Source organism: Nocardiopsis yanglingensis (assembly GCF_045809185.1).
Lineage (GTDB): Bacteria > Pseudomonadota > Gammaproteobacteria > Xanthomonadales > Xanthomonadaceae > Stenotrophomonas > Stenotrophomonas yanglingensis.
This window is the reverse complement of the sequence record NZ_JBJNRH010000013.1, coordinates 64,261-121,931: the sequence shown is the minus strand read 5'-3', so window position 1 is coordinate 121,931 and position 57,671 is coordinate 64,261. Positions and strand designations below refer to the sequence as shown.

Below are 57,671 nucleotides of genomic sequence, written 5' to 3'. Positions count from 1 at the left end.
TGACCGTTGGCCGGCACACTGATCAGGCGCTCCACGTATCGGGCCACCAGGTCGATTTCAAGGTTGACCGCACTGCCCACGCCCGCGGCGGAGAAGGCGGTGTTGGCCACCGTGTGCGGGATCAGGGCGACTTCGAAGCCCTCATCATCCACTTCGTTGACGGTGAGGCTGACGCCGTCCACGCAGATCGAGCCCTTCTTGGCGATGTAGCGGCGCAGCGCGGCCGGCGCGGCGAAACGCCAACGCTGGGCACGCGCGTCTTCGTGGATGGACAGCACCTGGCCGAGGCCGTCGACGTGGCCGCTGACCAGATGGCCGCCGAGGCGGTCGGTCGGGCGCATCGCGCGTTCCAGGTTGATGACCGCGCCCTCGTCCAGCTGGCCCAGCGTGGTCAGGCCCAGGGTCTCGGTAGAGGCATCGGCCTGGAAGCTGCTGGCGTCGAATGCGATGACGGTGAGGCAGACGCCGTTGATGGCAATGCTCTCGCCCATCTGCACGTTGTCGAACGGCAGGTTTCCGACATTGAAGGTGAAGCGGACATCGCCGCCGATGGATTCGCGTGCGGCCAGACGGCCGACGCCTTCGATGATTCCAGTAAACAAGAAACGTTCTCCGCGAAAAGTGAGCGAAAAACGCCGCAAGGCAAACAGGCGGGCGCAGGGCCACAAAGGCCCTGTAGCACCGTCTTCTTTCATCCGGACTATACCGTCGGCTCCGGCATTGGACCGGATCTGCTGACCCCCGGCGGTAATGCCGGGGCGCTCGCGGGCTCGTGCTTGCGCACCTACCGCCGGTGGGGAATTGCACCCCGCCCTGAAGACGTTTGTGTACCGGCGAACCGGCCGGCGTAGTGTACCAGCCCCCGCTGAACGGGGTCGGACCCCATTCCGCAGGAAAGGGCTCCGACCCCATGGCCCAGTGGCCCCGTAGCAGCACTGCGGGTCAGAGCCGTTTCCCAGCGGGAAACGGATCCGCCCCCGGCCAAGCCTGCCGCAGCTTGTGACGGCCGTCGCTCGCATTTTGTAAAACTTTCATTAAAATCCTTCACCGGACGACATGAGGTCGCCACGGGCCGCCCGGAGGGCGGGTCCGCCAATGGACTGAAATTCACAGGAATTCCCATGCGCAAGATCCTGATCGTGGCCGCTCTGCTGGCCGCCGCTCCGTTCACGGCTTCGGCTGACGCCCTGAGCTACACCTACGTCGAAGGCGGCTGGACGCAGGTCAAGGTTGACGACAACGCACTGGACGACCCGAAGGTTGACGGTGGCTACCTGCGTGGCTCTGTGGCCGTGGCCGAGCAGGTCTACGTGTTCGGTGGCTGGTCGCGCACCAGCAAGACCTACCACTACAGCGACGGTTCGCTGAAGGTTGAACTGAATCAGCCGGAGCTGGGCATCGGCTACCACATGCCGTGGACCGACCGCGTCGACTTCACCGCCGACATCGCCTGGGTGCGCCAGAACGCTGAGCTGACCGATCGTTATGACGGCTACAGCGACCGCTACAAGGACCACACCAACCTGGCCCGCGCCACCATGGGCATCCGCGGCAAGCCGTCGCGCATGACCGAAGCCTGGGCCAAGGCCGGTTACATGGACGGCGGCAACAACTACAAGGGCACCTGGGTCGGCACCATCGGTGGCCAGATCAACTTCACCAAGACCTGGGGTCTGGTGGGCGAGATCTCCGGCTACCGCGATGTCACCCAGTACTCGGCCGGCGTCCGCGCCAGCTTCTGATCCAACGATCGCTCCTCGTCGTGCGATCGAACGGGCCCCGCAAGGGGCCCGTTTTTTTGGCCGCTGTACGCCGCCACGTGACCCCATCACGCCATCGAAAGTGTGGGCAGATGCGCTAGGCTTGCGCGCCTCTGGAACAGGAAAACACCGTCATGAAGACCCCCACCCGTACCCTTCTGGCCAGCGTGCTGCTGTGCGCCCCGCTGATTGCCAGCGCTGCACCGGCCCAACTGACGCCCGAGCAGGCCTTCGACCTGTACGCACGCGTGCTGCTGGAAGACGACGCGGCCGCCACACGCACGCTCAACGATGCACTGAAGCCGGCATTCGAGGGCCAGGATGCCGTGACCCCCAACCCGGGTGCGCTGGCCAAGGCATTGGCCGAGCCCTGGCAGACCGTACTGGCCAGCACCGGCGCCAAGGTCGACGCTGCGACCACCGAAGCGCTGTATGCCAAGGCGCTGCGTGATTCGAAGTGCCGCGCCACCAAGAGCGTGATCGAAGACAACGAATACGTTGACGACCAGAAGCTGGCGCGGATCACCTACAGCTGCCAGCTGCCCGACCTGGGCAAGGTCCGCCCGCTGTTCGCCGCCAGCCTGGCCGACGATGCCAGCCCGGCCTCGCGCAAGCAGTTCACCGACGCCTACACCCAGGCGCTGCAGAGCGGTACGCGCGTGCCGGTCAACGGCACCTTCACCCTGTACCCGGCCAAGGACAACGGCTACTGGTACAGCGGCAATTTCGATGATCTGGTGGGCACCGTGGCCGGTGCGCTGGCACCGTTCGAGGACTGGATGCAGGACGCGCAGGCGGCCAACGCGCCGAAGGTGACCGGCGTCCCGGGCTGCGACCTGCTGCTGCAGCAGCACCGTGCCTGCGTGGCCAAAACTGCACCCGACCAGATCAGCGGCGTGGACGCGATGGCCGAGGAACTGAAGGCCAAGGCCCAGGTGCAGTCGGCCGATGAGATGACGCAGGAGTGCAAGGCACTGCGCCCGATCGCCGAGATGATGTGGACCGACGCGTGCGCGTGAGGCACGTGTAGAGCCGAGCCCACGCTCGGCTCCCGGTCGTGGATGACGGCTGCATCCGCACTTTCAGAACCGTTGCATGGCCCTGTACGGCCTGCATGGTCAATGCTGTTGCCCTCTTCCATCGGGGCAACCGCATGAAACACCGCACGACGTCGACCATGGTCATGTTGCTGGCGCTGGTGGCATGCGGGCAAGCCAAAGTACCCAAGTCCAGGATTACGACCTTCTCGGTCATCCCAGCGGTTGCCTTCGAGTCAACCCTGCTGAGCGACAGGCAGCTGGATGCGTGGATGAGCGAAGACGACGACTGCCACGCGTTCCTGATGTATCACGATCAGTGTGCCGTGCTGGTATTGCCCCATGAGTACGACGACGGTTTTACCCGTCACCAGTTGCGATTGAAGGCGAAGAACCTGCCGGGCGACGCACTGGGCGCGTACTGCCGCAACCTGCATGCGCTGTGGAAGCAGCAGTGGAAGGGCCAGTGCCCGGTCGGCGAAGAAGACGACGAAGACGCCTGACGACAAGGACGTAGCCCATGCTCTGCGTCATTCCCTCACGGGCGCAGAAGCAGCCTGATGTCCTCGCCGACCTGGCGCTGGTCAACCACACGCAGGCGACGCTGCTGGTCCATGGCATTGATGCCGAGACCGGCCAGCAGCGGACGACCATTATCGCCCAGCAGCGTGGGCGCCTGATACAGCAGCAGTTCGTCCACCCAGCCGCCGCGCAGCAAGGCACCGGCCAGCGTCGCGCCGGCTTCGGTATGCACTTCGTTGATGCCGCGTTCGGCCAGCAGTGCCAGCACCGCGCCAAGATCGAGACGGCCGTCAACGCTGGGTACGCTGGCAAATTCTGCGTCGGCCGCGTCCGGTGCACTCAATGCAGCAGCGTGCAGGTACAGCGTCGGTGCCCCGCCCTCGCGCACGCGGCTGCACTCCAGCGAACGCAGGCGCGAATCCAGCACCACGCGCAATGGCGGCATCACCTCGGTACCGGCCAGGCGCACGGTCAGCATCGGGTCGTCGGCCAGCACCGTGTCGGCGCCGGTCAGGATCGCGCCGGCGCGTGCCCGCCAGTGCTGAACGTCTTCGCGCGCAGCCGGGCCAGTGATCCACTTCGAGCTGCCATCGGCCATTGCGGTACGGCCGTCGAGGCTGGCGGCCAGCTTCACCCGCAACCACGGCCGGTTGCGCTCCACGCGTGACAGGAAACCCTTGTTGAGCTCACGCGCCTGCGCCGCCATCAGCCCTTCGGCGACCTCGATGCCGGCATTCCGCAGCAGATCGAAACCACCCCCATCGACCTTCGGGAACGGATCGCGCATCGCCGCGACTACACGCGATACGCCCGCTTCGATCAGTGCCAGCGCACACGGCGGCGTACGACCGTAGTGTGCGCAGGGTTCCAGGGTGACGTAGGCGGTGGCACCGCGGGCCTCGCTGCCGGCCTCGCGCAGCGCGAACACCTCAGCGTGCGGTCCACCGGCGCGCTGGTGCCAGCCCAGCCCGACCACACGTTCGCCGTGGGCGATCACGCAGCCGACCATCGGGTTGGGGCGGGTGGTGTAGGCGGCACGCTCGGCCAGACGCAGTGCGTTGGCCATGTGCAGGTGATCGAGGACGGAAAACGGGGTGGTCATGCGGCCATGGTAGCGCCGTTGGTGTGGATGCACGCCACTACCTGCCCGGCTCAGTAGATCCACGCCATGCGTGGATGAAGCGTAGGGCGCCAACCAAGGTTGGCATCTACCGGGGCGGTCAGCCCTTCTTCTTCTTGGTCAGGGCGATCACGTCGCCCAGCAGCTGCAGCTGTTCGGTACTGGACGGCAGGTCGCGCTCGAGCTTCTCGATCTCTTCGCGGAAATCGGCCACGTCCTCGAAGCTGCGGTAGACCGAAGCAAAACGCACATAGCCGACATGGTCCAGCTTGCGCAGTTCGTTCATCACGAACTCGCCGACCTTGATCGAGGGCACTTCGCGCTCGCCGCTGATGCGCAGCTGATGGACCACCGCACGCACCGCCGCTTCGATCTTGTCTTCGGCCACCGCACGCTTCTGCAGCGCGCGGTCGAAGCCTGCACGCACCTTGCGCTGGTCGAACGCCTCGCGGGTGCCATCGCTCTTGACGATGGCGGGCAGCTTCAGTTCGACCGTTTCCATGGTGCTGAAGCGCTCGCCGCAGGCTTCGCATTCACGCCGACGACGGATCGTCGCGCCGTCTTCGGAGACGCGCGAGTCGATGACCCGGGTATCGGCATGTTGGCAGAAGGGGCAGTGCATGGAACGCCTGGCTCAGGAAAGTACCTATTGCCACGGTCATGGCAGCGTCGCAAAGGTACCTGAGAAAGGGCCCCGCAGCAAATGCTGTCTGCGCGCAAGCGCCTGCATTTCGGCCAATCAGAGCATCCAGCGAGGTCTGGGCTACCCGCTCAACCAGGCCTTCCGACCGGACATCGACGGCGTACAAGCCGAATCGGTCATTCCTCCAGCCTTGAAAGCCACCGCAAATGCCAGCTCAAACTGGCCCATGGGGCGCCGATGATGATCAAAACTGGCGCAGCCAGCAGAAGCCCGGGGTCCCAACCAGTTGCCGTGAAGAGCATCGCGACGGCCGCGGCCGCTTGGAGGGCAGAAACGATGGAGAGAGCCTCCAACCAACTTTTCCTGGCATGCAGCCCTTGCGCTCCAGCGGTTCGCCAAGTGTTGGCCAGCATCAGTGCTGCGTAGGCGCTCCACACCGACATGACCGACCAGTTTGCGATAGCCATCAGAAACGCCTCCGACGACTGGCGGCTGATCCAGATCATCAAAAGCACCAGCGCGACCAGCACGCCCGCCAGAGCACATGGAATGGAAAACAACAGCAGATGCAAACGCAACCTGATGCGTTTTTGGTGAACCAGGGTATTCATGGGTTTCCCCCCAGAATGAAGACCATGGGGAGGTTAGGCAGACGGTCTTCTCACCACCATGCAAATTGTCTGAAAGTGAGCTGTGCGGGAGAGTCGACGTTCGCGATCCCCAGCGCAGCCACGCTGGATGCCCCGCCATCACAAGCAGCCGCAGCCCATGCCCGAGTAACGCCGGCATCGATGTATCTCATTGCTTGACGGTGATCTACAGGGTGGCGGCGACCACGCCGAAGGCGAATCGGAACGCCTGGCTCAGGGGAATACCTGCCGGAAGGGTTTTGACAGTGTCGCAAAAGCACTTGAGAAGGGCCCGACCAACAAACTCCGCTTCACTTGACTGGCCCGCTGGCTTTCGACAGCCATCGGAAGTGGCAGGCGAGGCTGATCCAGGGAGCCCCCCAACCGATTGCCAGTATCAGCAGTATCGGATCCACTCCAAAACTTGAAACTGTTATCACCAACGCGGAAACAGCCTGAGCAGCTGACACTAGAAACAGCGTCCCCAGCACTGGCGCGGCGGGCTTCAATCCATCCGGTCCGCGCATATGCCACGTGTTTATGAGCTGGTAAACAGGCGGGATCGCCGTCACAGACAGCAGACCCCACATCGCAAGCAATCCAAGAACTGCGCTGTTGTCACCGCCATGCGCCCATACCCCTAGCATCAGCAGCAGCGAACCCAACAGGCCAGCCAGCGCGCAGGGAATGGAAAAGAGCAGGAGATGCAGAAGCAGTCCGACGCCCTTTCGGCGACCCGTCGAATTCATGGTTTCCCCACGGTAATGAAGACCATGGGGAGGTTAGGCAGGCGATCTTCTCACCACCATGCAAATTGTCTGAAAGTGAGCTGTGCGGGGCAGTGGACGCTTACGACCGCCAACGCAACCACGCCAGATGCCCTGCCATCACCAGCAGCGGCGGGCCGAACCCGAGGAAGGCCAGGGTCGAGATCTCCCCGCGCTTGAAGGTAAAGTACAGCGTGGCGGCGACCACGCCCAGCGCGGCCAGGCTTCCCAGCGCCAGGCCTATCCAGGCGACAATCGGCGATTGGCGCAGGCCGGTAACACCGCGCCACAGGAACAGGCCGCTCAGCCACAACCACGACAGCAGGCCGATGATCCCGGCCGACGACCACAACAGCAGGATCCTGTGCTCGTCGCCCGTCAGGTACTTGCCATCCCATACGACCATCAGACCCAGCACGGCACCCGTGCCTCCGGCGGCCACCGTGGGCAGGCCCACCAACAGGCCGGCAATGGCCATCCAGCGTTTGTGCAGACGCTCATCCATGCGTTCGGTTTCCTTCCATGGGCCGCGTCATGCGCGGCGTTTGATCCACACCAGCATCGCAGCCGGCACCAGCATCGACGGGCCCAACAGCAACAAGCCGATGCCTTCGCCGTTCACGGCGATGCCCCACCACAGCGCCAGCCCCAGCGGGGGCAAGGCGGCGAGACCGCCCGCCAGCAGCATCCACCACCAGAGGCGGTGCACGTGCAGCCCGGCACGCCCCTGCAGCAGAAAACCCGCGCTGAGCCACAACCAGGCCAGGCAGCCGGCAATGCCGGCCAGGCCCCACAGCGGCATCACCGTCACCGAGGCCAGCGTGCCATGGCCGAACTGGCCCAGCCCCATCAGCAGCAGCATCGTCGCCGCCGCGCCGCCCATCGCCAAGCTGGGCAGGCCAAACAGCACCGCCAGCGCGGTGTAGAGGTATTTGAGGTGGCGCTCATCCATGCGCGGGATTCCTGATGACGGGGTCAGAGCCCTTCCCTGCGGGAAGGGATCCGACCCCTGCTTCGATCAGCCGTAGACCGGGTACTTGCGGCACTGCGCGCTGACGGCATCGCGCACGCGGGCGATGACGGCGTCATCGGCCGGCGCATCGAGCACGTCGGCGATCCAGTTGGCCAGGTCCACGCAGTCCTGTTCGACGTAACCACGGGTGGTCACCGCCGGGGTGCCCAGGCGCAGGCCCGAAGTGACGAACGGCGAACGCGGGTCGTTCGGCACCGAGTTCTTGTTGACGGTGATGTGGGCCTTGCCCAGCGCGGCTTCCGCGTCCTTGCCGGACACGTCCTTGCCGATCATGTCGACCAGCATGAGGTGGTTCTGGGTGCCGCCGGAGACGATCTTGTAGCCACGCGCGATCAGCGTGTTGGCCATCGCCTGCGCGTTCTTCACTACCTGCTGCTGGTAGGCCTTGAAGCCCGGTTCCAGCGCTTCCTTGAAGGCCACGGCCTTGCCGGCGATGACGTGCATCAGCGGACCACCCTGGATGCCCGGGAACACGATCGACTGCAGCTTCTTGACCAGGTCTTCGTCGGCGCCCTTGGCGACGATGATGCCGCCGCGCGGGCCGCGCAGGGTCTTGTGGGTGGTCGAGGTGACCACGTGGGCGTGTTCCAGCGGGCTCGGGTAGACGCCTGCGGCGACCAGGCCGGCGACGTGGGCCATGTCGACGAACAGGTAGGCACCGACCTTGTCGGCGATGGCGCGGAAGCGCGCCCAGTCGATCACCTGCGAGTAGGCCGAGAAGCCAGCCACGACCATCTTCGGCTTGTGCTCAAGGGCCAGGCGCTCGACTTCGTCGTAATCGATCAGGCCCTGGTCGTTCACGCCGTACTGCACAGCGTTGAACAGCTTGCCCGAGGCGTTCACCTTGGCACCGTGGGTGAGGTGGCCGCCGTGGGCCAGGCTCATGCCGAGGATGGTGTCACCCGGCTGCAGCAGGGCGAAGTACACGGCCTGGTTGGCCTGCGAGCCGCTGTGCGGCTGCACGTTGGCGTAGTCGGCGCCGAACAGCTGCTTCAGGCGGTCGATCGCCAGCTGCTCGGCGATGTCCACGTATTCGCAGCCACCGTAGTAGCGCTTGCCCGGGTAGCCTTCGGCGTACTTGTTGGTCAGCTGGCTGCCCTGGGCTTCCATCACCGCCGGGCTGGTGTAGTTCTCGCTGGCGATCAGCTCGACGTGGTCTTCCTGGCGCTGGGTCTCAGCGGCGATGGCCTTGGCCAGTTCGGGATCGTAGGATTCGATGCGGACGTCACGCGGGAACATCGGGTACTCCAGCAGGCAGGGAAAAGGGGTACGACTCAGCCCCCGATTGTAGCCCCGCACCGGCCTGCTGGGGCCGAAACGGACGGGGCCGGCATCCCCGAAGGAATCCGGCCCCGTATGGTTTCGATTGATGCTGTGGGGTCAGAGCCCTTTCCGTTTGGAAAGGGATCCGACCCCGGCCGCGATCCTCAGCGGTTGCTGAGCACGTACTGGGCGATCACACCGGTGGCGATGGCCACCAGCAGCATGTTGCCGCGGTCATCGCGGATCCAGTGGTGGCCATACGGCGGGCGACGCAGGTGGTAGCGCGGGTAGTCGTTCACCACGTAGACCGGGCCGGAGTAGTAATTGCGATAGGGGGAGCCGACCCGCCAGCCGTAGCTGCCGTAACGCGGCGGCGGCGCAGGGCGATAGACCACGCGCGGCGGGGCCGGGCGGTAGTAGCGGTCATGGTCGCGGTGCCACTCGCGGCGATCCTGGCGGTAGTCGCGCCGGGCCTCGCGGCGGTCGCGCTCCCAGTCACGGCGATCCTGGCGCCACTCGCGGCGGTCCTCGCGCCATTCGCGGCGATCGTGGTCGCGGCGGTGGTCGTTGTCGGCGAAGGCCGGGGCCACGGCGCCCAGCGCCAGCACAGAGGCCACGGCGCTGGCCATTACTCGATTGATGCGCATGTCAGACCTCTGCTTGGGTGGGTGGTGAGCCCATATTGCGCACCCGATCTGAACCGTTTCCGGCTGGAAACGCTTCCCGCTGCAGGACTGTGACGAAGTATTCAGGCCGCGGCCAGCCCCGGCGCTCCTGCCCGGCGCGGCCGGTAACCGGTTCCGGCTATAATTGGCGGTATTCCATTTCAGTCTGTGCCCGCTGCCGCAACGGGATGTTCCCGTGACGGACCGGGTGCAGGGCCGCGCCTACGGAGACCGCATGTCCTCGCAATACATCTACACCATGAACCGCGTGTCCAAGGTGGTCCCGCCCAAGCGGCAGATCATCAAGGACATCTCGCTGTCCTTCTTCCCGGGCGCGAAGATCGGCCTGCTGGGCCTGAACGGCGCCGGCAAGTCCACCGTGCTGAAGATCATGGCCGGCGTGGACACCGATTTCGAGGGCGAAGCCCGCCCGCAGCCGGGCATCAAGGTCGGCTACCTGGCGCAGGAACCGGAACTGGACCCGACCAAGACCGTGCGTGAAGCGGTCGAGGAAGGCGTGGGCGAAGTGCTGCAGGCCCAGGCCGCGCTGGACGCGGTGTACCTGGCCTACGCCGAGGAAGGCGCCGACTTCGACGCGCTGGCCAAGGAACAGGAGCGCCTGGAGGCGATCCTGGCCGCTGGCGACGCGCACACCCTGGAAAACCAGCTGGACGTGGCCGCCGATGCGCTGCGCCTGCCGCCGTGGGATGCCGTGGTCGGCAAGCTGTCCGGTGGTGAAAAGCGCCGCGTGGCGCTGTGCCGCCTGCTGCTGCAGAAGCCGGACATGCTGCTGCTCGACGAACCGACCAACCACCTCGACGCCGAGTCGGTGGAATGGCTGGAACAGTTCCTGGCGCGCTACACCGGCACCGTGGTGGCCGTTACCCACGATCGCTACTTCCTGGACAACGCCGCCGAGTGGATCCTGGAACTGGACCGCGGCCGCGGCATTCCGTGGAAGGGCAACTACACCGACTGGCTGACCCAGAAGGATGAGCGCCTGAAGCAGGAAGACAACCAGGAAAAGGCCCGCCAGAAGGCGATCCAGAAGGAACTGGAATGGTCGCGCCAGAACGCCAAGGGCGGCCGCACCAAGGGCAAGGCCCGTCTGGCCCGCCTGGAAGAGCTGCAGTCGGTCGATTACCAGAAGCGCAACGAGACCAATGAAATCTTCATCCCGCCGGGCGAGCGCCTGGGCAATGCGGTGATGGAGTTCAAGAACGTCTCCAAGAAGTTCGGCGACCGCCTGCTGTTCGACAACCTGAGCTTCCTGGTGCCGGCCGGCGCCATCGTCGGCATCATCGGCCCGAACGGTGCCGGTAAGTCGACCCTGTTCAAGATGATCACTGGCCAGGAAAAGCCGGATACCGGCGAGATCGTGGTCGGCCCGACCGTGAAGCTGTCCTACGTGGACCAGAGCCGCGACGCGCTGGAAGGCAACCACAACGTCTTCCAGGAAATCGCGGGCGGCCTGGACATCCTCAACATCAACGGCATCGAGATCCAGTCGCGCGCCTACATCGGCCGCTTCAACTTCAAGGGCCAGGACCAGCAGAAGATGGTTGGTTCGCTGTCCGGTGGTGAGCGTGGCCGCCTGCACATGGCCAAGACCCTGCTGCAGGGTGGCAACGTGCTGCTGCTCGACGAACCGTCCAACGATCTGGACATCGAAACCCTGCGTGCGCTGGAAGATGCGCTGCTGGAGTTCCCGGGCAACACCTTCGTCATTTCGCATGACCGCTGGTTCCTGGATCGCATCGCGACCCACATCCTGGCGTTCGAAGGCGACTCGCACGTGGAGTTCTTCCAGGGCAACTACCGTGAGTACGAAGAAGACAAGCGCCGCCGCATGGGCGACGACGCCGCGCCGAAGCGCCTGCGCTTCAAGGCACTGAAGTAAGCCATACCGCAGAACACGAAAGGCCGCGCTCGCGCGGCCTTTCGTCTTTCAGGCATTCCTGTCGCCATGGATTCCCACTTTCCGGGTGTTTTCGCCGGCCGGGATTCAACCGTTGATGAACGCAGGCGCCTCAAGCAGGCTTGAGTCCTTGTCGTAATCGGACTTTGCAATTCGTTGTATGTTTTCACTCGCCCACATCGGTTTTCCTACGCCCCCGCTTCATCCCCCAACGTAGGAAATCCCAATGAAAGCACTGATCATCACCACTGCAGCCCTGATGCTGTCGGGCACCGCTACGGCCGCGACCACCGACTGGGACGGCTTCTACCTGGGTGCCCAGGCCTCGCATGGCGAGGGGCACAGCAAGGACCGCAGCAATGCCAACGCCTCGGAAAAGAGCGTGCGCGGCTTCACCGGCGGCGTGCAGGGTGGCCGTCGCTGGCAGTTCGACAACAACATCGTGGTCGGCGTTGAAGGCGCGCTGTCGTTCGGCAACGTCAGCCGTGACTGGAAGGATCGTGAGCAGCACCGGTACAGCCCGTACTACGGCAAGGACGCGGTGACCCGTTCGGGCACCTTCGATGTGACGCTGGGCCGTGCGATGGGCCGTTGGCTGCCCTACGTCGGCGCGGGCGTGACGGTGGCCCAGCAGGAATTCACCCTGGGCTGCGACAAGTCGCTGGTGGAGGCCACCAACGGCTGCCGCGTGGCCGAGTTCGAGACCCGCGCCTCGCACCTGTCTACCGGCGCCCACGCCACCGCAGGCGTGCTGTACCGCTTCAATGACCGCCTCTCGGCCGGTGCTGAATACCGCTACACCCACCTGGGTTCCAGCCCGGTGACCCTGGAAGACCCCAACTACCCGGCTGCGGCCCGTCGCAGCTTCCATACCGACTACAGCAGCGTTACGCTGAAGTTGAACTACCACTTCTAACCGCCTGGCGACGCACCCGCAGGTCCCCCGGGGCGGCAGGGCGCGCAGGCATGAGAGATCTGCGATGTCCCTGTTCGAGCGCCTGTTCCAGCTGCAGCAGCACGGCACCACCGTGCGCACCGAGCTGCTGGCCGGTGTCACCACCTTCCTGACGATGTCCTACATCGTCTTCGTGAACCCCGAGATCCTCGGCACCACCGGCATGGACGCCGGTGCAGTGTTCGTGGCCACCTGCCTGGCCGCTGCACTGGGTTCGGCGGTGATGGCACTGGCCGCCAATTTCCCGGTGGGCATGGCACCGGGCATGGGCCTGAACGCGTTCTTCGCCTTCACCGTGGTCGGTGCCGCTGGCCTGCCCTGGCAGCAGGCACTGGGTGCGGTGTTCATCTCCGGCCTGGTGTTCCTGGTGCTGTCGCTGACCGGCGTGCGTGCGTGGCTGGTGTCGGGCATTCCATCATCGCTGCGCTCGGCGATCGTGGCTGGCATCGGCCTGTTCCTGGCGATCATCGCGCTGCAGAAGTCCGGCGTGATCGTCGGCAATGAAGACACGCTGGTGGCGCTGGGCCCGTTGAACACGGCGCCGCCGCTGCTGGCGCTGGCCGGCTTCCTGCTGATCGCGGTGCTGGAAGCGCGCCGCATCCGCGGTGCGATCCTGATCGGCATTCTGGCGGTGACCGGCGCTGGCTGGGCATTGGGCGATGTGCAGTACCAGGGCCTGGTCTCGCTGCCGCCGAGCCTGGCACCCACCTTCCTGCAGTTGGACCTGCCGGGCCTGCTGCACCATGACGGCGGCGCGCCGATCGCGGTGCTGCTGCAGGTGGTGCTGGTATTCGTGCTGGTGGAAGTGTTCGATGCCACCGGCACGCTGTACGGCGTGGTCGGCCGCGCCGGCCTGCTGAAGCTGCCGGGCGCGCAGAAGCGTTTCGGCCGCGCTCTGCTGGCCGACAGCACCGCGATCGTGGCCGGTTCGATGCTGGGCACCAGCAGCACCACAGCCTTCGCTGAAAGCGCCTCGGGCGTGCAGGTGGGCGGCCGTACCGGCCTGACCGCACTGGTGGTGTCGGCACTGTTCCTGGCCGCGCTGCTGTTCTCGCCGCTGGCGGCGATGGTGCCCAGCTACGCCACCGCGCCAGCACTGCTGTTCGTGGCCGGCCTGATGCTGCGCGAACTGGTGGAAGTGGACTGGAGCGACCTGACCGAATCGGTGCCAGCCGCACTGTGTGCGCTGGCGATGCCGTTCACCTACTCGATTGCCAATGGCCTGGCGTTCGGCTTCATCGCCTATGCCGCACTGAAGGCCGGTACCGGGCGCTGGCGCGAAGTGCATCCGGCGGTGTGGCTGGTGGCGGTGCTGTTCACCCTGCGCTACGCACTGGAGTAAGCGTTGGGCGGAGCCGGCCAGCGGCCGGCACTACCGGCGGTGGTTCACCTGCCGCGCACGGTGCTTTGGGATGATGCGGGCATGCCGCCGCCAGTCCTTCCTGCTGATCCGTCCTCGCCGTTGCGCCGTCGATTGCTGCGCGCGGCGGTTCTGGCGTCGTTGGCCGGTACGCTCTCTACCCTGCCCGGCTGCTCGCTGCCGGTGCAGGTGGATGGCACCTTCCTGCAGCCGTGGCGCAGCCACCTGCAGTGGGGCCTGGCCGACTGGCAGCGATCCTTGAAGCTTGCACGTACGCTGGGCTGCCGGCAGCTGGTGCTGCAATGGACCGGCATCGTCGGTGGCAGTGACGGCGACTGGTCATTGCCCGACGGCAGCCTGCAGCAGCTGTTCACCGCCGCCAGCGAGAACGACATCCGCATCCGCGTCGGCCTGCCCTTCCAGCAACGCTGGTGGCAGGCTATCGGCGCAGACGACGCCACGCTGCAGGCGTTCCTGGCCGAGAGCCTGGCGCACGCACGCAGCTGGTTGGCACAGGCGCCCTGGGCGCAGCAGCCGGCCTTCGGGGGCTGGTACCTGCCCTACGAACTGGAGCAGTACCACTGGGCCGATCCGGCCCGCCAGCAATGGCTGGCGCAGTGGCTGCACGGGCTGGTGCAGGCCGCCAGCGCACGCGGCGGCGACTGCGCGATGTCCTGCTACTTCAGCCGCCTGCAGACCGATGGCAACCTGGTCACGCTGTGGCAGACGGTACTTGCGCACACGGCCGTGCGGCCCATGGTGCAGGACGGCGTGGGGGTGGCCGGTGCCGGCAACGTGCAGCAGCTGCAACCGCTGCTCGATCATTTCCACGCACACGGCATCGGGTTCGATGCGATCGTTGAGTTGTTCCGCGAACTGCCCGGTGGCCCTGCCGACGGCAGCGGATTCAAGGGCGAAACCGCCGATGCCGCACGCATCCAGCGGCAGTTGGAATGGGCGCGCGACAGCGGCGCACAGCACGTGCTGGTCTATGCATTGGAGCCATGGCTGACCCAGGACACACCGCAGGCCGCAGCGCTGCGGCGACGCTGGGGCCTGCCTCAGTAGTAGAGGATGGCGGTGGCGAACAGGCCCTTGGCACGCTGCGTATCACCACCGCCAATCGCGAAGCGGTACTGCACGGTCAGGTCCAGGTAGGAGCGCGGCGTGTTGTAGTGGTCCTCGCGGAACCAGTAACGCACGCCCACGCCTGGCCCTGTGCCAAGTGACCAGCTGCGCTGCGTATCGTTGAGCGCGAACGACTGCGCCGGGAACGGCGGGTAACTGATGTCGCGCACGCGCGAGCGCTGGTCCAGCCAATCGGCACCCACCACCACATAGGGCGTGACCACCCAGTGGGTCTGCCCTGCACCGAAACGGAAGCTGCGCCCGGCGCGTAGTTCACCGGCAGCGAACCATTGTTCGCGATGCAGGCGGCCATTGGCCTCGCCCAGGCGCCGCGCCGGCGTGCCGTTGGCATCAAGCGCGTCGAGGGTGAAGGTGGCACCGTTGTCGTCCCAGAGATATCCGCCCTGCGCGTAGCCACTGACCATCCACCACTGGTTCACATCGGTGCGCAGATCGGTGCCGTGGTAGTAGCCGTAGGTGAGGTAGGACATCCATCCACCGGAACCACTGGCCAACCGGTAACGTGCCAGCGTACTGGCTTCCAGTGGTGGGTTCAGCGCCAGCTGCAGGCGGCATTGCACGGCCGCCGATGCGGGGTAGACCTCGCCCTGGCGGGTGGCGTTGCCGAGGAACTGCCTGCGCTCGATACCGGCACTGAGCCCGGTCTGGCCGAACGCATAGCGCATGCCGAAGGAAGCGATGGTGGATGGCCAACCTGTGGTCGAACGCGAGTGGCTCAGGCGCTCGGCGCGTGCGCGCGCATCCGGTGTCGATTCACCCGTGCAGGGATCCACCGCACGGATCGATTCGTAGGTGCCGCCCTCGTCGTACAGCGTGTTGAGCAGGCGTGCGTAGAGTTCCAGCGTGCCATGCTGGTCGTTGAAGGCCGGGGGCCTCCAGAACGCCTCCAGCGTACTGAACACCGAATCGCCGGGCGTACTGATCGCCGCACCGCCGACATTGGTTGCGGCCTGGCGTGCGCCTCGGAAACCGGCCGAGGCAATCACGCCCCACTCGCGCGAGTAATTGGCGATGGCATTGCGCACGTTGTAGCGCTGGCGCTCATCCAATGGCAGATCGCCGGCATCGGCGCGATCAATGGCACTGCGCAGCAGCGTCACCGCCTGTGGATGGTCGCCGTTGGCGGCACTGGCGTAGGCCTGGTCGAGCACCACGCTTTTCGGTGCCTTGCCGGTGGCCTCGGCGGCACGGAAGTCGGCCAGTGCGCGCGCCGGTTCGCGGGCCTTCTGGTTGAGGTAGCCGCGTTGCATCAGCGCCCCCGCATCATCAGGATGCTGCACCAGTGCCGCATCCAGGCGCTGCCGCGCTTCGTCCTGTTGGGTACGGTTGCCCGACGCCAGCGTGGTGGTCAGCAGGCCCTGCAGGTTCGCGTCGTCCGGTGCGAGTTGCACGGCCTGCCGTGCCTCACCGATGGCATCGGCGTAATCCTGGCGCGCGTAGGCAGCATAGGCACGCTGTGCGGCACCGCCGTCGCCCTGCAGGTCGGCCGGCATCAACTCGCAGACATTGCCTGTGTCGCCCGACTGGCAGTGCTGGAACGGCGCCGGATAGGTCTGCGCGCTCATACGCGGAAGCTCGCGACTGGAGCGGATCGCCCGGCCGCGCTGCTCGATGCCCTGCTGCAGCAGCTGCCGTGTCCGTGCATCGCCTTCAGCTGCCGGTACCGCCGCCTGCAACGGTGCCAGCAGTGCAGCAGCGCGTACCCGATCACCTGCGGCCAGCGCCGCATCCACCGCCAGCAGGCGCACGTTGCGTTGCTGCGTTGTTGCCCCCGGCGCAGCGAGTGCGGTGTCGAAGTCCTGATTGGCGAGCACGGTATTGCCCTGGCGCTGGCGCAGGTAGCCGCGCATCACCCGTGCATTGAGATCCTGGCCGTCGGCCTGCAACGCCTGGTCGGCACTACGCTCGGCGTCGGTCAGCTGCCCCTGCTGCAGCTGCGTGGTGATCAGCAGCAACCGATATGAAGCAACGTCGGGTGCCAGTTCCACGGCGGCGTGCGCGTGCTCAGTTGCGGCAGCATCCTCGCCTGCGGACAGCGATTGGTAGGCCTGCTGCGCCTGCAGCAGCGCGCGTTGGCGGTCCAGTGTCACGCGTCGCGCGCGCAGCTCTTCGACATTCGGTGCGCCCAGCTGCAGCGCGGTGCTGATGGCGGCGTCGGCCTGTTCGGGCTGCTGCTGACCCTCCAGCGCCGCCACCCACAGCAGGGCCCATGCGCCCTGTTTCGGCTGCTGCCGGAACGCCTGCTCGGCCTTGCTGGCGGCGATGCCCATCTGCCCGGCATCGTAGGCCGCATAGGCTTCGGTTGCCAGCATGTAGGCCTGCCGATTGTTGCGGTCGGCTGCCGTTGCGGGTGCACGCGGTACCGCTGTTCTACGCGCGGCACCTGGGGTCGTCGTGGGCGCAGCGGCCGCCAGCGCCGGCAAGGCCGGATCCTTCAACCCCGCGTCCAGCGCACGGCGCGCCTGCTGCTGCGCTTCTGCGCCACGGCCGAGCTTCTGCAGCGCATAGATCTGCAGCAGGCGCAGCCGCACCACGTCCGGGCGCAGCCGGATCGCTTCCGTGGACTGCTGGTAAGCCGACGGGTAGTCGCCCCGCTCATAGGCAGCAAACGCCTGCTCGGCGATGCGGTAGGCCGCACCGGACAGCGGCAGTGCTGCATCGGCCTGTGCAAGCACCGGCGCGGCGGCGCTGACCAGTGCCAAGGCAATGACGGTGGACAGCAGCGTGGTCTTCATGCCGGCAACGCTCCGGGCGGCGGCGACTGCAGCGTGGCCGCACGCCGGCGCTGTTCCTGCATGGCCTGGGCCACGGCCTCTTCGGTGGTGATGCCCTGCTTGACCAGGTAGTCGCCGATGCGGCCGTCGCGCTGCGGCATGTAGTCGTCCAGTGCGATCTCGAAGCGTGCGTGATCGATCAGGCGCATTTCCACCAGCAGGTCGCCCAGCAGTGGCACGTTGTCCAAGTGCCACTGCCGGTCGCCACCGATCATGCGCAGGCCCGCGTTGATCTCGCTTTCGCGGGCGATGCTCTGTTCGATGTGCTCGCTGCGGGTTTCCTGCTTCAGCAGTGCCAGCGCCTCTTCGGGCAATGGGCTGGCCACGGCCAGCCGCAGGGTGCCCTGCTGGCGCGGTGGCAGCGGCAACATGCGCCATTGCACGCAGGCATCGGCACTGACCGGGAACTGGCAGGCGCGCAGGTAGTCCACATCGATCACCGCGCGTTGCAGGTCGCCCTGGAAGGCGATCGCCTCGGCCAGCGTTTCATCATCCAGCCAGCCCTGGGTGAGCAGGATGCGGCCCAGTGGCTGCTGGCGGCCGGCATGCTGCTGGTCCAGCGCCTGCTGCAGCCGTTCCGGTTCCACCGCCTGCCAGGTGGTCAACAGCTCGCCCAGCTGCTTGCGGGTCTGCACCAGCTGCGCGGCATCCGGGAAGTCGTGCATGGTCTTGTCCCAGACCATGCGCTTGCCGAACAGCAGGTAGGCCAGGAACACCTTCCACGCGCGTGCGGTGGCCATGAAATTGATCATGTTGCCGACCACCATGCGCGGGATCGACATCAACGCATGCTCCCAGCCATACAGCCGGTTGACGAAATAGAAGCGCTGCACGACCCGGGTCGCCAGTGCCGCGGTGGTCAGCAGCGCCACGTTCATCTGCCAGGTACCGGCCTGGAACACGCTGGGGAACTGCATTGTCCATACCCCGGTCATCTTCAGCACCCAGAACAGCAGCAGCTGCAGGAAGATGAGGTAGGCGATGATGCTGACGAACGAGGTGATGATGCCCTTGCGGTCGCGCGCCAGCAGGTACTTGGTGGCCAGCGAGCCGCGCCAGCCCAGCGACTCCCAGCTCTGCAGGCCGATGCCGAGCACCCAGCGTGCCTTCTGCCGGTACGAGGCCCGGAAGTTGTCGGGGAAGTATTCGCGCACGCACAGCGCCATCTGCTGGGTGCGCTCGCGTACCGGCCCCCAACCGAACCATGACGGGCGACGCACGCGGAACTGCACCGGGAAGCGCGCGAAGATCGACTGCATGCCCATCGCCGCCAGCCGCGCACCGACGTCGTAATCCTCGGTGAGGCTGTCGGTGTTGAAGGGCTGGTTGTCGGTCTGCGCGCTCAGCGCCAGCAGCGCGCGCCGCGAGAAGCAGGTACCGACACCCGCCGACGGCACCATGCCGGAAACACTTTCGCGCACGACCAGATCCTTTGCGTGCCATTCGGCGAACTCGTCCATGTAGACGCCGGCCACCAGCTCGTACCACTCACGGTCCAGCGAGGTGACCGGCAGCTGGATCATGTCCTTGCGCGGCAGCAGGTAGTTGTAGAAGCGCAGTTCCATCGGATGCAGGACGTCCTCGCTGTCGTGCAGGATCACACCGGCGAACTCGATGTCGTGGCGCTTCTCGTAATCGAAGATGGCCAGGATCAGCCAGTTCAGGCAGTCGGCCTTGCTGGTAGGCCCATCATGCGGCACCTCCACCCGGCGCAGGCGCTTGTAGCGGCGGCGCATGCGCTCCACTTCGTCGATGGTCTGCTGGTCGTTGGGATAGGTGCCGACGAACACCACGTACTCGCGGTAGTCGAGCACGTTGATCATGTTCTCCACCATCTGCGCGATGACGTCGTACTCCATCCACGCCGGCACCATGATTGCCAGCGGCTGTTGCGGCCGCTGCATCAGGTCGTCCTGGGTCAACGGCTTGTAGGCATCGCGACGCTTGATGGTAAGTGCGCGCCAGCTTTCGCGTACCCAGTACCAGACATCGATGAACAGGTCATCGAGGCTGGAGATCAGGATCAGCACGGCCACCGCCGCCGCCGTGGTTTCCAGGGCAGCGTAGTAGTTGGCCAGCTGGATGTTCCAGAACAGACCGTCCACGGTGGATCAGTGCCCTGTGTTGGCGGACTTGCGGCGGCGCACCTGGGTGACGCGGGCGGCCAGCAGCGCGAACACGATCACGCCGACCAGCAGCAGCAACCACACCATGTGCCGTTCCCACTTCGATTGCGGATTGCCGTCCTGCGCGATACGCGTGCCATAGGGATCCTGGCGGTCGAATTCGCGCACGGCATCACTGCCGTCGAGCACAGCGAGATCACCGCGCAGCAGCCGGAACGGTGCGCCGAATGACGGTGTCTGTGCGCCAAGGTCGCTGTACAGCACGCCGAGCTGGCCGCCGGAGGTACCGACCTGCGCCACCGCGGCGCGGTCCAGGCCGCTGACATCCAGCAGCGGCTGCGGCTTCCCGCCGATCAGCAGATGACCGTCCTTCAGGCCTGCCACATCGACACCCGATGGCGCCACACCGAAGGCCAGCCATGGCGCACCCGGGCTGACCGCCGCACCGGCATCGACCACCTTCAGCTCCGATGCCTCCGGCGAGGCACCCACTGCACTGGCCACCGCGATCACCTTGCGCAGCGATGCCGGCGCATCCTGCAGCCACGTGGCGGGCACGAACACCTGGTTGCCGCGCGACAGCTGGCTGCTGGCACCGACGAAGTCACTGCCCAGCGAACGCTTGGCCAGGGTCAGGTGGCTGCTGGGCAGGATCGAGACTGGATACGCGGTGGCCGGATCGTGGCAATAGGGGCGTGCCGGCTGGCGCAGGAAACTGACGCGGATCTCGTTGCGCGCCGACAGCGCATAGGCCGGCACCTTGGCCACCAGCCGCTGCGGCTGGCCATTGGCCGACAGCACCTTGCCGCCCAGCAGGTAATCGTTGAAATGGATCGTGGCCACCGCGCCCTGCCCGGCCGCATTGGGGGCCGCCGAAACGTCGATCACCACCTCCTCGGGCAGGCGCCCATCGGCCGACAACGCGCCGAGGTCGAAGGTGGCGCTGCGGTCCGCGCGGGTGACGACATCCATCGTGCCGGCGATGCTGCCGAGCCGGCTCAGCAGCACCTGGTCACCGTCCAGCTTCGGCGTGCCCGCTGCGCTGACCTGCAGGCTGCGGCCCAGCGCATAGCTGCGCCACTGTTCGGCGAACAACCCGGCGACCTTGCCCGCCGCCGCCGGGTCGACCACCAGCGTCGGACGGCCGGCAACGGGCACCACGCTGACCGAGGCGGTGGCCGCGGGCTTTTCCAGGCCGCCCATGTCGGTACCACGCCACGCGGCGAACGCGGTGCCCGCGTCGGCGCCAGCGGTGGCAACCTGTGCGGCCAGCGCATCCAGTGCCGCGCGCACGCCGGCCCGCAGCGCATCGCTGCCGATCATCACATCGGCGGCCAACGGCCCACTGTCACGCAGCGACAGCAGTGCCCCCACTTCGGCCAGGTCCTTGATTGCATGCGTACGCTCGCCCGCAGCCAGCACGGCATAGGCCGGCACGCCCTGCAGGCTGGCCGGGATGCTGATGCCGGTCAGGTCGACGCTGTCACCGACCTTGGGCAGCGCCACCACCTGCACCTGCTTGCCACCGGCCTGCAACGCTGTACCGATGCGCCAGGCCGCGTCGTAGGCGGGCGCCTGCAGTGCCTTGCCGTCCACCAGCAGGCGCACCTGCGGTGGCAGCGCGCCCCAGGCCTTGGCCACGGTATCCACGGCACGCCCATCGAAGCGGTAGCTGAAGCGCGAATCCGGCGACAACCGCAGCACGTTGGCCGGTGCGCTCTGGTCGGCACATTGGTAGTCGGACACGATCGACCACCAGCCGACGCCGACCCGCACGAAGCCGTTCTGGCGGGGTTCGCCATCGATGGCCAGCAGCTGGCTGGCGTCACCCTGTGCATCGGTGATCGAACGTGCGGCGATCGGGTCGCCATCGACCGACCACAAGCCCGAGGTGCGCCCGGCGTGGCCGCGCACATAGCGCCCGTCCAGCTGCAGCTGCGCATCGCGGGTAGCAACGCCGGCCGGCACCGGCAGGTAGACCTCGCGCTGGCTCTCCTGCCCGCTGAGCACCAGCGGTTGGCGGAAACCGAGTTCGCGCAGGGTCATCTGCCGGCTGACCGTGCTGTCGCCGCTCCATTCGGCGAACTGGCCGGCGACGCTGTCGGCGGCATGGGCACTGCCAACCACGCCCGACAGGACGAACGCGGCGGCGGATGCAAACAGAGGAGAGCGGCCAGTCTGGGTCATGGCGTCACTTCGCGTGGATGGGGGGGGCGGCACCGCCGCTGCGGAGGCCAGGCGAGAATTCGGGAAGGGGCCTGCCACGCAGGGCGGCGACGATGCGCGCGCTGGCACGGCCATCGCCGTAGGGGCTGGCGTCGGGATCGAAGTGGGTCGGGCGCGGTGGCTGTGCCAGTGCTGCGTTGACCGCTTCGACAATGCGCGAGGGGGTGGTGCCGACCAGTGTCACCACACCGGCCTCGACCGCCTCCGGGCGTTCGGTGACGTCGCGCATGACCAGCACGGGCTTGGCCAGCGCCGGCGCCTCTTCCTGCACGCCACCGGAGTCGGTGAGGATGACGTCGGCACGCTGCATCAGGCGCACGAAGCGCAGGTAGTCCTGCGGCGGCACCAGGTGCACGTTGTCGAGGTGGCCGAGGTGGGCGTTGACCGGGCCCTGCACGTTCGGGTTGAGGTGCACCGGGTACAGCACCTGCAGGTCCGGCCGCCGCGCCAGCTCGGCCAGCGCACGGCAGATGTCCTCGAAGCCCTGGCCGAAACTCTCGCGGCGATGGCCGGTGACCAGCAGAAGCCGGCGGCCGGGGTCAAGCATGTGGAAGGGTTCGTCAGCCCGCGCGCGCAAGGCCGGGTCGGCATCCAGCCGCTCTACGGTCTGCTGCAGGGCATCGATGACGGTGTTGCCGGTGACCAGGATCTGCCCGCCCAGGTGTTCGCCGGCCAGGTTGGCGCGCGAGCTGGGCGTGGGCGCATACAGCTGGTGACCGACCACATCGATCACCCGCCGGTTCATCTCCTCCGGCCACGGCCGGTTGATGTCGCCGGTGCGTAGGCCGGCCTCGACGTGACCAATCGGAATGCGGTGGTGGAACGCGGCCAGCGCAGCGGTCATCGCCGTGGTGGTATCGCCGTGCACCAGCACCCGGTCCGGGCGAACCTGCGTGTAGAGCGCGTCAAGCCGTTCGAACAGCTTGGAACACAGGCCATTGAGCGTCTGGTTGGGCACCATGACATCGAGGTCATGGTCGGCGGTGATCGCGAACAGCGACATCACCTGGTCCAGCATCGCCCGGTGCTGGCCGGTGATGCAGACCACCGATTCGATGTCCGCAGCCTCGGCCAGGGCCCGCACCAACGGCCCCATCTTGATAGCTTCCGGCCGCGTGCCGAACACCGACAGGACCTTCACTGCAGCGCTCCGGACGGCCGGCGCAAGGGAATGCCAGGAGCTGTAGCCACGTCTGGATCCTTTCGGCGTTCCCGTCCAACACCCGCAGGCAGGAGACGGTCACCTCATGAGGAAACTCCAAAAATCGCGACGTACATCACATTCGAATGATGGTACGTGCGTCGTGGCATTGATCTTCATCGTTGGAAGATCAAGACGCAGTCAACGCCGCCCGTGGAACGGGCGACGTTGCGGTGGAACGCAGCAGTGGCCGCAGCCTGGGGCGGCTTTACTCGTACTGGATGGTGAAGGTGGCCTGGCCGTTCGCGACACCCGCCCCCACCGTGCCTGCCTGGGTCTGCACGTAGCGGGCGCGCAGCGGCAAGGTCATCGTGCTGGTGCCGGTGGTGGTGGTACCGACGTTGACGGTCTGGCCGAAGCGCACTTCGCGCTCGGTGCTGCCATCGCGCTGGACCATCTGGATACCAATGCGGGTGGCGCTGTTGCTGGCCGCGCTCAGCTTCAGCACGCCGGGCATGTTCGAGCTGTCCTGGTCGGCGTCGAGGCGGATGCCGATCTTGCTCTGGTAGGCAGCAACGTTGCTGCCCTGGCAGTTCAGGCGGATCTCGAAATCACGATCGACCGCACGCGAACCAACGCCGGTGAAAGTGGTGTTGGGCACGCTGCCGAAATCAACGGCGATGTTGCGGCTGCCGGCCTGCACTTCGCAGGTCGGGCTGACCACGGTGGTACCCGAGCCCCTGAAGGTGGATGTCAGCACCGGGCGGCTGGGGCCATCACCATCGTAGTAGTAGGTGGTGAAGCGACCGTTCGGTGCGATCACGCCTGAGCCGGTCTGGGCTGCGGTCTTGATCAGCTCCACGCGGAAGCGACCGCCATTGAGGCTGAGGTTGGTGTTGCCGCGAAGGGAAAGCGTGTGCGGGTAATAGGTCTGGATATCCCCGGAATCGCGATAGACCCGGATGCCCACACCCGCCACATCGGTGGCGTAGACGTTGCTGAAGCCCGGCACCGGTGTCTGCTGTGCAGCATTGACGAAACGCCCGCTGGCATTACCGCCCCAGCGATCGCAATAGGCCACGCTGTTGCGCTGGTTGATGGTTACGATCAGCTCTTTGATCACCCCGCCTACCGCCAGATTGGGCAGAATCACGATCTGGCCCATGTCCATCTGCACGTCCTGCGGCTGGAACCCGGACTGGGTGATATAGCAGCTGGCGAATGTTGGTGCCGCCACTGCCAGCCCACCCAGCAGGGCCAACGCGGCCAACGCCTTGCGGCCACGGGAAGAAATCATCGGCATGCTGCCTCCAGCGGGATGAAGCCGGTCTTGGACGCATCGGCGCCCGCCGGAACCTGGTAATCAATGGTGCAGCGCTGGTCGGCACCGGCGCCCCACTCCACCAGCAGGCTGCCCTGGTTCTTGTCGCTGCGCACGTAAAGGCGACCGCCCTGGCTGACCATGCCGACCGGCTGGCCCTGCTCGTCCTTGACCTGCGCACCGAACGGCATGGTACGGCCATCGGTGTTGCGCACCTGGATCAGCAGCGCGTTGCCCTTGCGTGTATCGAAGCGCAGGTAGCTGATGGCACCGGCGAACGGCGCGATCGACTGGCTGGTGCTTTCCAGTTCGACATCGTGGGCCATGCCCTGCGGGTCGAGGGTGACGGTGTTGAGGCGGTACGGCGACACGTACGGCACCACGGCGTAGCCGCGGCCATCGACGCGCAGGCCCGGGGCGTTGCTGACGATCGCATCGCGCGCACCCGGTGCTTCAACCAGCACCATGGTGTCACCCCGCTGCGGGGTGAAGGTGAAGCCGCCCGGATGCACGACCACGCTGCCGTTGGCGCCGACCGAGGCCTGGCGGAAATCACGCGAGTGGCTGTAGGTGGCGTTCAACGCGGAGTAGCGGCTGCGGTACTCGGCGTTGCCGACCGCGGTGGTGCCACCCTCGCGGGAATCGGACAGCGCCACGCCGTAGCTGAAGTTGTTGTCGACGCCGGCCGAACCGGTGATGCCGACGCGGCTGTTGTCGTAGCCACCGCGGTCGCGCACACCGAGATCGGCGCTGAACGACACCGGGTGGGTGCCACGGCCCAGCGGCACGCTCATCGACAGCAGGTACTGGGTGTCGGAGCGGCCCAGCACGCCCTCTTCGGTGCGCAGCGCCGAGAAGCCATAGTTCACCGAGCGCCAGGCATTGTTGTAGCCCACCTGGTACTGCTTGGAGGTGCCGGAACGGTCGTAGAAGTCACGCACCGAGCCGGTCACGTACAGCGCGCCGCCGCGACGGCCCAGCGGCTGGTTCAGCGTTACCTGGAACTGGCTGCGCTGACGACCGCGGGTGGTCGGGTCGATGCCGCGCTTGTCCGAGTCACGGCCATACAGCGCGTCCTGCAGGCTGTAGAAGCCTTCGGTCGAATAACGGTAGGCGGCCAGGGTCAGGTTGGTCCCGGTCTCGCCGATCATGTTGCTGTAGCTCAAGCGCACGCTGGCACCGGTGTGGTTGCCGTAGTGGTCGAACGTCGTACGTGCATGGGTGACGTCGGCGGCGAACGCGCCGACCGGCGTGGACAGGCCAACGCCGTACAGCAGCGACAGGTAGCCGTCGCTCAGTGCACTGCCGCCGTACAGGGTCAGCTGGTTGCCGATACCGCGCTGGTAGGTGCCCTGCACCAGCCACGGCTCATCGGCCAGCAGCTTGTTGCGCACCTGGCCGGCGGTCAGCGCGTAGCGCGACACGCCTTCGCGCAGCATCTGCGGCACCGAACCGAACGGCACCTTGAATTCGCGGCGGCGGCCATCGGCCTCGATCACGCTCACTTCCAGATCGCCGCCGTAGCCGGTCGGGTACAGGTCGTCGATGACGAAGCTGCCCGGCGACACGGTGGAGGAGTAGATCAGCTGCTGGTTCTGGCGCACTTCAACGCGTGCGTTGGTTTCGGCGATGCCGCGCACGACCGGCGCGTAGCCGCGCAGCGAATCGGGCAGCATGCGGTCATCGCTGGCCAGGCTGGCGCCGCGGTAGCCGATCGAATCGAACAGTTCGCCGGTGGTGTAGGCCTCACCGATGGTGAGCATGCCGCGCACCTGCGGGATGCCGCGCTGCGCGTAGGTGGCGATGCTCTGCCAGTGACGGCCGTTGCCTTCGGACCAGGTCAGGTTGGAATCGTGGCGGAACTGCCAGCCGCCCAGGTTCAGGCCAGCGTTGAGGCCGAGGTAGGCACTGCGGTTGCGCTGGCCACCCTCGACGCGGCTGTCGCTGTCGATGGCGTTGAAGCTGTAGCCGACGAAGCCGGCATTGATGCCGCGGTCCCACAGCGAAGGATTGACGTAGCCACGCGCTTCACGGCGCAGGAACACCTGCGGGATGCTGAGGTCGTAGCGCAGGTTGCCGCTGTCATAGATGCCGTAGGCATTGGCCATGCGCCGCTGTACCGGCACGCAGCTGGTCTTGTCGGTCGGCACGGACGGGTCCTGCTGCAACAGCACGGCCTCGCTGTCCACGCCCATTTCTTCCAGCATCGGCAACGGCAGGCAGGCGTCGACATGGCCCTGCTCATCGGCCTTGAACTGCAGGTCGCGGCGGCCCTGCCAGCCACCGTTGACGTAGACGTCGACGCGGTAGGTGCCGGCCACCATCGGGTTGCCATTGGTGAAGGACGCCAGATCAACCTGCTTGGCCTGGCCAGACAGGAAGCTGGAGTTGAACTGGGCCGACTCCGGTGCACGCGCATTGGCCGCGCCACTCTGCGCCATCAGCGCCTGTTCGCCGAGATTGGCCGGTGCAGCCAGCGCCCATCCTGGGCAGGCCACGCCAGCAACCAACAGGCAAAGCGCCTGATGGATCGACAATGTCAATCTGTTTCCGATCACACTGACATTCCTTCAATTCGCCGCACGCGGCGGTGACGGGATGCGCAGGCCCAAGACCCGCGCGGCGCGTTCAGCCCCCGGTGCTGCCGAGGCGGATCGTGTGTTCCACCCGACCGCCGTAATCGTTGATGGTGATGAAGCGCACCTGGTCGGAGCCCGCCGGTGCGGTGAACTCCAGGCTCTGCTTCGGTGCGACCATCGCGCCCTTGTCCTCGACGGTCTTCTCGCTGCTGCCGGTCACGGCATGCACTTCAGCCAGAGTGACGTGGAAGGGGCTCGGGTTTTCCACCCGCAGGCGATCGCCATTGCGGGTCCAGCGCAGCGCTGCCGGCGCGTCGTTGGCGACGCCCTTCAGGCCCTGCGGGCGGTAGAACAGCTTCAGTCGCGAACGGAACGCGACCTGCAGGTAATTCTGGTCACCGCTGTCGGCGTTGTCGGGCGACGGCGGCACGTCCAGCACGTTCAGCCAGAACACCGACTCGCGGTCGGTCGGCAGCTGCGCGCCGGAGAAGATCAGGCGCAGCGCCTGGCTGCGACCGGGTTCGACGCGCGCGATCGGCGGCGTCAGTACGAACGGGGCATCGCTGGTATCGGCGGTCTGGTTGGCGTCGCCGCTGTCGATCCAGGCCTGCACCAGCGCCGGCGATTCGCCCACGTTGTCGACCTGCACGGTGACTTCGCGCGCCTGCGCCGGATAGATCACTCGCGTGCCGTTGACCACCACGCCGGCCAGAGCGTTCTGGCAGAAGGGCAGCGTGAACGCTGCCAGCAGCAGCGCCCGGGGAAAGATTGCTTTCATCGGAAGTACTACGCTCGAGGGGTGTGGCCAGAGGCCGCGGAGCATTGGCCGGCGCGTACGCCGGCCAATGCGGGTACGGCTACGATCAGTTGTAGATGATCGTGTACTTGACGCTGCTGGTGACGTCGCCCGGGGTGGCGGCGGCAGTGGCGTAGTACTCAGCGTAGTAGTTCAGATCGGCCGAGCCGTCGGTGCCGACGGTGACCCACTGCGAGTTGGTCTGGGCCAGACCAGCGCCGGCAGCCTTGATCGGCAGGAACTGGTTGTTCGAACCCAGCAGCTGCAGCTGCACGTTGGTGGCAGCGTTGGCCGAGGACTGGTTGACCAGGCGGCCGCTGTTGAAGTCGACGGTCGAACCCGGCTCGAAGTAGGTGGCGACGTTGCCGGCGCTGCACTTGGTCAGGTTGATGGCGAACGGGGTACGGCCCGCAACGGCACCGGCGGTGGCCAGGGTGTTCTTGGACACGGTCGGCAGGTTGACGGCGAAGTCCTTGCCGCCCGGGGTCGAGATGGTGCAGGTCTTGTCGGTGACCTTGCCATTGAAGGTGATGGTGCCGTCGGCGGCGTTGGCGGCCAGCGGAGCGGCGGCCAGCATCAGAGCGGCGATGATATTGATCTTGTGCATTCGCTTTTACCTAACCCTACTGAAGAGATGAGAAGTAGAGGAGGAAGCAAGGAGCACTGCCGGGCTATCAAGACCCATCCTTGCGTCTCACCTGTGGCCGGACTCGGACATACCTTCCCCTGAATCCGTGACGCAAGTATATGCACAACTGTGATGAAAGTCTCATTATTTTTCTGAACGCCAATTCATTGACGCCTTAAATGTGACGTGGTAGGCGGAATGTCCTCTTGCCGGGCGTGGAGGATTTGACGTCGAGGCGATCAGCCCATAAACGACCCGAGATGACGCTTCGAGTGACGTGTTCGGCATGCGCGAAGACAGGCCTTTTTCAGGCGGAAATCGCCTTATTTGATGCGCATCACTCTTTCTTGGTGATGGCCCTAGCAGATTCGGATTTGTCCTATTAAAGACGGATCGAACCTGTCGCTAACTAGGACACACCGAACCAGAGAACGTGTCATGAGGAATTCCATTCTGCTGTGTGTGGCCCTGATGTCCGTCAGTGCGCTGGCCCAGGCCAGCAGCGGCAGCATCCGTTTCAGCGGCCGTATCGCCGAGCCGGGCTGCACGACGGCCCTGTCCCAGGGTGAGCTGAGCCTGGCCGCCTGCCCGCCGTCGGCCAAGGGCTCGACGGTGGCCGTGACGGCGCTGGCCGATGGCCAGGCCGCGACGCTGCGCGACGGCAAGCGCCAGGGCCAGAAGCTGTCGGTGTCTGCCAGCGCGATGCGCGCCGGCGATATCGCCTTCTCCGAGCGCTACAGCGTGCAGGCTTCGAAGCAGCAGCCGCTGCAGGGCGCCTACCTGGTGGTGGTCGACTACCTGTAAGCCGGCGCGCTGTAAGCCGACGTGTTTACGCCGGCGGCAGCTCGAAGACCTGGCGCAGATAGGCCAGGTAGCCCGGGTCGTCGCACATGCTCTTGCCCGGCGAATCGCTGAGCTTGGCCACCGGCTGGCCGTTGCAGCGGACCATCTTGATGACGATGTTGAGCGGCGTTGGCCCCAGATCATTGGTCAGGTGAGTGCCGACGCCGAAGGCGACCTGGCAGCGCCCCCGGAAGTAGTCGTACAGGCGCATCACCTTGGCGATGTCGAGCCCATCGCTGAACACCAGCACCTTGCTGCGTGCATCCACCCGGCGCTGCTGGAAGTGCGCCAGCATGCGGTCGCCCCAGTCGAACGGATCGCCCGAGTCGTGGCGGACACCGTCGAACAGCTTGCAGAAGTACATATCGAAGTCGCGCAGGAACGCATCCAGGCCGACCACGTCGGACAGCGCGATGCCCAGATCACCGCGATACTCGCGCGCCCACGATTCCAGTGCCGCCACCTGCGAATCACGCAGGCGCGGGCCCAGCGCCTGGAACGCCTGCAGATACTCATGCGCCATGGTGCCGTGCGGGGTCATGCCGTACAGGCGGGCGAAGTGCACGTTGCTGGTGCCGACCAGCTGCGGGCCGAGCGCATCGCGCAGCAGCGGCAGCAGACGGGCATGCCAGTCACGCGAGTAGCGGCGGCGGCTGCCGTAGTCGGCGATGCGGCACTGCTCGAACCCCGGGGTATCACGCAGCAGCGCGGCCTTGGCCTGCAGGCGGCGCTCGCCCTCGGCGAAGTCGGCCGTGGTGGTGTTGCGGAACCAGACTTCGTTGATGATCGCCAGCAGCGGCACTTCGAACAGGATGGTGTGCAGCCAGGGGCCGGTGATGTCCAGTTCGATCTCGCCGGGCACGGTCTTCGACGCGCGCAGCTGGATGTACTTGCGGTCGAGGTGGAACAGGCCGAGGAAATCGGCGAAGTCCGGCTTCACGAAGCGCAGGCCACGCATGTAGTCCAGCTCCGCGTCACTGAAGCGCAGGCTGCACAGGTGGTCGATCTCTTCGTCGATCTGGTCGATGTAATGAGCCAGGTCGATGCCGGGCGTGCGGCACTTGAACCGGTACTGCACCTGGGCACCGGGGTGCTGGTGGAGCACCGCCTGCATCATGGTGAACTTGTACAGGTCGGTGTCGAGCAGGGACTGGATGATAGGCATGGAGCGGATTATGCGCCCGGCGGAGTGAACCGTGGGCGCGCCCGCCTTTCGTGGAGCCGAGCCCACGCTCGGCTGGATTTGCCTGAGCCGAGCGTGGGCTCGGCTCTACAACGATCTGCGCAGCAGGCGCGGCACCAGCATCAGGGCGTGCGCCCAGATCGCGCCCCACACCGCCACGCGTACCGGCAGCGAACGTTGCCTGGCCTCGAACTTCTGGAAATAGCGCCACAGGCCCTTGTGCTTGTGCCATTCGACGAAGAACGGCCGCGAGCGGCTGGAGACGCCTCGTACGTGGGTGACATGCAGATCGTTGGCGATCGCCACCACCGCGCCGGCATCGCGTGCGCGGCGGCACAGGTCCAGGTCCTCGGCATGCAGGCGGTAGCCCGCGTCCCAGCCGCCGATGCGCTCGAACAGTGCACGCGGCATCATCAGCAGCGCACCGGACAGGGCCGGCACCCGCTGCAGCGCCTGGTGGGGGTCACGCGGCACCGCCAGCTTCGAGCCCTTGCCGGGCGAACGCAGCATCAGCAGGAAATCCGGATCACGGCGGCGCACCGCCTCGTCGGCATGACCATGCTCGTCCACCTGCTCAACGCCCAGCAGGCAGTCGCCCAGGGCTTCGGCACGGCGGCGCAGTTCGGCCAGCGTATCCGGCTCGACCATCAGATCCGGGTTGATGAAGGCCAGCCACGGGCTGTGCGAATCGGCCACGCCCTGGTTGTTGGCGGCGGCGAAGCCGGGGTTGTCCGGATTGCCGACGAAACGCACGCGCGGATCATGGCTGGCATGGCGCTGCACGATATCCAGCGTGCCATCCATCGAGCCATTGTCGATCACCCGGATCTCGGCCACATCCTGCGCCTGGCGCAGACGCGAGAGACAGGCATCGATCGTGCTGCCGCTCTGGTAGGTGACGACGATGGCGGCAATGGCAACATTCAAGCAGGAGGCTCCGGCGCGGACGGGACGAACAGGTCACCCTGTTCCTTCGGCATTATCGCCTGCCGCATGCGCTGCTGCAGGTCGGCACGCAGGCCATGCAGCGGGTCGTGCATGAGGAAGTCAGCCAGCCGTGGCACCCAACCCGGCCAGCGCGCGGCCAGCGCCTCGAGATCACCATCACGGCTGATCGCCTCCCCTGCCCGGCTGACGAAGGCGGTCTCGCACAACACGTTGCGCCAGCCCAGGCCAGCCATGCGCAGGCTCAGGTCGACCAGCGCCGCGTTCCAGCCGTCGTAGCTGTCCACGTCCAGGCCGCCGGCACGCCGGCGCGCGTTGCCCCGCACCAGCACCGCGTGGGTGACCGCCGACGGCAGCTCCGGGTGCAGCGTTGGCAGGCCGGCACAGGTCTGCGCCAGCAGCGCGGTATCGTCCGGTTCCGGATTGATCTCGCCCAGCCGGGGCCACGCAGCGGTTTCGCCGGCATTGCACCACGGGGTTGCGGTCGCGATGGCGGCATCGCGGGCGAAGGCGTCCTGCAGCTGCTGCAGCCAGCCCGGCGCGGGCACGCTGTCCGGTGCCAGCACCGCCACATCCATGCCATCGCAGGCGCGCAGCATCTCGTCCAGGTGGGCGACTTCGCCCAGCGGCCGTGCACGCCGGGTGTACTCGGCCTGCAATGGCGTATGTGCCAACCAGTGTTCCACCACCGCCTGCGCACGCGGCCCGGTCTGCGCGTCATCGGCCAGCCAGACCGCGGTACCCGGCGCGGTGCCGGCATCCAGTGCGGCCAGGCAGCGGTCGAGTGCGGCATCGTCCACGCACAGCGGCAACAACACGATCGCCCCCATCCCGCCTCCGTGGTTGTCGGTAGCCACAGCCTAGCACTGGGAGGGTATCGGCCGGGTTGCACCCGGCGCCTGCAGAGGCCAGAGCCAGAGCCGAAGCAACAGCCGGAGCAAAAGCTGGGTTCCTGGGAGATGGCGGGGTGGGTCCGGTTGCGGGGGACGCCGCAAATACGTCCCTGTAGGCTCGGTCGCGCCATCCATGGCGCTCACGCCCCCGCAACCGGACCCACCCCGCCTTCGACCGATCTCTGCGATCTGCAGTAGATCCACGCCATGCGTGGATGAATCTCCATCGGAATCGAATATTTCGAATTGGAATCGAAAAGCATCCACGCATCGCGAGGGATCTGCCGTGTCGACCAAGGTCGACACCTACCCACAGCCGCGGGAATCTGTCAGAGGTGGGGCGGTGTGGGTTGGCAGGACCGTTGGCGCCATGGATGGCGCCATCGAGCCCCCATGGACGGGTTTACGGCGTGTCCTGCCAACCCACACCGCCCCGCCATCCCACGGAATGCCCGCTGTTGCTGTTGCTGTTGCTGTTGCTTCAGCCGTTGCTTCTGCGGGTGCCGGGCGCAGCCCGGCCGTAACCCCTTACTTCTTTGCGCGCGGCTGGTTCAGTGGCTCCATCGCCCGGAAGCGCTGGCTGTACTCGTCGGTCAGATTGCGCGCTTCCTGGCTGTTGCGCACGATGCTCGGGGTCAGCAGCACGATCACTTCGGAACGACGGCTGGTGCGGCTCTTCTGCCCGAACAGCGCGCCGACCACCGGAATCCGGCTCAGGCCGGGAATACCGCTGCTCCCATCGGTGGCCGTATCGGTGATCAGGCCGGCCAGCATGATGGTGTCGCCGCTCTGCACCGCCGCTTCGGTCGACAGCTTCTTGGTGGAAATCCGCGGGTTGCAGTTGCGCTCCTGCGGGTTGCAGTTCTCCGGTACGTTCGAGGCGCTGCTCACTTCCTGCACGATGTCGAGGAACACCGTGCCGTCGCGGGTCACGCGCGGGCGCACCTTCAGGATCACGCCGGTGTCGATGTACTGCACCGAGCTGTAACTGCTGGTGCCGATGCCGGTGTTCACCGTGGTGGTATTGATCGGCACCTTGTCGCCCACGTTGAGCGTGGCCTCGGCATTGTTGCGCACGAACACCGAGGGGGTCTGCAGCAGGCGCACATCGGTGACCTTGTCCAGCGCGCTCACCACCGCTGCGCCGTTGTGGCCGGTGAACGCCCAGCCGATGCCCTCGGCGCCCGTCACCGCACCTGCGAAGGTGCTCCACGACCCACCTGCCGCCGGCGGCAGGGCCAGCGCCCCCAGCGCACCGCCGAGCGCACGCCCGGCCACGGCATTGTCGAAGAACCAGTTCACACCGTACTTCAGGTCGCCATCCAGTGCGACTTCGGCCACCTGCGCTTCGATATGTACCTGCAGCGGCATCACGTCCAGCTTCTCGATTACTTCACGGATCGAGCGCCAGGCCTGCGGGGTCGAACGCACCAGCAGGGTGTTGGTTTCCTCCACCGCCGACACGCCCACACGGTCGCCTTCCACTTCCAGGCTGACACTGACGTTGCCGGACTGGCGCTGCGGCAGGTTCATGCTGCCATTGCCGCCACCACTGGAGCCGCTGCCCGGGCTCGAACCGAAGCTGCTGCTGTTGTTGCTGTCCATGCCACGGTCGCCATCACTGCCCAGCTGCGACGGCATCGCGCCCGGTGCCAGCGATGCAGGGCTGGAGCCGCCGCGGTTGCCACTGCTGGCGAACGCTTCGCTGAGGCGCTCGGCCAGGTCACGTGCCTTGATGTAGCGCAGCTCGTAGGAGAACAGGCGCGCACTGCCGCCGGCCGTATCAATACGGTCCAGCCACTGCTGGATCTGGTCCAGGTAACGCACCTGCGGGGTGATCACCAGCACCGCATTGGCGTTCTCCAACGGCAGGAAGCGGAACATGCCGGCGCTGGGCGTCTTGCTCTCCTCGCCGAACACTTTTTCCAGGTCAGCGGCGACCTGCTCGGCCTTGCCGGATTGGATCGGGAACACGCCCACCGACATGCCCGAGAGCCAGTCAACGTCGAAGATCTCGACGGTGCGCATGTAGTTTTCCAGCTCGGCGCGGGTACCGCCCAGGGTGATCACGTTGCGGCCACTGTCGACGTTGACGATGGCGTTGGGCCGCGCATACGGCTCCAGCACCTTCTTCATCTCGGTGGCGGAGATGAACTGCAGCGGGATCACACGTACTTCAAAACCGCGCGCGCTGGCAGCCGGCGCCGTACTCGGTGCGACCGTACCGGCCAGCGCCTGGTCGGCGGCGACGATGTTGTAGCGGCCACCGCTGTAGACCATGCGCGCGTTGTTCCAGCCCAGCACCATTTCCAGCAGGTTCAACGCCTGCGCCGGCGACACCGGCTTGGGCGTCGCCAGCGTGACCGTGCCCTGCACCCCCGGTGCGATCACGTAGTTCTGGCCCAGCATGTCACCGAGGATGGCCTTGACCACCGCGTGCAACGACTCGCCTTCGAAGTTGAAGGTCGCCTCACCGGTACTGGCACCATGCAGTGCCGGTGCCGGCGAGCGGGCTGCCTCGCGGTTGATCATGGTGCCGGTGCCACGACGGATCACCGCCTGTGGCGCACCCTGTGCGTCGCGGGCGGCATCGGCGGCCACCTCCGCTGCCTGTCCGGCATCGGTGGTGGATGTCAGATTGCCCTTGCGCTGCACATGCGGCGCGGACACGGTGCTGCAGCCGACCAGCAGCGCGAGGGCAAAGGACCAGGGAAGAAAACGCAGGCTCATGCATTCACTCTATCGGTTGGTGCCATCGCCCGGGGGCGGCGACGGTTGTTGCTGCTGTTGTTGCTGCAGCTGGCGGCGACGGGCCTGGATGCGTTCGCGGATGGCCTGCATCTGCGCTTCGCTGGGGCCGTTGTTGTTGGCAGGCGGTGCGGCGGCCGCCGCCGAAGGCGCTGGCGCACTGCCAGCAGGCGACGGCGATGGGGTTGCAGCCGCCGGCGGCGGTGCCGGCGGAGCGCCTGCCGGGGGCGGTACCACGATCGCACCTGCCGGCGGCGCACCGTTGGCGCCGCGCAGCACGGTCGGCGGCTCACCGCCCTGCCCATTGAATACCGCCAGTTCCAGCACCTGGTTGCCACCGGGGCCGATCACCGTGGCCTGGCGTGGCGCCAGCCCCACCAGCTGCCAGCCATCCACGGCGTCGCCATTGAGGCGCAGGCGCAACGAACGGTTCTGTTCGGTGGTGAAGGTGGCCATGCCGAAATCGCCGGTCAGCAGCACCCCGGTCAGGCGCAGCGCGGCGCTGGCGGCGGGCTCGCTGCCACCGAGCAGGTAGGGCTTCGGCCTGCGGTCCTCGGCGAACAACGGACGTTCGCCGATGGCGCTGTAACTGTCGGCGCTGGCCATGCGCTCGGCAGCCAGTGGTGGCAGGGCCGGCAGCGAGGGTGCCGCATCGGCATCGCCGTCGGCACCCGGCAACCGGCTGCCCAGGCCAAAGCCGGTGGCCAGCCAGACCGCCGCTGCCCAGCCGGCAAGCGCCAGCAGGAAGCCGGTACGCAGGCTGATCTGCTCAAGCTTCATCGGCCACCTCCTGCCCTTCTTCCGGCGCAGCCGGTGCGGGTGTTGGTGCGGTCGATGGCGGTTGCGGCACCGCGCCCGGTTCGGCTGCAGGTGCCGGGGCAGCGCCATCGGCAGCGGCACCGGGCAACAGGTAGCCGGCCAGTTCGAACGACACGTCCAGGCCGAGCCCGGATTCATTCGGCGACTGCTGGAAGCGCTGCGCGATCAGGTTGAGGTTGTCGACGAACAAACGCGGGCTGCCGGTTTCCAGGCTGTGCAGCACGGTGGCCAGCTCGGCCACGCCACAGCGCAGGCGTACCTGCATGGCGACGCGCACGAACTCGGCGTCGCGCCGGTTGTCGGTAAGCGGCGTGCGGTTGCTGATGGTGCAGCTGCGGTTGCCCGGGCTGGCCATCGCCACCGCATCCTGCAGCTTGGCGCCCAGTGCCGCGGCGGCGGCTTCGGCAGTGGCTTCGCGCAGGAAGCCCGGCCGCTGCTGCAACGCCTCGCGTGTGGCGCGCAGGCGCTGTTCGATCTGCGGCTGCTGTTGCAGCTGCGCCTGCACGCGCGACTCGCGCTCGCGCAGCGCCGCGACATCGGCATCGATCTCGCGCAGCGGCTGGGTGAACCAGGGGTGCACCAGCAGCAGGTAAGCCAGGCCCAGCACTGCCAGCAGCAGCGCCAGCGCCAGCCAGCGGTCACGGCGTGCGCTTGGCATCGGCATCGGCCGCCTCCCGGGTCGGGGCCGCTGCCGGCAACGGCTGCAGCTCAGCGGTCATGGTGAAGCGGTCGCGGCCACTGGCGGCACCATCGGCCTGCAGCACACCGGTCAGGTTGACCTTGCGCCACTGCGGCGCGTCCTGCAGCAGCTGTACCAGCTGCGAGGCCTCGCGGCTGAGCCCGATCAACTGCAGGTTGCTGCTCTCGATGGCCAGCTTTTCCAGATAGGTACCTTCCGGCAGGCGGCGGGTCAGTTCGGTCCAGATCTCCACCGTACCAGCGCGCTGGCTGCGCTGCTTTTCCAGGAACGCCGCACCATCGATCAGCGCCTGCAGCTGCGCTCGTTCGCTGGCCACGCCGCGTGCACTGCGCGCACTGCGTTCCACCTGCGCGCGCAGTTCGTCGGCCGCCGCGCGGCGGTTGTCGAGCAGCTGCAGGCCGGCCAGCACCAGCATCACCACCGCGGCCACCGCCAGCAGCAGGTTCCAGCGCCGCATCGGATCGGTCCGCACCTGGCGCTGTGCGGGCGGCAGCAGGTTCACCTGCAGCGTGGTGCCCTGTGCATCGATCGCATCGACACCGGCCAGCGCATCGGCCCATTGGCCCACGTCATTGCGCCAGGCCTCAAGCTGGCGCAACGGCCAGGCCACCAGTTCGACCTGCAACTGGCCTTCGCCGGCCACGCCGAGTTCACGCACGTCATAACTGACCTGGCTGGATTCGAACGGCGTCTGCCGATCGATCTCGAAGCCGACCACCGCGCGCAGGCGGTCGGCGGCCGCCGCAGGCAACCGCAGCTGACGACGCAGTACATCGCTGGCCGGCAGCAGCCACACCCGCGGCAGGCTGCGCAGGCGTGCCTCCAGCACCCGGTCCAGTTCAGTCGGCGACAGCGGCCACGGCAGGCGCGCCACCGGCTCGCGACGCTCGCCCGCCTCACGCCAGACCTGCAGCTGGTCGCCCTCGCACTGCAGCAGCAGGCGTGCCTGTGCCCAGCCCAGCGCCCACTGCCAACGAGCCGGCACCCAGGCCAGCAGCGATTGCCGCCACCAGCGCAGGAAACGGCCGACGCCGGGGCCGATCCGGCCCTGCACCTGCCGCAGACTGTCCTGCCAAGCCGTCATCTTGCTGTCATTCCCTGCTCCCAGCGAAGCACTGTGTAGGACCGCCCGGGAACCCCGCCCGAGCCATTGCGTACCACCGCCTGCAACACCGACCGGCGTCCACTGCCGTCGGTGACACGGGACTCGATACTATAGGTGCCACTGCTGCTGGCAAGGGTTGACGCACCGGCAGCGGAATCGGCATCACGCTCCTGCTGGGCACGCTGGGCCAGCACGGTATCGGCGTCCAGGCCCAATGCGGTCAACACCACGGCACTGGCGAACTGCGGATCCGGCCGCGCCTGGCGGCTGTACAGGGTAAGGTGCGGCAGCATCTTCTGATACAGCGGCCCACGCATGCCGAGCACCCGCTGCAGCTCGCCAAGGGTCTCGAAACGCTTGTTGCGCGGGCCGTACGGCAACCCGGCCGCCGCGTAGTCAGGCGCCTCGGCGCCCCCTCCCGGCTGCAGCAGGCTGTCCTCGTCACGCCAGTCGACGATGGCACCGGCCAACTGCCGCGCTGCCCCTTTGTCTTCGCCCAGCGCCTTGAGGAAGGCGGTCAGCAGGCTCACGTCGGCCAGGTTCAGGTTGATCTTGCCATTCTCGTCCAGCACCTTGATCTCGATGCTGGCGTCATCGAACTGCCAGCGATAGGTACGGCCATCGGCGCGCCAGGGCGCCCGCTGTGGATCGGCGGACAGGCGCGTCAGCGCGTACTCCAGACCCGCGCGCGCACGTTCCTGGCCGCGCGCATCGTCACCCAGTACCCGCTGCTGCAGGTGCTCGACACGCGCGCTCAACGCGAAGGCACCGACCAGTGCGGTCATCAATGCGATCAGCCACAGCACCAGCACCAGTGCTGCGCCACGTCTCCGGTTCACCGTGCACCTCCGCTGCCACCGGCGCGCGGAGCCACCACCAGCGTGGGCCAGGGCGCGCCCTTGGCTGGCACGATCTGGATCTCCACCAGCATCGGCAGGCGACGGGTGTCGTCCCAACGCGGCATCCAGTCGGTGACCTGGCCGGTGCTGGCATCGATGCCGCGATAGCGCAGTTGCACCGACTTCAGGTTCTCCACCAGCACTTCCGGCGGGCGTGGTGGATTTTCCGCGATGCGCTCGCCTTCCTGCAGCAGCACCAGATCCAGCAACAGACGTTGCTGACCGTTGCGGCCATCCACCTGCAGTGCATGCAGGTACGATCCGCCGCGACCGAGATAACCCGGCAGATCCGCGGCGAACAGCATGCGATTCTCTTCACCCTGGAAGAAGATCGGCTCGCGGGTGGGATCGGGCGCTTCGAGCGGCGTACGCAGCGCGCCTGCCAGTTGCCGACGCAGCAACGTCTCCACTGCGCGCATGCGTTCACTCTCGGCAGCGATCTGCTCGCCGCGCTGGCTGACCGCCATCGCCGAGCGCACGCTGGCGAACGCCAGGGCCAGGCCACCGGCCAGCAGCACCGTGGCCAGCATCACTTCAACCAGAGTGAAACCCGCGGTGCGGCGTTTCATCGCGCGCTCTCCAGGTCCGGCGGCAACAGGCGCAGGCTGCGCCAGCGCAGCTGCTCACGTTCACTGTCGCCCCAGCGCACCTGCAGCTGCAGCTCGGCCAACCAGGGGGCACCCGGTGATTGCGATTGTGCCTGCGCCACGTTGCCGGCGCGTGGCTCCACCCACGGCTGCACCTGCAGCTGCCAGTGGTAGCGCCCTTGTTCCCAGTCCCCCTGCTGGCTGCCGACCTGCAGTGGCGAGGCAACACCGGCTTCGGCCAGCAGCGACTGCGCATGCAGCACCGCGCGCGTGCGCAGCTCGGCGTCGCGCACCTGTTTGGCGCCACCTGAGAGACTCCCCAGCAGCAGGGTCAGCGCCAACCCGAGCAGGGCGAAGGCGATGATCACTTCCAGCAGGGTGAAGCCGCGGGCGCGCCGCTTCATTGCGACCGCCAGGGGCCGGAGCGGACCTCGCCGGTCAACCAGCCAACATCGATGCGCCATTCGGCATCGTCACGCTGCAACCGGATGCGGCCACCGCTGGAACCGCCATCGGGGTGGAACTCGATCACGCCCTGCCCCGGTGCGGTGGCCAGCTGCGCGGCGCCTTCGAACTGCACCTGCAGCTGTGCCGGCACGTCACCGTGGCGCTGGTTGGCGCCTTCCCAGCGCCGCTTTGCCGGCTCGATGACAAAGCGCTGCGGCTCGCCGCGGGCGATCGCCTGCGCGCGCACCATGCGCAGCTGGTTGGCGATGTCCTTGCCGGCGCTGCGCAGCTGCATGCCGGCAAACCCGCGCGACAGGCCGGCTGCGGTGATCAGGCCGATCGCAGCGATCAGCGCGATCACCAGCAGCATTTCGAGCAGCGACAGGCCCGCCGCACGCCTGCCGTGCAGGCGCGGGCGTGGCAGCCGGCGCGGCAGGAAATGGGTCATGCAGGTTTACGGCTGGTAACGGATGTCGGCATCGACGCTGCTGCCGCCGGCCTTGCCGTCCTTGCCCAGGCTGACCAGCTCGTACGGCTGGCCCTCGCCCGGCGCACGGTATTCCAGCGCGTGGCCCCACGGGTCGTTCAGATCGGCCGGCTTGGCGTACGGACCCAGCCAGCCGCCGACACCGGCCGGTGCGGTCACCAGGTCGTTCAGCGAACCCGGCAGCTTGCCGGTGTCGATCTGATAGTTGTCGATCTTGGAGGCGACGGTCTGCACCTGCGCCTTGGCGATGTTGGCCTTGCCGCGGTCGGCGCCACCCAGCACGCGGCTGGCGACCAGGGTCAGCACCGCGCCGATCAGCACGATGACGATGATGATTTCCAGCAGGCTCATGCCCGACTGGTTGCGCGCGGCGGTGAAGGAAAGGCGGATCGGTCGACGGGAAGCAATCATGGTCGGTCCTTTCAGTTGCGGAGTGTCGGGGTTGCGTAGGGATCCATCGTCAACCGATGGCATTGGTCAGGTCGTACAGCGGCACCAGCACGGCCACGATCACCGCACCGACCACCGAGGCCAGCACCAGGGTGATCGCCGGCACCATTGCCGCCAGCAGACGGTCGATGCGGCGCGCGCTATCCTGTTCAAAGGTATCGGCGGCCTTCAGCAGCATGGTATCGAGGGCGCCGGACTCCTCACCCACCTGGATCATCTGCAGCGCCAGGCGCGGGAAACGCTTGCCGCGTGACAGCGCCAGCGACAGGCCGGTACCGTTCTTCACTTCGTCCGCAGCGGCTTCCACATCGGCGGCCAGCGCGCGGTTGCCCAGCACATTGCGGGCGATGCCCAGGGCACCCAGCAGCGGCACGCCATTGCGCAGCAGGGTACCCAGTGTGCGGGCCAGCCGCGCGGTTTCCAGTTCACCCAGCAGGCGGCCGATACCCCGCCGCTGCAGCAGCCAGCCGTCCAGCGCCAGCCGGAAGGCCGGTTGCCGCGCCTTGCGTTCGAAGAACAGCGCCAGCACCGCCGGCACCACCAGCAGCAGCACCCACCAGTCGCGCACGAACAGGCCCAGCTGCAGCACCGCGTAGGTGAACCACGGCAGCGCCACATCCAGGCTCTCGTACATCTGTGCGAACTGCGGCACCACGTAGCCGAGCAGGAACAGCAGCGCACCGCCCACCACCACCAGCAGGATGGCTGGATAGACCAGTGCGTTGATCACCTTGCCCTGCAACGCGCGGCTGCGTTCGAGATAGTCGGCCAGGCGCTGCAGGGTTTCGTGCAGGCTGCCGCCGGCTTCACCGGCACGCACCATGTTCACGTACAGGCGCGAGAACAGGCCGTGCTGGCGTTCCAGCGCCGTCGACAGCGGCGCGCCACCGCGCACCACGTCGCGGATGTCGGTGATCGCGCGGCGCGAGCGTTCGTCTTCCGGCAGGCCGAGCAGGATCGAAAGCGCACGGTCCAGGGGCTGGCCGGCCCCGAGCAGCGTTGCCAGCTGCTGGGTGAACTGCAGCAATGCCGCACCCTGCAGCGGCCGTTGGCGGAACAGGTTGCGCCAGCTGCTGCCACCGATCGCGCCGCCATCAGCCAGCTGCGTCTCCATGGGTAGATGGCCCTGGTCCTGCAGCCGCGCGACCAGCTCGGCCTCGCTGGCCGCTTCCATCTGACCGTCGAAGATCTCGCCGTGCGGATTGAGCGCCTTGTAGCGGTAAGTCGGCATATCAGCCCCAGGATCCTGCGCGCATCAGCTTTCCTCGGTCACGCGCAGCACTTCCTCGATGGTGGTCTGCCCGCTCAGCGCCTTGGACAGGCCATCCTCGTACATGGTGCGCATGCCGGCTTCGCGAGCGATGCGTTCGATCTCGCCCATGCCGTCGCGGCGCATCACCGCACGCCGCAACGCATCGTTCATCACCAGGAATTCCATGATGGTGGTACGCCCCAGGTAGCCGGTCGGCGCCAGCGCCGAGGGCTTGGGACGGAACAGATGGATCGGCCCCTGCGGCTGCAGGCGACGCAGCTCGAAGCGTTCAATCTCTTCCGGCGAGGCTTCGTAGCGCTCGGCGTGGGTCGGTTCCAGCCGACGCACCAGGCGCTGGGCCAGGATGCCGTTGATGGTGGAGGTGAGCAGATAGTCCTCCACGCCCATGTCGAGCAGGCGGGTGATGCCGCCGGCTGCGTTGTTGGTGTGCAGGGTGGACAGCACCAGGTGGCCGGTCAACGCCGACTGGATCGCGATGCGCGCGGTTTCCAGATCGCGCATTTCGCCGATCATGATGATGTCCGGATCCTGGCGCACGATGCTGCGCAGGGCATTGGCGAAGTCCAGCCCGATCTGTGGCTTGGCCTGGATCTGGTTGATGCCCTCGATCTGGTACTCGACCGGGTCTTCAACGGTGATGATCTTGACGTCGGCGGTGTTGAGCTGGCTGAGCGCCGTGTACAGCGTGGTGGTCTTGCCCGAGCCGGTCGGGCCGGTCACCAGCAGGATGCCGTGCGGCTGTTCCAGCACCTTGCGGAACTGCGGCAGGAACGCGTCGGTGAAACCGAGGCGATGGAAATCGAACACCACCGTTTCGCGGTCGAGCAGACGCATCACCACGCTTTCGCCATGCGCGGTCGGCACCGTGCTCACGCGCAGGTCCAGCTCCTTGCCCTGCACCCGCAGCATGATGCGACCGTCCTGCGGCAGGCGACGCTCGGCGATGTTGAGCCGGGCCATGATCTTGATGCGGCTGATCACCGCTGCGGTGAGGTTGGCCGGTGGGCTTTCACCCTCCACCAGCACACCGTCGACGCGGTAGCGCACCTTCAGCCGGCTCTCGAACGGTTCGACATGGATGTCCGATGCGCGCAGCTCCACCGCGCGCTGGATCACCAGGTTGACCAGGCGGATCACCGGCGCTTCCGAGGCCAGGTCGCGCAGGTGTTCGATGTCATCGACCGCGCCGCCTTCGCCATCGGCGGTTTCCACGATGGCGCCCATCGCGCTGCGGCCCTGGCCGAACCAGCGTTCGACCAGATCGTCGATCTCCGCACGCATGCCCAGCACCGGTGTCACCGGTACACCCAGTGCCAGCTGCACGGCCTGCTGCGGATAAGGATCGTGGGCATCGGCCAGCCACAGCCGTACGCCCTGTTCATCCAGCGCCAGCGGGCAGACATGGAACTGCTTGAGGAAGCGCAGCGACAACGGCAGGCCTTCGGCCAGGCCCTGCGGTGGTGCCTCGGGCAACTGCTTGCCCTCCAGCAGCGGCAGGCCCAGCACCTCGGCGCTGGCCTGCGCCTGGTCACGTTCGGAAACCAGTCCCAGCCGCACCAGCAGGCCCAGCAGGCTGCCGCCGGCCTCTGCGTGCAGTGGACGCGCACGTGCCAGATCGCCTTCCTTCAGCCGGCCGCGCGCCAGCAGCGCATCCAGGATGCGACCTTCAGCGTCGTCGGCAGCGGCGGTAGCAGCAAGCGCGTTCACATGACTCTCCTGTCAATCGGCTCGACTTTAGCAGTTAAGCCATGATTTACGCCGCCTCTTCACCACCTTTCGTAAAAAGACGAAGCCCGTCACATGCGGTGACGGGCTTCGGCCATTCAACTACGACAGAGCGTGCTTACTGCGTGGCAAGGATGCTCACGCCGTTGTAGGCCGCCTCGCCCACCACCTTGATGTAGTAGGTGCCGGCGGTCGGTGCCGTCACCCGCACCGTTTCCGAAGTGCCCGGGCGGGTCGAGCGCGCATCGTTGTCGGTGGCACTCGGTTCACGCCCCTTGGCCAGGTAGACCGAGACATTGCCGGTGCCGCCGTAGGTGATCACGCTGAGCTGCTTGCCGGCGACGGCTTCGAAGCTGTACAGGCGGCTGCTGGCGGCAGCACCATTCAGGCCACCGACCGCGGCCTTGTTGGTCAGCGGCGTGGCCACCGGTCCGCAGTTCTCGGTGCACGGTTCTTCCAGTGCCTTGGCCAGCGCGGCCTTGGCATCGAGGATACCGGTACCGATCGGGGTCGCCGCCGGAATGGCGACCGGGAACGGACGCGCGGTTTCCTTCAGCAGGGTACGCATCGCCGCCGGGGTCAACGGATCCTTGCCCTTGGCGATCAGCGCGCTCTGCACCAGCGCGGCAACGGCGGCCACATGCGGCGAGGCCATCGAGGTACCGCCCATGCCCATGTAGCCCGGCGTGCCCGATTCCGGCGTGGTGGCCGCGTTGGAGCCGGTCTGCCAGATGTAGCCACCCGGGTTGCCGTCGACACTGCCGCCACCACCCGGACCGGACAGGTCCACGCGGGTGCCGTAGTTGGAGTAGTAGGTGATGCCACCGGTGATGCGGGTGGCACCCACGGTCACCACGCCTTCGCAGCTGGCCGGCTGGTACTTGGACGCGTTGTCGGTTTCATTGCCGGCAGCCACCACCACCGTGGTACCGCGCGAGATAGCGCCGTTGATCGCGTCCTGGTAGGTGCTGGCGCAGGCGCCACCGCCACCCAGGCTCATGTTGATGATCTCGGCCGGATTGGTGTTGGCCGGGATGCCCGCCACGGTGCCGCCGGACGCCCAGGTCACCGCATCAGCGATGTCGGACAGGTAGCCGCCACACTTGCCCAGCACGCGGACCGGCAGCACCTTGGCCTTGTAGGCGACACCGGCCATGCCGACGCCGTTGTTGGTCCGCTCGGCCACGGTGCCGGCGACGTGGGTGCCGTGCCAGGAACTGTCTTCGGCCAGCGAGCCGTCATAGCACTCGTTGTCGTTCTCGACCCAATCACCGTAGTCCTGCGCACCCGGCACGCGATCGTTGGTCGGGCGCCGCGAGGTCTCCGCATCGCTGATGAAGTCGTAACCCTCCAGGAGGTTGCCGACCAGGTCCGGATGCTGCGGCAGGATGCCGGTGTCGATCACCGCCACCACGATGCCCTCGCCCTGCGAGACATCCCACGCCGCCGGTGCGTTGATGCCGCCTACCGCATTGTGCAGATGCCACTGGTTCTGCTGGTAGAAGGGATCGTTCGGCACCAGCGCCGGCTGTACGTTGCCGGCACGCAGTTCGGTGCGGCGCAGCTTCACGTCGGCTTCGGCGTACTGCACCGATGGGTCGGCCTTCAGTTCCTTCAGTACGCGCTGCAGTTCGGCCGGGGCCAGGCGGCCCTGCACACGGATGAGGTCCGCACCGGTAGCGAGCTTGCGTACCACCTGCGGGCCGAGGGTACTAGCACGGGAGGTGCCGCCGGACAGGCTGGCACGGGTCAGCGCGGACTGCACAGTGGACAGCTTCGCCGAGCGGTCGGTGGCGGCGGCAGCGCCGGCCCGGTACTTGACGATGATGCGCTCGGCGCCCGGTTGGGCGGTGCTGGCCTGGCGCACCGGTTCACGGGTCGGCAGGCCGGCGGCGTGGACGGCACCGACGGCCGTCATCGACAGCACGGCAGCGGCAAGCACATTGATGCGAAGGTTCTGCTTCTTGATCACGTCGAAATTCCTCTTCTGGGTCATGGATCGAACCAACACTGCGGCCATCATTCCTTGACGACTCCCGGCCGGCCCAGCCGGGATTGCCGTGACCTCCCCCCAGGCCCTCGTTGCAGGTGCAGCGCCGGCGTGGGTGGCCGCCGGCGCAATGGAGTGGCTTACCAGCCGAAGCCGGCACCGACGCCGACCGAGCTGTCGTCGCTGCTGAAGGCACCGCCGAAGGTGACCGTGGCGCGATCGCTGATCGCACGCTGGTAGCCCAACGACAACGCCGATTCGCCGCCCTGGAAACCGATGCCGACGCCAACTCGGTTCTGGGTGCGGATGCCGGCGGCACTGGTGGCCATGTTGAGCATCGCCGCGCTCATCGCGCCCTGGCGGTCGATGCGGCGATCCATGTGGCGCAGGCGTCCATCGATCTCGCCCTTGAACACATCGAAGCTGTCGGCGACGGCCTGGACGCGGCTGTCGGTGTAGCTGTTGGCGGTGGCCATGCCACGGTCGAGCTGGCCCTTGTTGACCGCATCGGTGGCCGTGGTACCGGCCGCCACGTTGGTGACCTGGCGCTCGTTACCCTCGCTGCCCACCGACACCGTATTGGCACGGTCGGCGACCGACCCCTGGCCCAGCGCCACGGCGTTCGCAGCGGTGGCATTGGCACCCTGGCCGATGGCCGTGGATGAGGCGCCACTGGCGACGGCGCCATCGCCCATGGCAACGGCATTGACACCACTCGCCGGGGTGCCCACCGGAATGCCAGCACCCGCCGCAGCGGCCGTCGGCGTACCCTGCACCCGCGCGGTGCTGGCCGTTGCCGCATCGGCCGTTGCCGGTGCGTCGGTAACGCTGGCCAACGGGCTTTCATCCAGCGAGGTACTCATCGCGCGCAGGCTGGCGGTTCCGGTACGTGAGCCACCGGCGGTGCGGCGGTCGATCTCGCTGACCTTGCGGTCCAGCGCGCCCAGCGCATCGCCGACGTTGCTGTAGGTGGCACCCTGGATCACATAGTTCGGCGCCACGAACACGCCCTGCATGCCGACGCTGGCACCACCACCGAGGAAGCTGGCGGCATCACTGAGCGACTGGAACAGCTGGCCGCCATTGATCGCCTGGCGGCTGCCAGCCGCAATGCTGCCGGCACCGACGTTGTCGATGGTGGTGCCCTGGAAGCCGGACAGGGTCAGGCGATCACGGCTGGCGTCGTCATAGCCGACGGCGCTGGCCGCGGTGGTTTCAACGGTGGCGATACGAGAATCAAAATCGCCCACGCGGGTTTCCACCGCGCCCACCCGCTGGTTGGTGACGTTGAGCTGCGAACCGGTGATGGCATCGCTGCTGCCGGCGGCAATGCGGCCATCTGCCACATTGACGATGCGGCGCGTGGCCGGACCATCAGTGGGGTTGCCACTGCCTACCGACACAACATTGGCATCCAGCGCACGCGATCCAGCACCGAGTGCAACCGAGTTCACGCCGACCGCACCCGCACCGGCGCCAACGGCCAGCGCGCCGGAGGCGGACACCGTGGCATTGGCACCCAGCGCGATGCTGCGTGCGCCAGCCGCATTGGCCACCGAGCCCATCGCTACCGAATCGGTACCGATGGCGTTCGCGGTTCCCGTGCCGTTGGCGCGGAAGTATCGGTTGGTGGTGTTGGCGGTGAACGCAACTGCGTCCAGCTGCCCGCGATTCACTGCGTCATTGATTTCGGTACCGTTGGCGACATTGGTGACCTGCCGGTTGTTGACGGCACTGCCGACGGACACGGTATTGGCACGATCAGCCACCGAGCCTCCACCCAGTGCAACACTGCCTGCAGCCGAAGCGGTGGCACTGACGCCCACCGCGGTGGCATTCAAACCAGTGGCCTTGCTGCCGTAACCGACCGCAGTACCGAGGCGGCCGCTGGCTTCGGCATAGCTGCCCAGCGCCGAAGCCCCATCGGCCGAGGCATTGGCGCGGAAACCACTGGCCTGCGACTGGGTACCGCTGGCGATGGCCTGCGCGCCGCTGGCAGTGCTGTAAGCGCCCTTGGCCTGGGCGCCGGCGCCGGTAGCGCTGGCGCCGAGTTCGCTGGCGCTGGCGCCGCTGCCCACGGCCACGCTGTCGACACCACCAGCCTGGGCCGCGTTGCCGAGTGCGGCCGCATTGTTGCCGGTGGCGAGCGCATCGAAGCCCACCGCTGTGGCATTGGCGGCCATGGCATTGGCACCACTGCCCAGCGCGGTGGCGCCATTGCCGATGGCGTTGGCCGCATTGCCGGCAGCCAGTGCGTTGTCGCCGTCGACCAGTGCGCCGGCTTCGCCATCAGCATTGCCGCTGGCCTGGAACTGCCGGCTGGTCTTGTCGGCGACGCTGGCGATCGCATCCAACTGGCCCTTGTTCACCGCATCGGTGGCTTCGGTGCCGGCCGCGACGTGGGTCACCTGACGCTCACCGCCAGCCTTGCCGACGGCCACGGTGTTGTCACGGTCAGCCTTGGAGCCGGCGCCGAGCGCGACGCTGTTGCTGCCATTGGCGGTGGCGTTGGCACCCAGCGCGGTGGCGCTGCTGCCTGCCGCCCACGAGTTCCAGCCAATCGCGGTCGCGTAGTCTTCGGTGGCCCATGCACCGGCGCCGAACGCCGCCGCACCGGTCCCACTGGCACGCGACGGGATCAGGCCGAAGAAGGTGCTGCCGCCGATGGCCACGCTCTCCTCGCCGCTGGCCTCGCTGGACTGACCCACTGCAACGGCACCGGTACCGGCCGCAGCAGCACCGAAGCCGACTGCAGTGGTGTTGGCACCGCTGGCTGCCGAGCCGTAGCCCAATGCGGTGCCGAGGCGACCGCTGGCTTCGGCGTAGCCACCCACTGCGGTGGTGCCATCAGCCGAAGCCGCGCTGCGGAAACCGCTGGCGAGCGCCTGTCCGCCGCTGGCGTTGGCTTCTGTACCTGTGGCCGTGCTATAGGCGCCGCTGGCCTGCGCACGCGCACCCACCGCGCTTGCACCGACCTCGCTGGCGCTGGCACCGCTGCCCAGGGACAGGCTGTCCTCGCCGGTGGCCTGTGCGTTGCTGCCCAGGGCAGCCGCGTTGTTGCCGGTGGCCAATGCATCGATGCCCACGGCGGTGGCGTTGGCGGCCAGCGCATTGGCACCGCTGCCGAGTGCGGTGGCACCGTTGCCGATCGCGTTGGCCGCGTCACCGGCCGCCAACGCGTTGTCGCCCTCCACCAGCGCGCCGGTTTCACCATCGGCATTGCCACTGGCCTGGAACTGCCTGCTGGTCTTTTCCGCTGCCGCGGCTACGGCGTCGAGCTGGTTCTTGTTGACCGCATCATTGCCATGCGTGCCATCGGCCACATTGGTGATCTGGCGGGTGTTGCCACCGCCGCCCACCGATACGGTGTTGTCGCGATCCGCGATCGAATCGGCACCCAACGCCACGCTGTTGGCACCGCGCGATTCGGCGGCATTGCCCAGCGCGGTGCTGTTGATGCCGCCCGACCAGGCACCACCACCCACCGCGGTGGAGTAGTTGCCCGAGGCCTCGGTGGCCAGCACGCCGAACAACGAACCACCCACGGCGACGCTGTTGGTGCCGGTGGCCAGGCTGCCCTGACCGGTGGCGGTGCTGTAGGCACCGGAAGCTTCCGAATCGCCACCCACTGCCACACTGTTGGAACCGGATGCATTGGCGAAGTTGCCGAACGCGGTGGCATTGAAGGCCGAGGCCTGTGCATAGCCACCGATGGCGGTGCTGTAACCGCCGCTGGCTTCGGCACCGATACCGAAGGCTGCCGACGCCGTACCACTGGCTACGCTCTCGCTACCGACAGCGGTGGCCGCGTCGCCGCTGGCATTGCTGAAGTAGCCCACGGCCACGGCCTCTTCGCCGGACGCTTCGGACAGCACACCATTGGCAGTGCTACCGGCACCGCTGGCAATGCTGGCCGCACCGAACGCCGCGCTCTGCTCGCCGCTGGCTTCGCTTTCCGCGCCATGCGCAGTGGCGTACTCGCCCGTGGCCTGTGCGTTGGCACCGACAGCGCTGGCGTTGGCTGCGGTCGCCAACGCATTGAAGCCCAGCGCCTGTGCGTTGCTGGCCAGCGCGTTGGCGCCGCTGCCCAGTGCGGTAGCGCCATTGCCGATGGCGTTGGCAGCATCACCGGCGGCCAGTGCGTTGTCACCCTCCACCAGTGCACCGGCTACGTCGTCGCCGTTGCCGCTGGCCTGGAAGAAGCGGCTGGTGGTGGTGGCCGTGGTGGCCACCGCATCCAGCTGAGCCTTGTTCACCGCATCGGTGGCCTGCGTACCAGCAGCGACGTTGGTGACCTGGCGTTCGTTGCCGGCACTGCCCACCGATACCGTGCGTGCACGGCTGGCAACCGAACCGGCACCGAGCGCGACAGCGTTGCTGCCGCTGGCGTTGCTGCCAGCGCCCAGCGCGATCGCACTTTCACCACCGGCCACCGTGTTGGTACCGATGGCGATGCTGTTGATGCTGTTGCCCAGCGCCTGGAAGCCCAGTGCCACGCTGTTGTCGCCATAGCCGAAGGCACCGCGGCCGACCGCCGTGGAACTGGCGCCGTTGGCCCAGCTGTTGTAGCCGATGGACGTGGCGCCGCTGCCACTGGCCCACGCCGCATTACCGAACGCCGAGGCATTGGTGGCGGTGGCCCATGCACCCGAACCGAATGCTGCTGCGCCACTGGCAGTCGCCCAGCTGTAACCACCTACTGCGGTGCTGTCATCGCTGCTGGCGAACGCGCTGTCGCCGACCGCGACTGCATAGCTGCCGGTGGCGCGCGACTTGCCGCCTGCGGCGAAGCTGTTGTCACCACTGGCCTTGGCAGCGTTGCCGAAGGCGCTGCTGGCAGCCCCGGTGGCCTGCGCGCCACTGCCCACCGCCGTGGCATCGGCAACAGCGGTGGTGCCCACCTGCTGCGCCGTGCCATCGGCACCGATGATCGGCTGGTTGAACTCGTCGTAGGCCTGGCCGAGGCCACCGATGGCGACACCGCCATTACCGGTGGCCGCGCTGTTGCGGCCCACGGCCACGCTGTCATCGCCGATGGCCGACGCGGCAGCACCATGTGCAATGGCACCTGCGCCGATTGCATTGCTCGACGAGCCCGCGGCGATGGATCCCTCGCCATCAGCCAGTGCGCCAGCATCACTGCCCGCTTCCGGCTGTGCCTGGAAGAAATGCGCGGTGCTGTCGGCGGTGCTGGCGACGGCATCCAGCTGTGCCTTGTTCACTGCATCGGTGGCTTCGCTGCCCGCAGCAACACTGGTGATCTGCCGCTCGTTGCCGGCGCTGCCGACGGCCACGCTGTTGGCACGCACCGCTTCGGAGTTCGCGCCAAGCGCGACGCTGTTGGCACCGCGTGCGGTGGCGTAGTAGCCCACTGCAGTGCTCTGCGCGCCACTGGCCCAGGTCTGCGCGCCCAGCGCACTGGCGTTCTCGCCTGGTGCATAGGCGAAGTAGCCGACCGCAGTAGCTTCAGCACCGGAGGCCTCGCTCAGGCTGCCGTTGGCCACCGCGCGATCGCCACTGGCAATGGCGCCCGCGCCGACGGCGGTCGCGGCTTCGCCACTGGCCTGGGTCTGCACGAAGAAGCCCAGGCCGGGAATCAGATCGGCCGGGCCGCCGATGGCGACGCTGCTGGTGCCGGTGGCATTGCTCTGCGTACCCAATGCCGTGGAGTAATCACCGATGGCATTGGCCACCGCACCGAACGCCGACGCCTGTGCGCCGGCAGCATAGGCACCGACGCCGTAGGACGACGCGGCAAAGCCGCTGGCTTCAGCACTGGCGCCAACCGCGGTGCCGCCGACGCCTGCACTGGTGGCGCCGGTTTCCACTGGTACGCCGCCACTGGTGATCAGCGGGTTGCCGTCGGCATCCACCGCAGCGCCACCCACGGCAACACTGCCCGGGCCGTTGGCCTGTGCGTTGTTGCCGAACGCGGCACTGTTCTGGCCCGAGGCCAGTGCGTTGTTACCCACGGCGGTCGCGTTCTGCGCAACGGCCGTGGCGCCGGCACCGACTGCCGTGGTGCCGTTTCCGAGGGCATTGGCGGCCTCGCCGGCCGCCAGTGCATCGTCACCTTCAGCCAGTGCACCAGCATCGCTGTTGCTGCTGCCGGTGGCCTGGAAGCGCTTGGCGGTGGCATCGGCCACGGCGGCGACGCCCTTCAGCTGACCGACGTTGACTGCATCGTTGTCTTCGGTGCCTGCGGCCACGCTGGTGATCTGCCGGGTCAAGCCGTATTCGGCGGCACCGACGGACACGGTATCGACGCGGTCGGCCAGCGAACCCGCGCCCAGCGCCACGCTGCCGGTGGCCACCGCAGCGGAATTCGAACCCAGCGCGGTGCTGTATTCACCGACGGCGGTGCTGAATGCACCCACCGCAATCGACGCTTCGTTGGCGGCGGTAGCGCCGCGGCCCAATGCGGTGCTGCCCGGGCCCATCGCCACGGCACCGCCGCCAACAGCGGTGGCGCCATCGGCGGTGGCTTCGGACAGCGCACCCAGCGCGGTGGCCGCGCCGTTTTCGCTGGCAGCGGTCGCGCTTGCGCCAACCGCGGTGTCGCCAAGACCGAATGCCGCGGCGCTCTGCCCGACCACGACGCTGGCATCGCCGATTGCCAAGGCGCCCTGGCCAAAGGCGCTGGCGCCGATGCCAGCGGCGATGGCCTGCGTGCCGATGGCCGTGGTGGCGTTGGCCAGCGACTGAGCACCCGCACCCGCCGCAACCGCGCCCTGACCGTCGATCTTCGCCGCGTCGCTGTCATCGCCTGCGCCGTCGGCCTTGAAGTAGCGGTTGCCATCTGCAGCAACGTCGGCCAGCGCGGCCTGCGTGGCGCGCGCCTGCGCGTCCAGCTGTGACTTGTTCACCGCATCGGTGGCCTGAGTGCCTGCAGCAACGTTGGTGATCTGGCGTTCCTTGCCGGCATCACCCACGGACACCGTGTTGGCCCGCGCGGCCTTGGAGCCAGCGCCCAGCGCAACGCTGTTGGCGGCACTGGCATTGCTGTTGCTGCCGATCGCCACCGCGTTGCTGCCCTTGGCCGTGGCCGAGCCTTCGATCAGGCACTTTTCGAGCAGCTTGCCGCTGAATGCCACGCAGGTGGCGCTGCCGCCGATCTGCACCGACTGTGCAGCGGCGATGCCGCTCATGCTCAACCCCACTACCAGGCCCAGTGCCACTGCCAACCTTGCGGGCGTGGCCTGCGTCGCATCGCGGCGCTGGTCGACGACCCCGCCACTGCTGCTGTCAGAGGAGGCCAGTTCCGAGGCCACCACCAACTGACCCAGTGCTTTGTTCCAGACCTTGCGATAAATCCGATTCATCGGTACGGCTCCTGATTGGACTGGTTTTGGGCAAAGCAACGCCACCGCTGGGCTTTCCGGCCCAACGTCCCCTGGGGGCGTTTATTCGCGTGATTTACTGCGGGGTATTGCCGAACGGCGCGCAGCGACAGAAAACCGAGCGCGTGCGCCAACCGGTTACTGCGAAATGAATGATTCTGAAACGGGGTTCAAGTGTTAACGTCAACTTTCCAAATCGTCAAGACTTTGACACGGCAAATCCTATTGCCGTGAAGCAGTTCACTATTTCACCTGTTTATGAAAGTGTTTTGTTAGGCATGCGTGACGAAGCTCCGCCGCATGAAAATCGATGTAACTAGCGGTCGCGGCAGGAGTTTCACGCGCGCAAAGAAAAACCCGCCGATCAACGGCGGGTTTTTCCATACGCGGCGGCATTGATGCCTGCGCGATGTGATGCGATCAACCGCACCACACCCGCGCGTTGCGGAACATGCGCATCCACGGCGAGTCGCCCTGCCACTCGGCCGGCGCCCAGCTCAGGTTGAGCGCGCGCGGCGTGCGTTCCGGGTGCGGCATCATGATGGTGACCCGGCCGTCGTTGCTGGTCAGGCCGGTGATGCCGTCCGGCGAACCGTTCGGATTCAGCGGGTACTGGCTGGCCACGTTGCCGTTGCCGTCGATGTAGCGCAGCGAAACGCGAGCGGCCGCCTGGTCGACGGCATTGTCGAACACGGCCTGGCCTTCGCCATGCGCCACTGCCACCTGCAGGCGCGAACCGGCCATGCCGCGCAGCAGGATCGACGGCGATTCCACCACTTCCAGCAGCGCGGTACGGGCTTCGAACTGCTCACTGGCATTGCGGCGGAACTGCGGCCAGTGCTCGGCACCCGGAATGATGCCCTTGAGCTGGCTCATCATCTGGCAGCCGTTGCACACGCCCAGCGCGAAGCTGTCCTCGCGCGCGAAGAACGCGGCGAAGGCATCACGCAGCGCACTGCGCTCCAGGATCGAGGTGGCCCAGCCACGGCCGGCGCCCAGCACGTCGCCGTAGCTGAAGCCGCCGCAGGCGACCAGACCCGTGAACTCCTGCAGAGCTACACGACCTTCGATCAGGTCGCTCATATGCACGTCGAAGGCGCGGAAGCCGGCACGTTCGAAGGCGTTGGCCATTTCGATCTGGCCGTTGACGCCCTGTTCGCGCAGCACGGCCACGCGCGGACGCGCGCCGGTGCTGATGAACGGCGCGGCCACGTCCTCGTTGAGGTCGAAGCTGAGCTTGGGCTTCAGGCCCGGCGCAGTGAAGGCACGGGCGATCTCGCGCTCGGCATCGGCATTGTCCGGGTTGTCGCGACGCTTCTGCATCGCGTGGGTGACCGACCACCAGGCGTCGAACAGCGCTTCCCAGCGCCATTCGGCCAGGTTCTCGCCACCGAGCGACACGCGCACCACCGGTGCGGTGGTCGGCTTGGCGATGCGCTGCGCGCACTCGATCAGCGCATGGCGCTCGACCAGGTCGGCGAACGCGGCGCGGTCTTCACGGGCAATCTGCACCACCGCGCCCAATTCTTCGTTGAACAGGCTGCGGAACGGATCATCGCCCCAGGCATCGAGGGTGATGTCCAGGCCCAGGCGCGAAGTGAACGCCATTTCGCACAGCGCGGCGAAGGCACCGCCATCGCTGCGGTCGTGGTAGGCCAGCAGCAGGCCGGCCTGGCGCGCATCCCGGATCAGCTCGAAGAAGCCACGCAGGCGCTGCGGGTCATCCAGGTCCGGGGCGGCACCGGCGAAGGCCGGCAGATCGCCGTGGTCGGCGTGCACCTGGGCCAGGATCGAACCGCCCAGGCGCTGCTTGCCGGCGCCGAGGCCGATCAACCACAGCTCGCTGTCCACGTCGCGGTCGAGCAGCGGGGTCAGCTGCTGGCGCACGTCGGCCACCGGCGCGAACGCCGAGATCACCAGCGACACCGGCGACACGCTCTTGTGCGCTTCGCCCTGGTCGTGCCACTGCGCCTGCATCGACAGCGAGTCCTTGCCGACCGGGATGCTGATGTCCAGCTGCGGGCACAGTTCCATGCCCACTGCCTTCACCGCGTCATACAGCAGCGCGTCTTCGCCCGGGTGGCCGGCCGCGGCCATCCAGTTCGCCGACAGCTTGATCTCATCCAGCGCATCGACCGGGGCCGCGCACAGGTTGGTCAGCGCTTCACCCACCGCCATGCGTGCCGAAGCAGCGGCGTCGAGCAGGGCCAGCGGGGTACGCTCGCCGATCGACATCGCTTCGCCGGCCACGCCGTCGAAGTCGGCCAGGGTGATGGCCACGTCGGCCACCGGCAGCTGCCACGGGCCAACCATCTGTTCGCGCGCGGTCAGGCCACCGACGCTGCGGTCACCGATGGTGACCAGGAAGTTCTTCGAAGCGACCGTCGGGTGCGCGAGAACGCGCAGGCCGGCTTCCTGCAGGTCCAGGCCACCGGTCTTCAGCGCCGGCCAGCGCGGTGCCGGCGGGTGCGCGGTGTCGCGGTGCATCTTCGGCGGCTTGCCGAACAGCACGTCCATCGGCAGGTCGATCGGTGCATCGGCCGGAGTGTGGCCCGGCACGGCGCCGTAGGCCACCACCAGGTGTTCCTCGGCGGTGGCCACGCCAACCGCGGCGAACGGGCAGCGCTCACGGGCGCACAGCGCGGCGAACTCGGCCAGGCGCTCCTGGGCCACGCCCAGCACGTAGCGTTCCTGCGATTCGTTGCACCACAGCTGCATCGGCGACAGCGACGGATCATCGGTGGGCACCTTGCCCAGGTCGATGACACCGCCGACCTTGGAGTCGTGCAGCAGCTCGGGGATGGCATTGGACAGGCCACCGGCGCCGACGTCATGGAAGAACTTGATCGGGTTGTCGGCGCCCATCGCCACGCAGCGGTCGATGACCTCCTGGCAGCGGCGTTCCATTTCCGGGTTGTCGCGCTGCACGCTGGCGAAGTCCAGGTCCTCGGCGCTCTCGCCAGAGGCGACCGAACTGGCAGCGCCGCCGCCCAGGCCGATCAGCATTGCCGGACCACCCAGCACGATGACGGCATCACCGGCCTGCAGCTGGATCTTGTCGACCTGCACGCGATCGATCGCGCCGAGGCCACCGGCCAGCATGATCGGCTTGTCGTAGGCACGCACCAGATCGGCCCCTTCCGGCAGCTCGAAGCTGCGGAAGTAGCCGAGCAGGTTCGGGCGGCCGAATTCGTTATTGAACGCAGCACCGCCAAGCGGGCCGTCGGTCATGATTTCCAGCGCCGGCGCCATCCGCGGGTTCAGCGCGCGCGGCGCTTCCCACGGCTGCGGCAGCTCGGGAATACGCAGGTGCGAGACCGAGAAACCGGACAGGCCCGCCTTCGGCTTGCCGCCGCGGCCGGTCGCGCCTTCGTCGCGGATCTCGCCGCCGTTGCCGGTCGATGCACCCGGGAACGGTGCGATCGCGGTCGGGTGGTTGTGCGTTTCCACCTTGATCTGGAACGCGCTGGGCACCTGCGGCTCGCGGCGGTATTCGCCACTGGCCGGATCGGGGCGATAGCGCGAGGCCGGATGGCCTTCGATCACCGCGGCATTGTCGCTGTACGCGCTGAGCGTGTGCTGCGGGGTCTGCTGGTGGGTGTTCTTGATCATCCGGAACAGCGAACGGTCCTGCTCCTGGCCGTCGATGGTCCAACTGGCGTTGAAGATCTTGTGGCGGCAGTGCTCGGAATTGGCCTGCGCGAACATCATCAGTTCGATGTCGGACGGCGCGCGGCCGAGCGCGGTGAAGCGTTCGCGCAGGTAGTCGATCTCGTCCTGGGCCATGGCCAGGCCGAGGCGCTGGTTGGCGGCCTCCAGCTGGTCCACCGGCACGCGTTCCAGTTCACCCCGGGCCGGCGCCGAGAACAGCGCCTGGCCCTGTTCCACGGTCTCCAGCACCGACTGCGTCATCGGATCGTGCAGCGCCTTGACCAGCGCCTGCTGGGCGGCGGCATCTGCCGGCCAGCCCTGCACGTCGATGCGCAGGCCACGTTCGACCCGGCTGACCGGCTGGCCGGCACCACGGACCAGTTCGGTGGCCTTGCTCGACCACGGCGACAGCGTGCCCAGGCGCGGCACCACGATGCGGCTGACCGCGCCCTCGGCCACGGCTTCGGCCTGCGGCGCCGCTTCGAGGATGCGGCACAGCGTGGTCAGGTCGGGGGCGGCGCTGCCTTCGGGCTGCACGAAGTAGACGTGCCAGGCACCGCTGATGCGCAGGGAGGGAGCGATGGACTGCAGGCGGGATTCAAGACGTTCGCGGCGGAACGGCGACAGGGCGGGCGCGCCCTCGAGGACCATCATGTCCGGGGAACCGTAGTTGGGAAACGGGCCCGACATTGTACCGGAAGCGGGGGGTGGGCTTTGGCCGGGCGGCGCCCGGCACCCGCCGAGGCCAAGGCAACGGCAACAGCAACTGCCAAAGCAAAAGCGGGGTTCCCGTGGGATGGCGGGGTGGGTCCGGTTGCGGGGGACGCCGTAAATACGTCCTTGTAGGCTCGGTCGCGCCATCCATGGCGCTCACGCCCCCGCAACCGGACCCACCCCGCCTTCGACAGATTTCCGCGATCTGCAGTAGATCCACGCCATGCGTGGATACTTCTGGTAGTGCCGGCCGCTGGCCGGCAACCAGGGAGATGCCTGCAATCAAACGCCTGAGAGCGAAGCGATCGGCGTTTGATCTTGATTTTTTGTTCGACTTTCGTGGCTGGCCGCGCAGGAACCTGTCCGTGGCCGGGTGGGTGGGCTGCGCAGGGGCGTGAGCCGCATGGATGCGGCGGCCCCTCGTACAGGGACGTTAATTCAACGGCCCCAGCCCCCCCCC

General features: G+C 67.2%; 42 protein-coding genes and 1 riboswitch (1 of these 43 running past the window's edge). Of the genes, 8 read left to right on the top strand and 34 right to left on the bottom strand.

The annotated features are described in order from the left end of the window. On the bottom strand, positions 1–602 hold the 5' portion of the coding sequence (locus ACJ7C5_RS16555; protein WP_412704511.1) for a riboflavin synthase. The gene continues 25 nt to the left of window position 1, outside the view; only the first 602 of its 627 coding nucleotides appear in the window; it begins with the start codon at positions 600–602; the stop codon falls past the left edge of the window. A 77-nt stretch (positions 603–679) separates the two neighbouring features. Further along, positions 680–825: riboswitch (FMN riboswitch) on the bottom strand. A gap of 296 nt (positions 826–1,121) precedes the next feature. Here ACJ7C5_RS16555 and ACJ7C5_RS16550 point away from each other — a divergent pair. From ACJ7C5_RS16550 to ACJ7C5_RS16540, 3 genes are all read left to right on the top strand, one after another. Further along, positions 1,122–1,742: a hypothetical protein gene (locus ACJ7C5_RS16550; RefSeq protein ID WP_100434035.1), complete on the top strand. Its 621-nt coding sequence runs from the start codon at positions 1,122–1,124 to the stop codon at positions 1,740–1,742. Between the two features lie 152 nt (positions 1,743–1,894). After that, positions 1,895–2,779, top strand: a complete 885-nt coding sequence (locus ACJ7C5_RS16545; RefSeq protein WP_412704510.1) for a hypothetical protein — start codon at positions 1,895–1,897, stop codon at positions 2,777–2,779. Between the two features lie 95 nt (positions 2,780–2,874). Further along, positions 2,875–3,300, top strand: coding sequence for a hypothetical protein (locus ACJ7C5_RS16540; protein WP_412704509.1), 426 nt, complete (start codon positions 2,875–2,877; stop codon positions 3,298–3,300). A 35-nt stretch (positions 3,301–3,335) separates the two neighbouring features. Here the strand turns inward: ACJ7C5_RS16540 and ribD are convergent, their stop codons facing one another. The 8 genes from ribD to ACJ7C5_RS16500 all read right to left on the bottom strand — a co-directional run bounded on the left by ribD (position 3,336) and on the right by ACJ7C5_RS16500 (position 9,421). After that, positions 3,336–4,421: a bifunctional diaminohydroxyphosphoribosylaminopyrimidine deaminase/5-amino-6-(5-phosphoribosylamino)uracil reductase RibD gene (gene ribD / locus ACJ7C5_RS16535; RefSeq protein ID WP_412704508.1), complete on the bottom strand. Its 1,086-nt coding sequence runs from the start codon at positions 4,419–4,421 to the stop codon at positions 3,336–3,338. A gap of 118 nt (positions 4,422–4,539) precedes the next feature. Then, a complete protein-coding gene (gene nrdR, locus ACJ7C5_RS16530; RefSeq protein ID WP_004143350.1) occupies positions 4,540–5,061 on the bottom strand; it encodes a transcriptional regulator NrdR in 522 nt (173 codons plus the stop codon). A gap of 197 nt (positions 5,062–5,258) precedes the next feature. After that, the gene (locus ACJ7C5_RS16525; protein ID WP_412704507.1) at positions 5,259–5,693 is read right to left on the bottom strand and encodes a hypothetical protein; all 435 of its coding nucleotides are present in this window, start codon (positions 5,691–5,693) and stop codon (positions 5,259–5,261) included. Between the two features lie 329 nt (positions 5,694–6,022). Next, a complete protein-coding gene (locus tag ACJ7C5_RS16520) occupies positions 6,023–6,460 on the bottom strand; it encodes a hypothetical protein (RefSeq protein ID WP_197615382.1) in 438 nt (145 codons plus the stop codon). Between the two features lie 100 nt (positions 6,461–6,560). Continuing rightward, on the bottom strand, positions 6,561–6,983 hold the full coding sequence (locus ACJ7C5_RS16515) for a hypothetical protein (RefSeq protein ID WP_412704506.1): 423 nt from the start codon (positions 6,981–6,983) through the stop codon (positions 6,561–6,563). A 27-nt stretch (positions 6,984–7,010) separates the two neighbouring features. Further along, positions 7,011–7,430, bottom strand: coding sequence for a hypothetical protein (locus ACJ7C5_RS16510; RefSeq protein ID WP_412704505.1), 420 nt, complete (start codon positions 7,428–7,430; stop codon positions 7,011–7,013). Between the two features lie 66 nt (positions 7,431–7,496). Continuing rightward, on the bottom strand, positions 7,497–8,750 hold the full coding sequence (gene glyA / locus ACJ7C5_RS16505; RefSeq protein ID WP_008266020.1) for a serine hydroxymethyltransferase: 1,254 nt from the start codon (positions 8,748–8,750) through the stop codon (positions 7,497–7,499). 188 nt (positions 8,751–8,938) lie between these two features. Then, positions 8,939–9,421 carry an RcnB family protein gene (locus ACJ7C5_RS16500; protein ID WP_412704504.1) on the bottom strand — a complete coding sequence of 161 codons (483 nt, stop codon included), beginning with the start codon at positions 9,419–9,421 and terminating at the stop codon, positions 8,939–8,941. Between the two features lie 253 nt (positions 9,422–9,674). On the opposite strand from ACJ7C5_RS16500, the gene ettA reads away from it, so the two are divergent. From ettA to ACJ7C5_RS16480, 4 genes are all read left to right on the top strand, one after another. Further along, a complete protein-coding gene (gene ettA, locus ACJ7C5_RS16495) occupies positions 9,675–11,339 on the top strand; it encodes an energy-dependent translational throttle protein EttA (protein WP_005412220.1) in 1,665 nt (554 codons plus the stop codon). Between the two features lie 244 nt (positions 11,340–11,583). Next, on the top strand, positions 11,584–12,273 hold the full coding sequence (locus tag ACJ7C5_RS16490; protein WP_412704503.1) for an outer membrane protein: 690 nt from the start codon (positions 11,584–11,586) through the stop codon (positions 12,271–12,273). Positions 12,274–12,337: 64 nt separating this feature from the next. Continuing rightward, positions 12,338–13,654: an NCS2 family permease gene (locus ACJ7C5_RS16485; protein WP_005408048.1), complete on the top strand. Its 1,317-nt coding sequence runs from the start codon at positions 12,338–12,340 to the stop codon at positions 13,652–13,654. 81 nt (positions 13,655–13,735) lie between these two features. Then, positions 13,736–14,740: a DUF4434 domain-containing protein gene (locus ACJ7C5_RS16480; protein ID WP_412704502.1), complete on the top strand. Its 1,005-nt coding sequence runs from the start codon at positions 13,736–13,738 to the stop codon at positions 14,738–14,740. Here ACJ7C5_RS16480 and ACJ7C5_RS16475 read toward each other — a convergent pair. The 8 genes from ACJ7C5_RS16475 to ACJ7C5_RS16440 form a co-directional block, all read right to left on the bottom strand. After that, positions 14,734–17,556 carry an NfrA family protein gene (locus tag ACJ7C5_RS16475; RefSeq protein WP_412704501.1) on the bottom strand — a complete coding sequence of 941 codons (2,823 nt, stop codon included), beginning with the start codon at positions 17,554–17,556 and terminating at the stop codon, positions 14,734–14,736. The two genes, ACJ7C5_RS16480 and ACJ7C5_RS16475, sit on opposite strands and share 7 nt — an antisense overlap. Further along, positions 17,553–19,700 carry a glycosyl transferase family protein gene (locus ACJ7C5_RS16470; RefSeq protein WP_412704500.1) on the bottom strand — a complete coding sequence of 716 codons (2,148 nt, stop codon included), beginning with the start codon at positions 19,698–19,700 and terminating at the stop codon, positions 17,553–17,555. The genes ACJ7C5_RS16475 and ACJ7C5_RS16470 overlap by 4 nt, the downstream gene beginning before the upstream one ends. A gap of 6 nt (positions 19,701–19,706) precedes the next feature. Further along, a complete protein-coding gene (locus ACJ7C5_RS16465; protein WP_412704499.1) occupies positions 19,707–21,908 on the bottom strand; it encodes a hypothetical protein in 2,202 nt (733 codons plus the stop codon). Between the two features lie 4 nt (positions 21,909–21,912). Continuing rightward, entirely contained in the window at positions 21,913–23,088 is a 1,176-nt protein-coding gene (gene wecB / locus ACJ7C5_RS16460; protein ID WP_412704498.1) for a non-hydrolyzing UDP-N-acetylglucosamine 2-epimerase, read from the bottom strand. 268 nt (positions 23,089–23,356) lie between these two features. Continuing rightward, positions 23,357–24,391, bottom strand: coding sequence for a fimbrial protein (locus ACJ7C5_RS16455; protein ID WP_412704497.1), 1,035 nt, complete (start codon positions 24,389–24,391; stop codon positions 23,357–23,359). Further along, entirely contained in the window at positions 24,382–26,952 is a 2,571-nt protein-coding gene (locus ACJ7C5_RS16450) for a fimbria/pilus outer membrane usher protein (RefSeq protein WP_254919673.1), read from the bottom strand. The genes ACJ7C5_RS16455 and ACJ7C5_RS16450 overlap by 10 nt, the downstream gene beginning before the upstream one ends. Before the next feature lie 85 nt (positions 26,953–27,037). Beyond that, on the bottom strand, positions 27,038–27,766 hold the full coding sequence (locus ACJ7C5_RS16445; protein ID WP_412704496.1) for a fimbrial biogenesis chaperone: 729 nt from the start codon (positions 27,764–27,766) through the stop codon (positions 27,038–27,040). A gap of 85 nt (positions 27,767–27,851) precedes the next feature. Continuing rightward, entirely contained in the window at positions 27,852–28,391 is a 540-nt protein-coding gene (locus tag ACJ7C5_RS16440; RefSeq protein ID WP_154262270.1) for a fimbrial protein, read from the bottom strand. A 459-nt stretch (positions 28,392–28,850) separates the two neighbouring features. On the opposite strand from ACJ7C5_RS16440, the gene ACJ7C5_RS16435 reads away from it, so the two are divergent. Continuing rightward, a complete protein-coding gene (locus ACJ7C5_RS16435) occupies positions 28,851–29,216 on the top strand; it encodes a hypothetical protein (RefSeq protein WP_010482007.1) in 366 nt (121 codons plus the stop codon). 25 nt (positions 29,217–29,241) lie between these two features. On the opposite strand, the gene pncB is transcribed toward ACJ7C5_RS16435, so the two are convergent. The 17 genes from pncB to purL form a co-directional block, all read right to left on the bottom strand. Continuing rightward, positions 29,242–30,420 carry a nicotinate phosphoribosyltransferase gene (gene pncB, locus ACJ7C5_RS16430; RefSeq protein ID WP_010482009.1) on the bottom strand — a complete coding sequence of 393 codons (1,179 nt, stop codon included), beginning with the start codon at positions 30,418–30,420 and terminating at the stop codon, positions 29,242–29,244. Between the two features lie 105 nt (positions 30,421–30,525). Then, positions 30,526–31,365, bottom strand: a complete 840-nt coding sequence (locus ACJ7C5_RS16425) for a glycosyltransferase family 2 protein (RefSeq protein ID WP_412704495.1) — start codon at positions 31,363–31,365, stop codon at positions 30,526–30,528. Continuing rightward, a complete protein-coding gene (locus ACJ7C5_RS16420) occupies positions 31,362–32,213 on the bottom strand; it encodes a glycosyltransferase family 2 protein (protein ID WP_094000460.1) in 852 nt (283 codons plus the stop codon). The genes ACJ7C5_RS16425 and ACJ7C5_RS16420 overlap by 4 nt, the downstream gene beginning before the upstream one ends. A gap of 591 nt (positions 32,214–32,804) precedes the next feature. Next, a complete protein-coding gene (gspD, locus tag ACJ7C5_RS16415) occupies positions 32,805–35,006 on the bottom strand; it encodes a type II secretion system secretin GspD (protein WP_412704494.1) in 2,202 nt (733 codons plus the stop codon). Between the two features lie 9 nt (positions 35,007–35,015). Continuing rightward, on the bottom strand, positions 35,016–35,804 hold the full coding sequence (locus ACJ7C5_RS16410) for a hypothetical protein (RefSeq protein ID WP_412704493.1): 789 nt from the start codon (positions 35,802–35,804) through the stop codon (positions 35,016–35,018). Beyond that, positions 35,794–36,507 carry a type II secretion system protein GspM gene (gspM, locus tag ACJ7C5_RS16405; protein ID WP_094000463.1) on the bottom strand — a complete coding sequence of 238 codons (714 nt, stop codon included), beginning with the start codon at positions 36,505–36,507 and terminating at the stop codon, positions 35,794–35,796. Before gspM ends, ACJ7C5_RS16410 begins: the two co-directional genes overlap by 11 nt. Continuing rightward, a complete protein-coding gene (locus tag ACJ7C5_RS16400) occupies positions 36,482–37,627 on the bottom strand; it encodes a PilN domain-containing protein (RefSeq protein WP_285319215.1) in 1,146 nt (381 codons plus the stop codon). Before ACJ7C5_RS16400 ends, gspM begins: the two co-directional genes overlap by 26 nt. Continuing rightward, positions 37,624–38,487 carry a type II secretion system minor pseudopilin gene (locus ACJ7C5_RS16395; RefSeq protein WP_412704492.1) on the bottom strand — a complete coding sequence of 288 codons (864 nt, stop codon included), beginning with the start codon at positions 38,485–38,487 and terminating at the stop codon, positions 37,624–37,626. Before ACJ7C5_RS16395 ends, ACJ7C5_RS16400 begins: the two co-directional genes overlap by 4 nt. After that, positions 38,484–39,116: a type II secretion system protein J gene (locus ACJ7C5_RS16390; protein ID WP_097048771.1), complete on the bottom strand. Its 633-nt coding sequence runs from the start codon at positions 39,114–39,116 to the stop codon at positions 38,484–38,486. The genes ACJ7C5_RS16395 and ACJ7C5_RS16390 overlap by 4 nt, the downstream gene beginning before the upstream one ends. Beyond that, positions 39,113–39,538, bottom strand: a complete 426-nt coding sequence (gene xpsI / locus ACJ7C5_RS16385) for a type II secretion system protein XpsI (RefSeq protein ID WP_088024140.1) — start codon at positions 39,536–39,538, stop codon at positions 39,113–39,115. The genes ACJ7C5_RS16390 and xpsI overlap by 4 nt, the downstream gene beginning before the upstream one ends. Beyond that, a complete protein-coding gene (gene xpsH, locus ACJ7C5_RS16380; RefSeq protein ID WP_049443607.1) occupies positions 39,535–40,029 on the bottom strand; it encodes a type II secretion system protein XpsH in 495 nt (164 codons plus the stop codon). Before xpsH ends, xpsI begins: the two co-directional genes overlap by 4 nt. Positions 40,030–40,035: 6 nt before the next feature. Next, positions 40,036–40,479 carry a type II secretion system major pseudopilin GspG gene (gspG, locus tag ACJ7C5_RS16375; RefSeq protein WP_004154150.1) on the bottom strand — a complete coding sequence of 148 codons (444 nt, stop codon included), beginning with the start codon at positions 40,477–40,479 and terminating at the stop codon, positions 40,036–40,038. Positions 40,480–40,528: 49 nt separating this feature from the next. Next, positions 40,529–41,749 (bottom strand): type II secretion system protein XpsF, encoded by a 1,221-nt coding sequence (xpsF, locus tag ACJ7C5_RS16370; protein WP_412704491.1) that lies wholly within the window; start codon positions 41,747–41,749, stop codon positions 40,529–40,531. A gap of 24 nt (positions 41,750–41,773) precedes the next feature. Further along, a complete protein-coding gene (gene gspE / locus ACJ7C5_RS16365; protein WP_094000468.1) occupies positions 41,774–43,498 on the bottom strand; it encodes a type II secretion system ATPase GspE in 1,725 nt (574 codons plus the stop codon). A gap of 136 nt (positions 43,499–43,634) precedes the next feature. Further along, positions 43,635–45,512, bottom strand: coding sequence for a S8 family peptidase (locus ACJ7C5_RS16360; protein ID WP_412704490.1), 1,878 nt, complete (start codon positions 45,510–45,512; stop codon positions 43,635–43,637). 134 nt (positions 45,513–45,646) lie between these two features. Beyond that, positions 45,647–52,828: an ESPR-type extended signal peptide-containing protein gene (locus tag ACJ7C5_RS16355; RefSeq protein ID WP_412704489.1), complete on the bottom strand. Its 7,182-nt coding sequence runs from the start codon at positions 52,826–52,828 to the stop codon at positions 45,647–45,649. Positions 52,829–53,266: 438 nt separating this feature from the next. Further along, the gene (gene purL, locus ACJ7C5_RS16350) at positions 53,267–57,151 is read right to left on the bottom strand and encodes a phosphoribosylformylglycinamidine synthase (protein ID WP_412704488.1); all 3,885 of its coding nucleotides are present in this window, start codon (positions 57,149–57,151) and stop codon (positions 53,267–53,269) included. Between the last annotated feature and the right edge of the window lie 520 nt (positions 57,152–57,671).

What these genes read in the sequence shown, in the direction of transcription:
- purL (WP_412704488.1), bottom strand. Translation starts at nt 57,151, where the DNA reads ATGATGGTCCTCGAGGGCGCGCCCGCCCTGTCGCCGTTCCGCCGCGAA.
- ACJ7C5_RS16440 (WP_154262270.1), bottom strand. Translation starts at nt 28,391, where the DNA reads ATGCACAAGATCAATATCATCGCCGCTCTGATGCTGGCCGCCGCTCCG.
- ACJ7C5_RS16545 (WP_412704510.1), top strand. Translation starts at nt 1,895, where the DNA reads ATGAAGACCCCCACCCGTACCCTTCTGGCCAGCGTGCTGCTGTGCGCC.
- ACJ7C5_RS16465 (WP_412704499.1), bottom strand. Translation starts at nt 21,908, where the DNA reads ATGACCCAGACTGGCCGCTCTCCTCTGTTTGCATCCGCCGCCGCGTTC.
- ACJ7C5_RS16445 (WP_412704496.1), bottom strand. Translation starts at nt 27,766, where the DNA reads ATGAAAGCAATCTTTCCCCGGGCGCTGCTGCTGGCAGCGTTCACGCTG.
- ACJ7C5_RS16475 (WP_412704501.1), bottom strand. Translation starts at nt 17,556, where the DNA reads ATGAAGACCACGCTGCTGTCCACCGTCATTGCCTTGGCACTGGTCAGC.
- xpsH (WP_049443607.1), bottom strand. Translation starts at nt 40,029, where the DNA reads ATGACCCATTTCCTGCCGCGCCGGCTGCCACGCCCGCGCCTGCACGGC.
- ACJ7C5_RS16400 (WP_285319215.1), bottom strand. Translation starts at nt 37,627, where the DNA reads ATGACGGCTTGGCAGGACAGTCTGCGGCAGGTGCAGGGCCGGATCGGC.
- pncB (WP_010482009.1), bottom strand. Translation starts at nt 30,420, where the DNA reads ATGCCTATCATCCAGTCCCTGCTCGACACCGACCTGTACAAGTTCACC.
- nrdR (WP_004143350.1), bottom strand. Translation starts at nt 5,061, where the DNA reads ATGCACTGCCCCTTCTGCCAACATGCCGATACCCGGGTCATCGACTCG.
- ACJ7C5_RS16455 (WP_412704497.1), bottom strand. Translation starts at nt 24,391, where the DNA reads ATGCCGATGATTTCTTCCCGTGGCCGCAAGGCGTTGGCCGCGTTGGCC.
- ACJ7C5_RS16420 (WP_094000460.1), bottom strand. Translation starts at nt 32,213, where the DNA reads ATGGGGGCGATCGTGTTGTTGCCGCTGTGCGTGGACGATGCCGCACTC.
- ACJ7C5_RS16525 (WP_412704507.1), bottom strand. Translation starts at nt 5,693, where the DNA reads ATGAATACCCTGGTTCACCAAAAACGCATCAGGTTGCGTTTGCATCTG.
- ACJ7C5_RS16515 (WP_412704506.1), bottom strand. Translation starts at nt 6,983, where the DNA reads ATGGATGAGCGTCTGCACAAACGCTGGATGGCCATTGCCGGCCTGTTG.
- ACJ7C5_RS16410 (WP_412704493.1), bottom strand. Translation starts at nt 35,804, where the DNA reads ATGAAGCTTGAGCAGATCAGCCTGCGTACCGGCTTCCTGCTGGCGCTT.
- ACJ7C5_RS16540 (WP_412704509.1), top strand. Translation starts at nt 2,875, where the DNA reads ATGGTCAATGCTGTTGCCCTCTTCCATCGGGGCAACCGCATGAAACAC.
- ACJ7C5_RS16355 (WP_412704489.1), bottom strand. Translation starts at nt 52,828, where the DNA reads ATGAATCGGATTTATCGCAAGGTCTGGAACAAAGCACTGGGTCAGTTG.
- ACJ7C5_RS16490 (WP_412704503.1), top strand. Translation starts at nt 11,584, where the DNA reads ATGAAAGCACTGATCATCACCACTGCAGCCCTGATGCTGTCGGGCACC.
- xpsI (WP_088024140.1), bottom strand. Translation starts at nt 39,538, where the DNA reads ATGAAGCGGCGCGCCCGCGGCTTCACCCTGCTGGAAGTGATCATCGCC.
- ACJ7C5_RS16550 (WP_100434035.1), top strand. Translation starts at nt 1,122, where the DNA reads ATGCGCAAGATCCTGATCGTGGCCGCTCTGCTGGCCGCCGCTCCGTTC.
- gspM (WP_094000463.1), bottom strand. Translation starts at nt 36,507, where the DNA reads ATGCCGATGCCAAGCGCACGCCGTGACCGCTGGCTGGCGCTGGCGCTG.
- ACJ7C5_RS16520 (WP_197615382.1), bottom strand. Translation starts at nt 6,460, where the DNA reads ATGAATTCGACGGGTCGCCGAAAGGGCGTCGGACTGCTTCTGCATCTC.
- ribD (WP_412704508.1), bottom strand. Translation starts at nt 4,421, where the DNA reads ATGACCACCCCGTTTTCCGTCCTCGATCACCTGCACATGGCCAACGCA.
- ettA (WP_005412220.1), top strand. Translation starts at nt 9,675, where the DNA reads ATGTCCTCGCAATACATCTACACCATGAACCGCGTGTCCAAGGTGGTC.
- ACJ7C5_RS16480 (WP_412704502.1), top strand. Translation starts at nt 13,736, where the DNA reads ATGCCGCCGCCAGTCCTTCCTGCTGATCCGTCCTCGCCGTTGCGCCGT.
- ACJ7C5_RS16360 (WP_412704490.1), bottom strand. Translation starts at nt 45,512, where the DNA reads ATGACCCAGAAGAGGAATTTCGACGTGATCAAGAAGCAGAACCTTCGC.
- gspG (WP_004154150.1), bottom strand. Translation starts at nt 40,479, where the DNA reads ATGATTGCTTCCCGTCGACCGATCCGCCTTTCCTTCACCGCCGCGCGC.
- gspD (WP_412704494.1), bottom strand. Translation starts at nt 35,006, where the DNA reads ATGAGCCTGCGTTTTCTTCCCTGGTCCTTTGCCCTCGCGCTGCTGGTC.
- glyA (WP_008266020.1), bottom strand. Translation starts at nt 8,750, where the DNA reads ATGTTCCCGCGTGACGTCCGCATCGAATCCTACGATCCCGAACTGGCC.
- xpsF (WP_412704491.1), bottom strand. Translation starts at nt 41,749, where the DNA reads ATGCCGACTTACCGCTACAAGGCGCTCAATCCGCACGGCGAGATCTTC.
- ACJ7C5_RS16485 (WP_005408048.1), top strand. Translation starts at nt 12,338, where the DNA reads ATGTCCCTGTTCGAGCGCCTGTTCCAGCTGCAGCAGCACGGCACCACC.
- ACJ7C5_RS16435 (WP_010482007.1), top strand. Translation starts at nt 28,851, where the DNA reads ATGAGGAATTCCATTCTGCTGTGTGTGGCCCTGATGTCCGTCAGTGCG.
- ACJ7C5_RS16390 (WP_097048771.1), bottom strand. Translation starts at nt 39,116, where the DNA reads ATGAAACGCCGCACCGCGGGTTTCACTCTGGTTGAAGTGATGCTGGCC.
- ACJ7C5_RS16500 (WP_412704504.1), bottom strand. Translation starts at nt 9,421, where the DNA reads ATGCGCATCAATCGAGTAATGGCCAGCGCCGTGGCCTCTGTGCTGGCG.
- ACJ7C5_RS16510 (WP_412704505.1), bottom strand. Translation starts at nt 7,430, where the DNA reads ATGGATGAGCGCCACCTCAAATACCTCTACACCGCGCTGGCGGTGCTG.